49 protein-coding genes, 2 tRNA genes, 1 pseudogene and 1 riboswitch (2 of these 53 cut by a window edge) are annotated in these 56034 nt (G+C 66.1%); of the genes and pseudogenes, 32 read left to right on the forward strand and 20 right to left on the reverse strand.

The genetic code is table 11. The features are described from left to right. The 4 genes from terL to BLQ70_RS15300 all read right to left on the reverse strand — a co-directional run. A protein-coding gene (gene terL, locus BLQ70_RS15285) for a phage terminase large subunit (RefSeq protein ID WP_091858139.1) crosses the window boundary here: on the reverse strand, positions 1-1141 show its 5' portion. The gene continues 296 nt to the left of window position 1, outside the view; only the first 1141 of its 1437 coding nucleotides appear in the window; the start codon lies at positions 1139-1141; its stop codon lies off the left edge, out of view. Next, the gene (locus BLQ70_RS15290; protein WP_091858142.1) at positions 1134-1532 is read right to left on the reverse strand and encodes a DUF5681 domain-containing protein; all 399 of its coding nucleotides are present in this window, start codon (positions 1530-1532) and stop codon (positions 1134-1136) included. Before BLQ70_RS15290 ends, terL begins: the two co-directional genes overlap by 8 nt. Further along, positions 1522-2982 (reverse strand): site-specific DNA-methyltransferase, encoded by a 1461-nt coding sequence (locus BLQ70_RS15295; RefSeq protein ID WP_091858145.1) that lies wholly within the window; start codon positions 2980-2982, stop codon positions 1522-1524. The genes BLQ70_RS15290 and BLQ70_RS15295 overlap by 11 nt, the downstream gene beginning before the upstream one ends. A gap of 660 nt (positions 2983-3642) precedes the next feature. Next, positions 3643-4989 (reverse strand): UDP-glucose dehydrogenase family protein, encoded by a 1347-nt coding sequence (locus BLQ70_RS15300; protein WP_091858148.1) that lies wholly within the window; start codon positions 4987-4989, stop codon positions 3643-3645. Positions 4990-5298: 309 nt separating this feature from the next. Between BLQ70_RS15300 and BLQ70_RS15305 the strand changes: the two genes are divergently transcribed. The 13 genes from BLQ70_RS15305 to BLQ70_RS15365 all read left to right on the forward strand — a co-directional run bounded on the left by BLQ70_RS15305 (position 5299) and on the right by BLQ70_RS15365 (position 18539). After that, positions 5299-6717, forward strand: a complete 1419-nt coding sequence (locus tag BLQ70_RS15305; RefSeq protein ID WP_091858150.1) for a phosphohexomutase domain-containing protein — start codon at positions 5299-5301, stop codon at positions 6715-6717. A gap of 89 nt (positions 6718-6806) precedes the next feature. Further along, entirely contained in the window at positions 6807-8015 is a 1209-nt protein-coding gene (gene pcaF / locus BLQ70_RS15310) for a 3-oxoadipyl-CoA thiolase (RefSeq protein ID WP_091858153.1), read from the forward strand. Between the two features lie 237 nt (positions 8016-8252). Next, positions 8253-9308 carry a dTDP-glucose 4,6-dehydratase gene (rfbB, locus tag BLQ70_RS15315; RefSeq protein WP_091858155.1) on the forward strand — a complete coding sequence of 352 codons (1056 nt, stop codon included), beginning with the start codon at positions 8253-8255 and terminating at the stop codon, positions 9306-9308. 12 nt (positions 9309-9320) lie between these two features. Beyond that, positions 9321-9878, forward strand: coding sequence for a dTDP-4-dehydrorhamnose 3,5-epimerase (rfbC, locus tag BLQ70_RS15320; RefSeq protein ID WP_091858159.1), 558 nt, complete (start codon positions 9321-9323; stop codon positions 9876-9878). Beyond that, complete coding sequence (gene rfbD / locus BLQ70_RS15325) at positions 9878-10783, forward strand: dTDP-4-dehydrorhamnose reductase (RefSeq protein ID WP_091858162.1); 906 nt, start codon at positions 9878-9880, stop codon at positions 10781-10783. The genes rfbC and rfbD overlap by 1 nt, the downstream gene beginning before the upstream one ends. A 2-nt stretch (positions 10784-10785) precedes the next feature. Beyond that, positions 10786-11661, forward strand: a complete 876-nt coding sequence (rfbA, locus tag BLQ70_RS15330; protein WP_091858165.1) for a glucose-1-phosphate thymidylyltransferase RfbA — start codon at positions 10786-10788, stop codon at positions 11659-11661. Positions 11662-11754: 93 nt separating this feature from the next. Next, a riboswitch (TPP riboswitch) is annotated at positions 11755-11885 on the forward strand. An 86-nt stretch (positions 11886-11971) separates the two neighbouring features. Continuing rightward, positions 11972-13048 (forward strand): LuxE/PaaK family acyltransferase, encoded by a 1077-nt coding sequence (locus BLQ70_RS15335; RefSeq protein ID WP_091858168.1) that lies wholly within the window; start codon positions 11972-11974, stop codon positions 13046-13048. A gap of 5 nt (positions 13049-13053) precedes the next feature. Next, positions 13054-14502 (forward strand): acyl-CoA reductase, encoded by a 1449-nt coding sequence (locus BLQ70_RS15340; RefSeq protein ID WP_091858170.1) that lies wholly within the window; start codon positions 13054-13056, stop codon positions 14500-14502. Beyond that, complete coding sequence (locus BLQ70_RS15345) at positions 14492-15283, forward strand: ABC transporter ATP-binding protein (RefSeq protein WP_091858173.1); 792 nt, start codon at positions 14492-14494, stop codon at positions 15281-15283. The genes BLQ70_RS15340 and BLQ70_RS15345 overlap by 11 nt, the downstream gene beginning before the upstream one ends. Further along, positions 15280-16029, forward strand: coding sequence for an ABC transporter permease (locus BLQ70_RS15350; protein ID WP_091858176.1), 750 nt, complete (start codon positions 15280-15282; stop codon positions 16027-16029). Before BLQ70_RS15345 ends, BLQ70_RS15350 begins: the two co-directional genes overlap by 4 nt. A gap of 5 nt (positions 16030-16034) precedes the next feature. After that, entirely contained in the window at positions 16035-17027 is a 993-nt protein-coding gene (locus BLQ70_RS15355) for an ABC transporter substrate-binding protein (protein WP_091858179.1), read from the forward strand. After that, entirely contained in the window at positions 17024-17791 is a 768-nt protein-coding gene (locus BLQ70_RS15360; RefSeq protein WP_091858182.1) for an SDR family oxidoreductase, read from the forward strand. Before BLQ70_RS15355 ends, BLQ70_RS15360 begins: the two co-directional genes overlap by 4 nt. Positions 17792-17867: 76 nt before the next feature. Further along, positions 17868-18539: a beta/alpha barrel domain-containing protein gene (locus BLQ70_RS15365; RefSeq protein ID WP_091858186.1), complete on the forward strand. Its 672-nt coding sequence runs from the start codon at positions 17868-17870 to the stop codon at positions 18537-18539. A gap of 47 nt (positions 18540-18586) precedes the next feature. On the opposite strand, the gene BLQ70_RS15370 is transcribed toward BLQ70_RS15365, so the two are convergent. From BLQ70_RS15370 to katG, 6 genes are all read right to left on the reverse strand, one after another. After that, positions 18587-18976 carry a c-type cytochrome gene (locus tag BLQ70_RS15370; RefSeq protein WP_091858189.1) on the reverse strand — a complete coding sequence of 130 codons (390 nt, stop codon included), beginning with the start codon at positions 18974-18976 and terminating at the stop codon, positions 18587-18589. Positions 18977-18987: 11 nt separating this feature from the next. Next, on the reverse strand, positions 18988-19311 hold the full coding sequence (locus tag BLQ70_RS15375) for a hypothetical protein (RefSeq protein ID WP_139163560.1): 324 nt from the start codon (positions 19309-19311) through the stop codon (positions 18988-18990). Positions 19312-19337: 26 nt separating this feature from the next. Continuing rightward, positions 19338-20657, reverse strand: a complete 1320-nt coding sequence (locus BLQ70_RS15380) for a sulfite oxidase (protein ID WP_091858195.1) — start codon at positions 20655-20657, stop codon at positions 19338-19340. Positions 20658-20738: 81 nt separating this feature from the next. Beyond that, positions 20739-21524, reverse strand: coding sequence for a hypothetical protein (locus BLQ70_RS15385; RefSeq protein WP_091858199.1), 786 nt, complete (start codon positions 21522-21524; stop codon positions 20739-20741). Then, entirely contained in the window at positions 21521-22042 is a 522-nt protein-coding gene (locus BLQ70_RS15390) for an RNA polymerase sigma factor (protein WP_091858202.1), read from the reverse strand. The genes BLQ70_RS15385 and BLQ70_RS15390 overlap by 4 nt, the downstream gene beginning before the upstream one ends. A 144-nt stretch (positions 22043-22186) precedes the next feature. Further along, a complete protein-coding gene (gene katG, locus BLQ70_RS15395; protein ID WP_091858205.1) occupies positions 22187-24361 on the reverse strand; it encodes a catalase/peroxidase HPI in 2175 nt (724 codons plus the stop codon). A gap of 184 nt (positions 24362-24545) precedes the next feature. Between katG and BLQ70_RS15400 the strand changes: the two genes are divergently transcribed. After that, positions 24546-25481: a hydrogen peroxide-inducible genes activator gene (locus BLQ70_RS15400; protein WP_091858209.1), complete on the forward strand. Its 936-nt coding sequence runs from the start codon at positions 24546-24548 to the stop codon at positions 25479-25481. A gap of 66 nt (positions 25482-25547) precedes the next feature. Here the strand turns inward: BLQ70_RS15400 and BLQ70_RS15405 are convergent, their stop codons facing one another. Beyond that, on the reverse strand, positions 25548-25853 hold the full coding sequence (locus BLQ70_RS15405) for a hypothetical protein (protein ID WP_091858211.1): 306 nt from the start codon (positions 25851-25853) through the stop codon (positions 25548-25550). A gap of 340 nt (positions 25854-26193) precedes the next feature. On the opposite strand from BLQ70_RS15405, the gene BLQ70_RS15410 reads away from it, so the two are divergent. The 3 genes and pseudogenes from BLQ70_RS15410 (at position 26194) to BLQ70_RS25995 (ending at position 29268) form a co-directional block, all read left to right on the forward strand. After that, the gene (locus BLQ70_RS15410) at positions 26194-27774 is read left to right on the forward strand and encodes an ABC transporter substrate-binding protein (protein WP_091858214.1); all 1581 of its coding nucleotides are present in this window, start codon (positions 26194-26196) and stop codon (positions 27772-27774) included. 47 nt (positions 27775-27821) lie between these two features. After that, positions 27822-28602, forward strand: a pseudogene (locus BLQ70_RS25990) (M81 family metallopeptidase); the annotation flags it as partial. Beyond that, positions 28579-29268 carry an MlrC C-terminal domain-containing protein gene (locus BLQ70_RS25995; RefSeq protein ID WP_244512042.1) on the forward strand — a complete coding sequence of 230 codons (690 nt, stop codon included), beginning with the start codon at positions 28579-28581 and terminating at the stop codon, positions 29266-29268. The pseudogene BLQ70_RS25990 and the gene BLQ70_RS25995, both read left to right, overlap by 24 nt. A 13-nt stretch (positions 29269-29281) precedes the next feature. Here the strand turns inward: BLQ70_RS25995 and BLQ70_RS15420 are convergent. Further along, a tRNA-Gln gene (locus BLQ70_RS15420) sits at positions 29282-29356 on the reverse strand. 148 nt (positions 29357-29504) lie between these two features. Between BLQ70_RS15420 and BLQ70_RS15425 the strand changes: the two genes are divergently transcribed. The 5 genes from BLQ70_RS15425 (at position 29505) to BLQ70_RS25390 (ending at position 33737) form a co-directional block, all read left to right on the forward strand. Beyond that, a tRNA-Pro gene (locus BLQ70_RS15425) sits at positions 29505-29581 on the forward strand. A 78-nt stretch (positions 29582-29659) separates the two neighbouring features. Then, positions 29660-29854: a hypothetical protein gene (locus BLQ70_RS15430; RefSeq protein ID WP_091858217.1), complete on the forward strand. Its 195-nt coding sequence runs from the start codon at positions 29660-29662 to the stop codon at positions 29852-29854. Positions 29855-31179: 1325 nt separating this feature from the next. Then, positions 31180-32400, forward strand: a complete 1221-nt coding sequence (locus tag BLQ70_RS25385; protein ID WP_139163561.1) for a transglutaminase-like domain-containing protein — start codon at positions 31180-31182, stop codon at positions 32398-32400. Positions 32401-32680: 280 nt separating this feature from the next. After that, positions 32681-33511 carry a class I SAM-dependent methyltransferase gene (locus tag BLQ70_RS15440; protein WP_091858234.1) on the forward strand — a complete coding sequence of 277 codons (831 nt, stop codon included), beginning with the start codon at positions 32681-32683 and terminating at the stop codon, positions 33509-33511. Positions 33512-33515: 4 nt separating this feature from the next. After that, positions 33516-33737 carry a hypothetical protein gene (locus BLQ70_RS25390; RefSeq protein ID WP_139163562.1) on the forward strand — a complete coding sequence of 74 codons (222 nt, stop codon included), beginning with the start codon at positions 33516-33518 and terminating at the stop codon, positions 33735-33737. A gap of 151 nt (positions 33738-33888) precedes the next feature. On the opposite strand, the gene BLQ70_RS15445 is transcribed toward BLQ70_RS25390, so the two are convergent. Then, positions 33889-34128, reverse strand: a complete 240-nt coding sequence (locus tag BLQ70_RS15445; protein WP_091858237.1) for a hypothetical protein — start codon at positions 34126-34128, stop codon at positions 33889-33891. Positions 34129-34534: 406 nt separating this feature from the next. Between BLQ70_RS15445 and BLQ70_RS26140 the strand changes: the two genes are divergently transcribed. Further along, positions 34535-34669 carry a hypothetical protein gene (locus BLQ70_RS26140; protein ID WP_280140814.1) on the forward strand — a complete coding sequence of 45 codons (135 nt, stop codon included), beginning with the start codon at positions 34535-34537 and terminating at the stop codon, positions 34667-34669. Positions 34670-34683: 14 nt separating this feature from the next. Next, complete coding sequence (locus BLQ70_RS15450) at positions 34684-35598, forward strand: MBL fold metallo-hydrolase (protein ID WP_091858240.1); 915 nt, start codon at positions 34684-34686, stop codon at positions 35596-35598. A 55-nt stretch (positions 35599-35653) separates the two neighbouring features. Here BLQ70_RS15450 and BLQ70_RS15455 read toward each other — a convergent pair whose 3' ends face one another. Next, complete coding sequence (locus tag BLQ70_RS15455) at positions 35654-36430, reverse strand: DUF1499 domain-containing protein (RefSeq protein ID WP_091858242.1); 777 nt, start codon at positions 36428-36430, stop codon at positions 35654-35656. Positions 36431-36588: 158 nt separating this feature from the next. Between BLQ70_RS15455 and BLQ70_RS15460 the strand changes: the two genes are divergently transcribed. Further along, the gene (locus tag BLQ70_RS15460; protein ID WP_170843431.1) at positions 36589-39090 is read left to right on the forward strand and encodes a methyl-accepting chemotaxis protein; all 2502 of its coding nucleotides are present in this window, start codon (positions 36589-36591) and stop codon (positions 39088-39090) included. 93 nt (positions 39091-39183) lie between these two features. Here BLQ70_RS15460 and BLQ70_RS15465 read toward each other — a convergent pair whose 3' ends face one another. Beyond that, on the reverse strand, positions 39184-40812 hold the full coding sequence (locus BLQ70_RS15465; protein ID WP_091858248.1) for a long-chain-fatty-acid--CoA ligase: 1629 nt from the start codon (positions 40810-40812) through the stop codon (positions 39184-39186). 134 nt (positions 40813-40946) lie between these two features. On the opposite strand from BLQ70_RS15465, the gene BLQ70_RS15470 reads away from it, so the two are divergent. From BLQ70_RS15470 to BLQ70_RS25395, 4 genes are all read left to right on the forward strand, one after another. Next, positions 40947-41411, forward strand: a complete 465-nt coding sequence (locus BLQ70_RS15470) for a MarR family winged helix-turn-helix transcriptional regulator (RefSeq protein WP_061968665.1) — start codon at positions 40947-40949, stop codon at positions 41409-41411. A 6-nt stretch (positions 41412-41417) separates the two neighbouring features. Next, positions 41418-42881: an amidase gene (locus BLQ70_RS15475; RefSeq protein ID WP_091858251.1), complete on the forward strand. Its 1464-nt coding sequence runs from the start codon at positions 41418-41420 to the stop codon at positions 42879-42881. A 156-nt stretch (positions 42882-43037) separates the two neighbouring features. Continuing rightward, on the forward strand, positions 43038-44414 hold the full coding sequence (locus BLQ70_RS15480; protein WP_061968668.1) for an aspartate aminotransferase family protein: 1377 nt from the start codon (positions 43038-43040) through the stop codon (positions 44412-44414). A gap of 198 nt (positions 44415-44612) precedes the next feature. Then, complete coding sequence (locus BLQ70_RS25395) at positions 44613-44822, forward strand: hypothetical protein (protein WP_139163563.1); 210 nt, start codon at positions 44613-44615, stop codon at positions 44820-44822. 136 nt (positions 44823-44958) lie between these two features. Here BLQ70_RS25395 and BLQ70_RS15485 read toward each other — a convergent pair whose 3' ends face one another. Further along, on the reverse strand, positions 44959-45555 hold the full coding sequence (locus tag BLQ70_RS15485; protein WP_061968670.1) for a L,D-transpeptidase: 597 nt from the start codon (positions 45553-45555) through the stop codon (positions 44959-44961). Positions 45556-45777: 222 nt separating this feature from the next. On the opposite strand from BLQ70_RS15485, the gene BLQ70_RS15490 reads away from it, so the two are divergent. Then, a complete protein-coding gene (locus tag BLQ70_RS15490; RefSeq protein WP_091858254.1) occupies positions 45778-46707 on the forward strand; it encodes a histone deacetylase family protein in 930 nt (309 codons plus the stop codon). Between the two features lie 16 nt (positions 46708-46723). Here BLQ70_RS15490 and ribB read toward each other — a convergent pair whose 3' ends face one another. Next, the gene (gene ribB / locus BLQ70_RS15495) at positions 46724-48004 is read right to left on the reverse strand and encodes a 3,4-dihydroxy-2-butanone-4-phosphate synthase (RefSeq protein WP_091858257.1); all 1281 of its coding nucleotides are present in this window, start codon (positions 48002-48004) and stop codon (positions 46724-46726) included. A gap of 104 nt (positions 48005-48108) precedes the next feature. Beyond that, the gene (gene aroC, locus BLQ70_RS15500) at positions 48109-49227 is read right to left on the reverse strand and encodes a chorismate synthase (RefSeq protein WP_091858260.1); all 1119 of its coding nucleotides are present in this window, start codon (positions 49225-49227) and stop codon (positions 48109-48111) included. A gap of 376 nt (positions 49228-49603) precedes the next feature. On the opposite strand from aroC, the gene BLQ70_RS15505 reads away from it, so the two are divergent. Beyond that, on the forward strand, positions 49604-50389 hold the full coding sequence (locus BLQ70_RS15505; RefSeq protein ID WP_091858263.1) for a pseudouridine synthase: 786 nt from the start codon (positions 49604-49606) through the stop codon (positions 50387-50389). Between the two features lie 13 nt (positions 50390-50402). Here the strand turns inward: BLQ70_RS15505 and BLQ70_RS15510 are convergent, their stop codons facing one another. After that, a complete protein-coding gene (locus BLQ70_RS15510) occupies positions 50403-54422 on the reverse strand; it encodes a Pls/PosA family non-ribosomal peptide synthetase (protein WP_425284583.1) in 4020 nt (1339 codons plus the stop codon). A 239-nt stretch (positions 54423-54661) separates the two neighbouring features. Further along, positions 54662-55258 carry a histidine phosphatase family protein gene (locus BLQ70_RS15515; RefSeq protein ID WP_061968679.1) on the reverse strand — a complete coding sequence of 199 codons (597 nt, stop codon included), beginning with the start codon at positions 55256-55258 and terminating at the stop codon, positions 54662-54664. A 150-nt stretch (positions 55259-55408) separates the two neighbouring features. Between BLQ70_RS15515 and folP the strand changes: the two genes are divergently transcribed. Continuing rightward, on the forward strand, positions 55409-56034 hold the 5' portion of the coding sequence (folP, locus tag BLQ70_RS15520; RefSeq protein WP_091858266.1) for a dihydropteroate synthase. The gene runs 217 nt beyond the window's last position; the window shows 626 of its 843 coding nt (coding positions 1-626); its start codon is at positions 55409-55411; the stop codon falls past the right edge of the window.

The following is a 56034-nucleotide window of genomic DNA, read 5'->3' on the forward strand; positions in this document are numbered from 1 at the left end:
CCTGTGACAGCGCCCGCCCAAGCTCTGTATCCTCGATTAGCGTCGTGTTGACCGCGTATTTTCCGGAGAGGTCGATGATTTTCCGCCGCAGCTCCGGCGCCTCCCATCGCCCCCGGACGAGGTCGATCAGATAATAGGTCTGCCCGATCGCCCCCCAGACCATCCCGACCGACCAGTCGGAATGCTCCGCCTTGGTCGAGGCGGTATCCCAGGACGCAACTTTCAGATCAAACTCAGCCGGCTGCTCGTCATAATGATGCAGCCAGTCGCGCTTGATGATCTGCCCTTCGGCCGGCAGCGGATTCTGCTGGTACTGCGCCGAGAAGTTCAGCGTGCCGAGATTGCGCTTGATCGCCTCGAGATCACCGTAGGTATCGCGGCCAGCATGCAGAAGTTCTCCCTGACGGCGATGATAGATCGCCTCCCTGCCTTCCCCGATGCGATAGCAGCGATCATCCGGCGCAATGGCGGGAATCGAAAGAACTTCCCAATCCTCCTTGTCCAGGACGTGACCGACCAGGTCGTCTTCGTGCAAGCGCTGCATCACGATCACAATCGCGCCGGTCGTCCGGTCGTTCAGTCGCGAGTAGAGCGTGTTGTCATAGAAGGCCTGGACCCGACGCCGGGCAGCCGCCGACAACGCTGCCTCAAGTCCGTTAATCGGATCATCGATGACAATCAGATCGGCGCCGCGCCCCAACACCGAACCACCAATAGACGAGGCATAGCGATAGCCCTGTTCGGTGGTGCGGATCTCATGGCCGCGGTTGGCCGCGATCGCGAAGTCCTGGAAGATCCGCCGATACCAGTTGGACATGACCACGCTGCGGAAGGCCGCAGCGTGGGTGACCGACAGTTCATTGGCATAGCTGATCGCCATGATCCGCTTGCGCGGATCATGGCCCATCAACCAAGCGGTGAAGGCGATCGTGACGCAGATCGACTTGGCCGAGCGCGGCGGCACGTTGATGATCAGCCGCTTGCACTCACCGTTCCAGACCCGCATCAGCTGATAGGCGATCGCCTCGATGTGCCAGTTATGCTGATAGGCCGTTCCCGGCTCCAGCGTCACGAAGCACTGCTCGATGAAGCTCGCCAGATCACGACGGAGGATGGCGGTCAGAAGAGCTGGGTCAGCCATCCTTGCCTCCCGCCGCGCCCGAACGCTTCCTGGAGAGGAAGCGCGCGATGAGCGCTTCCTCCTCAGCGTCGGTCAGCCCGGACTCCACGTCGGGCTTGTTGTCGTTCGCCATGTCCAACCTAAACAGCAATGCGAACGCAGACACATTGCCGTCCATGGCGATCGCGAAGAGGCGCTCACGTAAGGCCTCGCGCTTGCTGATCCAAACCTCCTTGCCAGCGATTTTTGCTTTGACCTTTTTCGACAAGAAGGGCTGGTCATCATCCTTTGCGGCGGTGCTCGCTTTGCTCTTGCGGCGCCCCGACGGGTTGCCGCTCTGGCCCTTATGGAAGCGGGTATGCTGCGGCGGCTTCTTATAACCTACGGCCGGGGGATCATCCTCACGCGACATGGCCCCCTCCAACGCTCTGGTGGGGCAAGGCGCGGGCGCTAGCATCACCCCCGCGCTGCGCCGCCATCTCCGCGAAGGTCAGCCCGGTCTCGGCGTGGCGCGCCTCGTCCTTGAAGAGCTTCTCCCAGCGACGGATCGCGCCATCGACATAGAGCGGATCGAGCTCCATCACGTAGCCGCGGCGCTTCGTCTTGGCCGCCGCGATCAGGGTCGTCCCAGAGCCGCTGAAGCTGTCGAGGATGATCCCCTTCGGCTTCGAGCAATCCTTGATCGCATCCATCACCATCGCGCAGGGCTTGACGGTCGGGTGGCTCGCTAGCTCCGCCATCCGGCCCTTGCGGAAGCCGTTCACACCCGCATAGCTCCACAGCGTGGTACGATAGCGACCGTGCTTGCCGAGCTCGATGTTGTTGATGTGCGGCGCCTTACCCGTCTTCCACAGCGTGATCAGCTCGGTCTGGCTGCGATAGAGCGAACCCATCCCGGCATTGGCCTTGGCCCAGGTGATCACCGACTTCAGCTCGTCGAAGGCGCCATATCCGGCGTTCAGCATCTCGTGCAGGTGCGGGCCATCGATGCAGCTATAGATCAGCGCACCCTCCTGGGACGCCTCCGCGATCCGTGCGAAGACCTCGTGCAGGAAGCCGGTGAACTCGAGCTTGCTCATCTCGCCCGACGCCATCGCAAACTCGCGGTGCTTGGTCCGCCCGAGACCGCTGACATGGCCATCAACCCGGACATTATATGGCGGATCGGTGAACACCATCTGGGCGAGCTCACCGCCCAACAGCGTCTGATAATCCTCGGGAGCGCGCGCATCGCCGCACAGGATGCGGTTCTCGCCCAGGAGCCAGAGATCGCCGCGCTGCGTCACTGCGGCATCCTGCAGCTCAGGCAGCGCGTCCGCCGGATCGGCCTTCACCGGGACCGGCGCGTTGCCGTCGAGGATCACATCGATCTGCGCCGTCTCGAAGCCAGTGATCTCAACCTCGAAGTCGAGATCAATCAGCTCGCCGAGCTCCAGCTTCAGGATCTCGTCGTCCCAGCCGGACAGCTCCGCTAAACGGTTATCGGTGATCCGCAGCGCCCGGATCTGCTGCGGACCGAGGTGATCGATGTAAATAACCCGCACCTTCTCCAGCCCGAGCAGCTTCGCTGCCTCGTAGCGACCATGCCCAGCGACGATTTCGCCAGCCGTCGTCGCCAGAATCGGAGACACAAAACCAAACGCTTTGATGCTCTCGGCGATCAGATGAATCTGCTTCTTCGAGTGCGTCCGCGCGTTGCGCGCCGACGGCACCAGCTCGTTCAGGTCACGCTCGCTCACCTGCGGCGCGAAGCTCGCGATCGCGCGTTCGAGGGCAGGGTCCTTGATGGTGGGCGGGATGTCAGGTTGGACGCGGCGGCGAACACGAGCTTGCGGCTTGGGGGGATCATGCGGGGAATTCATGATGCGACGTCTTTCTCTCGAAAGAGGTCGACCGACCGGGACCTGATCAATCTTGATCACGCATCGAATACGTGACCGAGCCTACCCCTGCCGTCGGCTGTCGAAAATGCCGCTGTCCCCACAGCGACCTCCCCCGACTTGATACAAGCCCGAAACAATCGCCTCGGAAAATGCCCGCGACGATTCGCGAGCGACGAATCGTTAGCCCGCGCCCAAAGCCCGCGTCAAGACTATATTCCTAAGGATGATAGGGTGTCTTTGTCAACGGCTACCCAAACTGGGTGCCCAGGGGAACCGCGGCTATCTGCTCAAGCCGACATCATTCCCTCCTAGAGCGGGCCAAACTCCCTGTTCTCACAAAAACAATTCCCTGCTCGCATAATCGAGCCCGCGACGGAAACGCCCATAATATGAAGCGTTTAATGCAAAAATGCGGCGTTTGCTCCATCCGATCATCTGCAGAATCCCTGATAATTCCCTGCAACCAGGGAATTGGCATGAAACGATGGAGTCCAGATTTAAATCGTGGCTAGCCGCCTCGACCCGTGACACGGGCTTTCGCGCCCAAAACTCGGGTCGTGATGGCGGCACTCTCCGGAGTGGAGCGCGCTGCCGCGGAGGACGCACAGCCAAGCTGGTGTCCCCTTGCCTCACGCCGGCTCAAGCTGCGTTTTCAGCTTCTGTGCTTGATGCGGCGTCGAGCCCCCGCCCGACATCGGCATAGGTGAATCCCTTGGCCCTGACCTGCTCGGCGCGATAGACATTGCGGAGGTCGACGAGAACCGGCGCCACCATGGCCGCCTTGACCCGGTCGAGGTCAAGTGCGCGGAAGATGTTCCATTCGGTCACGATGACCGCCGCATCGGCGCCCGCCACGCATTCATAGGCGTCGCGGCAATAGGTGACGCCCGCCGGCAGCACAGCCTTCGCCTGCTCCATCCCTTCCGGATCATAGGCGCGGATCGTGGCGCCGCCGTCCATCAGGGCGGTGACCACCGCGATCGAGGGTGCATCGCGCATGTCGTCGGTATTCGGCTTGAAGGTGAGACCGAGCACCGCGATCGTCTTGCCCCGCACCGAGCCGCCGCAGGCCGCGACCACCTTGCGCCCCATCGCCCGCTTGCGCTGCTCGTTCACCGCCGCCACCGTCTCGACGATGCGCGAAGGCGTGCCGTGATCCTGCGCCGTCTTGATCAGCGCCAGCGTGTCCTTCGGGAAGCAGGAGCCACCATAGCCCGGCCCGGCATGCAGGAACTTGCCGCCGATACGGTTGTCGAGCCCCATGCCGCGGGCAACGTCCTGGACATTGGCGCCGACCTGCTCGCAGAGATCGGCGATCTCGTTGATGAAGGTGATCTTCGTCGCCAGGAAGGCGTTGGCCGCGTATTTCGTCAGTTCCGCCGTGCGCCGGCCGGTGTTCAGGATCGGCGCGTTGTTGAGATAGAGCGGCCTGTAGATATCGGCCATCACGGCGCGAGCGCGCTCGTCATCCGTACCGACGACGATACGGTCCGGCCGCTTGAAATCCTCGATCGCCGCGCCCTCGCGCAGGAATTCCGGATTGGAGACGACGGCGAAATCGGCATCGGGCCGGAGCTCGCGGATGATGCGCTCGACCTCGTCACCAGTGCCGACCGGCACCGTCGACTTGGTCACGATCACCGTATAGCCGCGGATCGCCCCGGCGATCTCGCGGGTCGCGGCATAGACATAGGACAGGTCGGCGAAGCCGTCGCCGCGCCGCGAAGGCGTGCCGACCGCGATGAAGACCGCATCCGCACCCGCGACCGGGCCGGCGAGATCCGTCGTGAAGGACAGCCGCCCCGCCGCCGCGTTGCTGCGCACGATTTCCGACAGGCCGGGCTCGAAGATCGGGATCTCGCCGCGCTTCAGCGCCGAAACCTTGCTCTCCAGCTTGTCGACGCAGACGACCTCATGGCCGAAATCGGCAAAGCAGGCGCCGGAGACGAGCCCGACATAGCCCGAGCCCACCATCACGATCTTCATCGTTTGCTCCTTGTATCAAGCGCTCCCGGCAGCCCGGGAGGCGCCGTTGTCGCTTTGGCATAGTGCAATCGTTGCAAAACCAAAACCGGGTTCTCGCCGGCCAATTCAGGGAAACCGCGGGATGGCGGCCCTTTCGGCCGGTCATACCGCCACTGCGCAGATGCCCCTGTATCGGCAGGCAGCCTATCCTGCACCACGATACGGCACCGGAATTTGACATATTCCCGCTTCGGAGGGCATCGAAGCGGGCGCGCCTCCGCGGACCCGGCAAGGCATGCGCCCGAACCTGATATCGACGGACCACCCGGCATGACCAGCCTGAAATTCGGCACCTCCGGCCTGCGCGGCCTCGTCACGGAGCTGGTCGGCCTGCCGACCTATGCCCATGTCCGCGCCTTCTGCGCCATGCTGCAGGAGGACAGGGCGGCCGGAACGCGCGGGGAGGTCCTGGTCGGCCGCGACCTGCGATCGTCGAGCCCGCTCATCGCGGCGCAATGCGCGCAAGCCATCGCCGATGCCGGGCTTGAGCCGGTGGATTGCGGTGCCGTGCCGACACCTGCCCTGGCACAGGCGGCCATGGCCGCCGGAAGCCCGGCCGTGATGGTGACCGGCAGTCATATCCCCGATGACCGGAACGGCCTGAAATTCTATCGCGCCCAGGGCGAAATCGACAAGGCGGACGAAGCGCGCATCCTCGCCCATCATGAAGCGCTGGCACTGACGGCTGCTCCGGACGTCTCGGCGGAACCGCAGCGGCGCGACGTCGTCTCCGGCTATCGCGCCCGCTATGTCGATTTCTTCGGGCGCGCGCTGGAAGGCCTCATCGTCGGCGTCTACCAGCATTCCTCCGTCGGCCGCGACGTCATCTGCGACGTGTTGTCGGCGCTTGGAGCCACGCCGATCGTGCTGGGGCGCAGCGACAGCTTCATCCCCGTCGATACCGAGGCGCTCCGTCCGGAGGATGAAGAACTGGCCCGGCGCTGGGCCGGCGAGCGCAGGCTCGACGCGATCGTCTCGACCGATGGCGACGCCGACCGTCCGCTGGTCGCCGACGAAACCGGCCGCTTCCTGCGCGGCGACCTCGTCGGCGCGCTCACCGCGCGCTTCCTCGGCGCGGATGCGATCGTGACGCCGGTCACGTCGAACTCGGCGCTGGACCGCCCCGGATCGTTCGCGAGGGTCGTGCGCACCCGCGTCGGCTCGCCCTATGTGATCGCGGGCATGGCGCAGGCTCAGGCCGAAGGTGCCAGGACCGTCATCGGTTTCGAGGCGAATGGCGGCGTCCTGCTCGGTTCGGAGGTCGTGCGGGACGGCCGGCGGCTTGCCGCCCTGCCGACGCGCGACGCCATGCTGCCGATCGTGGCGACACTCGCACTGGCGCGCGCCACGCAAAAGCCGTTGAGCGCCATTGCGGCGGAAGCCCGCTTCGCCATCGCCCTGTCGAACCGCCTGCAGGAGGTCCCGCAGGACAGGACAACCGCCCTGATCGCCCGGCTCGACGCCGAGGATTCCGGCTTCCGCGACACGGCTTTCGCGGCCCATGGCGGGGTCGCTGCGCGCGATCGCCGGGACGGGCTGCGCCTGACGCTCGGCAATGGCGCGACGGTGCATTTCCGGGCCTCGGGCAACGCTCCGGAACTGCGCGTCTATGTCGAGGCCCCGGCGCTGGCAGCGGCCGAAGCCCTGCTCGCCGAGAATCTCACTTTCGCAGCGGCGCAAACGCGCTGAGTGACGACTTGCAGCCCATCCGCCAGACCGGCAAAGCCATTCGAAGCCGCGCCTGACCAAACCGCCTTCGAGACAGCAGGATCCGTGACATGACCGAAGCTTTCATCTGCGCCTATGTCCGCACGCCGATCGGCCGCTTCGGCGGCTCGCTCTCCTCCGTCCGGGCGGACGATCTCGGCGCGGTGCCGCTGAAGGCGCTGGTCGAGCGTCATCCGCAAGTCGATTTCGGCGCCGTGGACGATGTGATCTTCGGCTGCGCCAACCAGGCGGGCGAGGACAACCGCAATGTCGCGCGCATGTCTCTGCTGCTCGCCGGCCTGCCCAAGGAGGTGCCGGGCACGACGATCAACCGGCTCTGCGGCTCGGGAATGGATGCGGTCATCGCCGCCGCGCGCGCGATCAAGGCAAGCGAGGCCGAACTGATGATTGCCGGCGGCGTCGAAAGCATGTCGCGCGCGCCTTTCGTCATGCCCAAGGCCGACAGCGCCTTCTCGCGCCATGCCGAGATCCACGACACCACGATCGGCTGGCGCTTCGTCAATCCGCTGATGAAGGCGCAGTACGGGATCGATTCCATGCCGGAGACCGGCGAGAACGTCGCCGCCGACTGCCATATCAGCCGCGCCGACCAGGATGCCTTCGCGCTGCGCTCGCAGCTCAAGGCCGTCGCTGCCCAGCAGAACGGCCGCCTCGCCAAGGAGATCGTCCCGGTCCTGATCCCGCAGCGCAAGGGCGATCCCGTTCGTGTCGAGATCGACGAGCATCCGCGCGGCGACACCACGCTTGAAAAGCTCGCCAAGCTCGGCACCCCGTTCCGTAAGGAAGGCGGGACGGTCACCGCCGGGAATGCGTCCGGCGTCAACGATGGTGCGGCGGCGCTGATCATCGCTTCTGAGAAGGCTGCGGCGAAATACGGTCTGACGCCGATCGCGCGTGTCCTCGGCGGCGCGACCGGCGGCATCGCGCCGCGCGTCATGGGCCTCGGGCCGATCCCGGCGACGCGCAAGCTCTGCGAGCGCCTCGGTCTCAAGCCCACCGATTTCGACATCGTCGAGCTGAACGAGGCCTTCGCCTCGCAGGGCATCGCGGTGCTGCGCGAACTCGGCATCGCCGAGGACGGGGCGCATGTGAACCCGAATGGCGGTGCGATCGCGCTCGGCCACCCGCTCGGCATGTCCGGTGCCCGCATCACCGGCACGGCCGCGCTCGAACTGTCCCTGACCGGCAAGAGGCGCGCGCTCGCCACCATGTGCATCGGCGTCGGCCAGGGCATCGCAGTGGCGCTGGAGCGGGCGTAGGCGCCGTCACGGCCGGTTTTTTCCCGAACCGCAGGCTCCGGCCCCTAACCATAAGGGGCCTTTGTTTCGCCGCGGTTCGGGCGTTTCGCTGTCGCGCAAAGGCAGTTCATGATAGGGCCGCAGGGTGAAAGGGGGGTATGAGTTGAGACCGACGGCCAGAACCGCCGATCCGGGCGCGTGCGCCTCGTCCGCTCATTCTCCGCACCTTCGCGATCACGGCCGCCAGGATTACCTCTTATGCCTCTGAGATTTCTCGTGACCGGCGGCGCCGGCTTCATCGGCTCGGCGGTGGTGCGCAAGCTGATCGGCGAGACGGAGCACGAGGTCTGCGTCGTCGACAAGCTGACCTATGCCGGCAACCTCGCCTCGCTGGAGCCGGTCTCCGGCAGCAACCGCTACCGGTTCGAACAGGCCGATATCGGCCACAGTGAGCGGATGAAGACGATCTTCGCCGATTTCCAGCCCGATATCGTCATGCATCTGGCAGCCGAGAGCCATGTCGACCGCTCGATCGACGGGCCGGCCGCCTTCATCGAGACAAATGTCGTCGGCTCCTTCACTCTGCTTCAGGAGGCGCTACGGCATTTCCGGGAGCTGCCGGAAGATCGCAAGGGGCGCTTCCGCTTCCACCATATCTCGACCGACGAGGTCTTCGGTTCGCTGGGTGCTGACGGCTTCTTCCGCGAGGACACCGCCTATCAGCCGAACTCGCCCTATTCGGCCTCCAAGGCCGCTTCCGACCATCTCGTCCGGGCCTGGCACCACACCTATGGCCTTCCGGTGGTGATGACTAACTGCTCGAACAATTACGGGCCCTATCATTTCCCGGAAAAGCTGATCCCGCTGATGATCATCAACGCGCTCGAGGGCAAGAAGCTGCCGGTCTATGGCAACGGGCTCAATGTGCGCGACTGGCTCTATGTCGACGACCATGCCGACGCGCTGCTTACCGTCGCGACCACCGGCAAGCTGGGCGAGAGCTACAATATCGGCGGCCATAACGAGAAGACCAATATCGAGGTGGTCCAGGCGATCTGCGCCCTCCTCGACGAACTCCGACCCGACTCGAAGGGTCCGCGCGAACGTCTGATCAGCTATGTCACCGACCGACCGGGCCATGATGCACGCTATGCGATCGACGCCGGCAAGATCGGCCGCGAGCTTGGCTGGACACCGAAGGAGACCTTCGAGACGGGTCTGCGCCGCACGATCGAATGGTATCTCGCCAATCCGGCATGGTGGGGCGACATCCGTTCCGGCACCTATCGCGGCGAACGCCTCGGCGCGGCCTGAGCGGGGGAAGACATGCTGAACGTCGAAGACACGGCGATCCCCGCCGTCAAGATCATCACGCCGAAGAAGTTCGGCGACCATCGCGGTTTCTTCTCGGAAACCTGGAGTCGCAACGCCTTTGCCGAGGCCGGGCTCGATCTCGATTTCGTTCAGGACAATCAGTCTCTGTCGGCCCCGGTCGGAACGCTGCGCGGCCTGCATTTCCAGTCGGCGCCTTTCGCGCAAGACAAGCTGGTGCGGGTCACGCGCGGGCGCATCCTCGATGTCGCCGTCGATATCCGGGCCTCCTCGCCCAGCTTCGGCAAGCATGTCGCGGTTGAGCTCTCCGCCGAGAACTGGAGGCAGCTCCTCGTCCCCATCGGCTTCGCCCATGGCTTCGTCACGCTCGAGCCGGATACCGAGGTACTCTACAAGGTCACCGCTCCTTACGCGCCCGCGAACGATCACGGCCTTGCCTTCGACGACCCGGCGCTCGGCATCGACTGGCGCCTGCCGCTCTCAGACCTCACCCTCTCCGACAAGGACCGCAAGCATCCGCGCCTCGCCGAGATGCTGCGGTATTTCGACTGATGACACTTCGCATCGCCGTCACCGGTTGGACCGGCCAGGTCGTCTGCGCCATGCTGGAGCGCGTGCCCGTCGGCGTCGAGGTCATCGCGCTGCGCCGGCCCGATCTCGACCTCGCCGTCCCGAAGACGGTCGCGCCGGCCCTGCGTTCGGCGAGGCCCGACGTGATCGTCAACACGGCCGCCTATACCGCCGTGGATCAGGCCGAGAGCGAGCCCGAACTCGCCATGCGCGTCAATGGCGAGGCCGCCGGCGAAGCGGCGCGTGCCGCAGCGGCGCTGGGCATCCCCATGATCCAGCTTTCGACCGACTATGTCTTCGACGGCACACTCGACCGGCCCTATCGCGAGGACGATGCGACCGGCCCGATCTCGGCCTATGGCGCGAGCAAGCTCGCGGGCGAGCGGGCGGTCGCGGCGGCGACCGGCAACCACGCCATCCTGCGCACGGCCTGGATCTACAGCCCCTTCGGCAAGAACTTCGTCAAGACGATGCTGCGCCTCGCCGAAACGCGCGACGAGGTCGGCGTCGTCGCCGACCAGGCGGGATGCCCGACCAGCGCGCTCGACATCGCCGATGCGATCTTCACCGTGGCGCGCAACCTGACTGCGCGGGCGGATGATGCGGACCTGCGCGGCGTGTTCCACATGAGCGCGGCGGGCGAGGCCGTCTGGGCCGATGTCGCCGAGGCGATCTTCGCCGAGCGCGAACGGCATGGCGGCGCACCGGTCAGGGTCAGGCGCATCGCCACGGCCGATTATCCGACGCCGGCGCGCCGGCCCGCCAATTCCCGGCTCGATTGCAGCAAGCTCGCGCTCGCCCATGAGGTGCGGCTGCCGGAATGGCAAAGCTCGCTCCGACCTTGCGTCGCACGACTTCTCGAAGATCAGGCCAAGGACCAGAGGTAACGATGAAGGGCATCATCCTGGCCGGCGGTTCCGGCACCCGGCTGCACCCGATGACGCTGGCGATGTCGAAGCAGCTCCTGCCCGTCTACGACAAGCCGATGATCTACTACCCGCTCTCGACGCTGATGCTCGCCGGCATCCGCGACGTCCTGATCATCTCGACGCCGCACGACCTGCCGCATTTCAAGCGCCTGCTCGGCGACGGCTCGGACTGGGGCATGAGCCTGACCTATGCCGAGCAGCCGCATCCCGGCGGGCTGGCGCAGGCCTACCTGATCGGCGCCGATTTCGTCGCCGGCGAGCCCTCCGCCCTCGTTCTCGGCGACAACCTGTTCTATGGCCATTCCCTGCCCGCGATGATGGCGCGAGCCAAGGCGCGCGAGCAGGGCGCCACTGTCTTCGCCTACCATGTCCGCGATCCCGAGCGGTACGGCGTCGTCGCCTTCGACCAGACCGGCAAGGCGGTTTCGATCGAGGAAAAGCCCGAGGTTCCCAAGTCGAGCTGGGCCGTCACCGGCCTTTACTTCTACGATGCCGAGGTGGTCGAGATCGCGCGCGCGCTGAAGCCCTCGGCGCGCGGCGAGCTCGAAATCACCGACGTCAACCGGATCTATCTGGAGCGCGGCCAGCTCTCGGTGGAATCGATGGGCCGCGGCTTCGCCTGGCTCGATACCGGCACACCCGACAGCCTGCTGGAAGCCGGCGAGTTCGTCCGGACCCTCGAAAGCCGCCAGGGCCTGCGCATCGCCTGCCCCGAAGAGATCGCGGCACGCCAAGGCTGGATCTCGACGGCGCAGCTGACACGGCTCGGCGAGAAGCTCGCCAAGGGCGATTACGGCCAGTATCTCATGCGGATGGCCCGGGATATCGCCGGCTGAGCGGGAGATGCCGGGCTCTCTCGGCAAGCTCCTTACGGATACCCGCCCCGCTCCGTTATCGCTTGACAGCAAGGCCTGCCGCTCGTCATCTGCTCCCGTTCCCAGGGGGGCCTCGCTAGGAGGCTGAGATTCCGCCGGCTGGGCTTTCGAGCCTTAGGCAACGCGGTGACCCTCCGAACCTGATCCGGATCATACCGGCGTAGGGATGCGGGACATGCGGCCTTGAGGCCCTGATTCCAGCTTGCGCTCGTGATCCTCCAGCGATCGACGCCCCGGCTTGGCCGTGCGCGTCCGAACGGAGTGGCTTCAAGTGACGCAAGCCGAGATCATCGCGGCGCTATCGGCATTCATCGCGCTTCCCGACGCGTCGGAAGCCGAGTTCGAGGCGATGGCGCTCAAGGTCTTCGCCTATCAGTTCCGCAACAACGAGCCCTATAAGCGCTTCTGCCTGCAGCGTGGCCGCACGCCGCTCTCGGTCCGGCGCTGGCGCGACATCCCAGCCGTGCCGATCACCGCCTTCAAGGACCTGACGCTGAGCTGCAGCCCGCCGGAAGCCGCCGAACGCGTCTTCATGACCAGCGGTACAACGCAAGGCATTCGTGGGCGCAGCTACCATCCGACGCTCGACGTCTGGAAGCGCTCGATGCTGGCGAATTTCCGCACGCGCTTCATGCGGGGCCGCGAGCGCATCCGCATGGGCATCCTCTTCCCCGACGAGGCGGAGCTGCCGAATTCCTCGCTCGCCACCTATCTCTCGGTCGCCAAGCGCGAATGCGGCACGGCGGATTCCGAGACCTTCATCGATGCCGCCGGGCTCGACCTGGACGGCCTTCTGTCGGCGCTGGAGCAGGCTGAGACAAGCGGCGAGCCCTATGCCCTGCTCGGCGCGAGCTATTCCTTCGTCCCCGTGCTGGACGCGCTCGCGGCAAGCGGCCGGCGCTTCGCCCTGCCGGAAGGCAGCCGCATCCTCGATACCGGCGGCTTCAAGGGCCAGTCGCGCGAACTCGGGCCGGACGAGTTCTATGACGGACTCGCTAGCGCTTTCGGCGTGCCGCGCTCGTCCTGCATCAACATGTACGGGATGACCGAGCTGAGCTCGCAGCTCTATGACGACGGCAACGCCGTCTGCCCCTCCGTGAAATCCGGCCCGCATTGGATCCGCAGCCGCGTCGTCGATCCCCTCACCGGCATCGACCTGCCCGAAGGCCAACGCGGCGTGATCGTCCATCACGACCTCGCCCATTTCAACTGCGTCGCGGCAATCCTGACCGAGGATGCCGGCGAGATCGTGCCCGGCGGCTTCAAGCTGCTCGGCCGGGTCGATGGCGAGGCCTCGAAGGGTTGTTCGGTCGCCGTCGCCGAATTCCTCGCAGCGGCACGAGGCTGACGACGGTGATCGAGCATGCGGGTCATCTGCCGGGCCTGAACCGTGAGGCGCTGCGCTGGCGCGAAGTCAGCCACAGCGCCTGGGGCGAGAGCGTCGCCATCGCGCTGCCGGAGCTCGACGAAGTGCAGGCCGCGGCGCTCTGTGCTCACGTGCGCGACAACGCGCGCGCCCGGCTGAAGCGGATGGAGACAGCCCGCATCGTCACGGCGATCGATGCCGCCATCGCGCGCCTGCTCGACCGCTCACACCCGCTGCGGCGCAAGGCCGAACATCTCCTGCCGATCGTCACCGGCTATGATCGCGAGACGGTTCGCCTTGGCCTGACCGGCTATCTCAAGACCTTCCGCAAGCCGCAGCTCCTGCGCTTCCTTGCCGAGGATTTCGCCAATCCCGGCGTGCTCGACGGTTTCCAGCCGGCGCCCAAGGGCGGCTATCTGCGCGCCCATGGGCCGGACCTGCTGCTGCATGTATGGGCCGGCAATGTCCCGGCGCTCTCGCTCTGGAGCCTGATCTGCGGATTGCTGGTCAAGGCCGGCGGTGTCGGCAAGCTCGCCTCGGCCGAGCCGCTGACGGCGGGCTGGTTCGCGAGCCTGCTCGCAGAGATCGACCCCGAAATCGGCGAATGCCTCGCCATCACCTGGTGGAAGGGCGGCGAGGCGGCGGCCGAGCCGATCTTCCTGCGCGCGGCCGATACCGTCATGGCCTATGGCGGCAATGAGACGCTGACGGCACTGCGCGCCAGGCTGCCGATCACCACGCGCTTCCTGCCGCATGGCCACAAGATCGGCTTCGGCGTGATCGCGCGAGAGGCGCTCGACAGCCGCAAGACTCCTGCCTTGGCGCGGCTCGCGGCGCATGACGTCACCCGTTACGAGCAGCAGGGCTGCTACTCGCCGCAGATGCTCTTCGTCGAGCACGGCGGCAAGGTCAGCCCCGCAGAGTTCTCCCGTTACGTCGCGCAGGAACTCGCCGCCCTCGCCTCCCGTCATCCACGCCGTGCTCTGACGCACGGCGAAGCCGCCTCGATCGCAGCTTGGCGCGGTGTGCAGGAGACACGCGCGATGGATGGAGCCGTCGAGCTTCTCGGCGAACCATCCGACAGTTGGAGCGTCGTCCATGTCGAGGCTCCGGAAGCCCTGAACCCAACCGGCCTGAACCGCACGCTCAAGCTGGTCGCGATCGACAGCCTCGACGAGGTCCCTGCTCTCGTCGCCCCCTATCGCAGCTTCCTGCAGACCGCCGGCATCGCAGCCTCGCCCGAGCGGCTGTTCCGGCTTTCCGAACAGCTTGGCGCAATCGGCGTCAGCCGTATCGCCCCGCTCGGCCGGATGACCGCGCCGGAGGCGGGCTGGCACCATGACGGGCGCTTCAGCCTGCTCGATCTCGTCATCTTCACCGAGATCGAGCAATCAGCCGAAGCCGCGGCAGAGGGGTTCGCGCCCTATGTCGACTGACCCCACCAAAACCGATTTCGTCACGATCGAACGTACCAGCTATCGCTATGACGCGACCGGCCCGGCCGTTGTCGATGCGATCGACTGGACGATCCCGCGCGGCGAGATCCATTGCCTGCTCGGCCGCAGCGGCTGCGGCAAGACCACCTTGCTCAAGCTCGCTGCCGGCCTGCTGCTGCCGAGCGAAGGCACGATCCGCATCGGCGGCGAGGCACTGGCCGGGCCGAGCCCACACGCCGGCTTCGTCTTCCAGGCGCCGACGCTGCTCGACTGGTTGAGCGCGCTCGACAATGTCCTGCTGCCGACCTCGCTGAAGCGCCGCCCGACGATCGCCGACAAGGATGCCGCGCTCGACCTGCTGGAGCGTGTCGGCCTCGCGGATTTCGCCACGCGCCGCCCGGCCGAGCTGTCCGGCGGCCAGCAGAGCCGCGTCGCCGTCGCCCGCGCTCTGGTCGGCAATCCCGATCTGCTGCTGCTCGACGAGCCCTTCGCTGCGCTCGATGCCCTGACGCGCGAGGAATTGCAGGACGACCTGCTGCGCCTCTGCGCGCTCAATGGCACCACCGCGCTCTTCGTCACCCATGATATCGGCGAGGCCGTCTATCTCGCCGACAAAGTCGCGGTGATGGCGGCCGGCCGCGTGACGCATGTGCGCCGGATCGAGCTCGCCCGCCCGCGCCATCGCGACATGCGCTATTCGCCCGCTTTCATCGCCGCCTGCCGCGAATTACGCTATGCCATGGACGGAGCAGCCGCCGTCATTCGGAGGCCGGCGGCATGATCGCGCGCCTGCCCTCGCTGCTGCTGCTTGTCATCCTGCTCGCCGGCTGGGAAGCCTGGTGCCGGCTGGGCGGCCTGTCGCCGCTCGTGCTGCCTGCGCCTTCCAGCGTGCTCGCGACGCTGTGGAGCGAGATCGCGACCGGCCGGCTCTGGCCGCATCTGGCGATGACCGCCGCCGAGATGGCGCTCGGTCTCGGCATCGGCGCCGTCGTCGGACTTGGTGTCGGCATCCTGCTGGCGGAATTCCCGGCGCTCAGCCGCCTGCTGCGCCCCTATGTGCTGGCAAGCCAGCTCGTGCCCAAGCTCGCACTCGGGCCGCTCTTCATCATCTGGTTCGGCTTCGGCATGACGCCGACGGTCGTCATTACCGCGCTGATCTGCTTCTTCCCGCTGATGGAGAACACGCTGACGGGGATCAGCGAGGTCGATGCTTCCAGGCGCGAGCTCTTCCGCATGCTCGGCGCCGGCCGCCTCCAGACGCTGCTGCGGCTCAAGCTGCCGTCGGCACTGCCCGTGATCATGGCGGGCCTGCGCGTCGCGGTCGTGCTGGCCTTGGTCGGCGCGGTCGTCGGCGAGTTCATCGGCGGGCGCGTCGGGCTCGGCGCCTCGATCATCGCCGCACAGAGCGTAATGGATTCGAGCCTGATCTTCGCGCTCTTCATCGTCATCACCGCCCTTGGAATGCTGCTCTACGAGGCCGTGCGCCTGATCGAGCGTCGCGTCCTGCACCGCTTCTCGAAAGGCTGATCCCCATGTCTGCGCTGCGCGCCTTCCTCATGCTTGCCCTCTCCTGCCTCGTCGCGGCGCCCGCGACGGCTCAATCGCTCGACAAGGTCACCGTCGCCGGCTGGAGCCAGCCGATCAGCGAGATCACCAATCTCCTGGCCGAGCCGGACAAGGGCTTCTTCAAAGCCAAGGGGATCGCGCTCGACTACGTGCCTGGAACCGGCGGCGGCGCGGCCTTGCAGAACATGCTCGCGGGCCAAGCCGACATCGCCTTCACCGATCCGGCCGCGCTTTATCTCGCGCTCGACAAGGGCGAGAAACTGGTCGCGATCTACAATATCTATCCGCAGAACGTCTTCAACGTGGTCGCGCTGAAGAGCAGCGGCATCCGCACGGCGGCCGATCTCAAGGGCAAGCGCATCGGCGTCTACAGCCTCGCCAGCGGCACCTACCAGAACCTGCTCGTGCTGCTGCATCAGGTCGGCCTCGGCCAGAAGGACGTCACCATCCAGCCGACCGGCCTGCTCAATTTCGCGCCGCTGATGCAGGGGCAGGTCGATGCCACCGCCGCGACCGATACCGGACTGCTCGTCGCCCGCGCCAAGGGGCTGGGCGAGGCTGATGTCATCGAGGTCCGCGACCAGCTCAACCTGCCGAGCGACATCTTCGTCGTGAAGGAGAGCTACTACGAGCAGAACAAGCCGCTGCTGAAGCGCTTCCTCGCCGCCTATCGCGATTCTGCCGCCTGGATGATCGCCAAGCCCGAAGAGGCCGCGCGCATCGCCGTCACCCGTGCCATCAACGGCCGCGACGAGGCCGTGAACCTCGAGATCATCAAGCTGCGCAATGCGTCGAGCGTCTCTTCGACGACGGCGCGCGAAGGGCTCGGCCGCTTCGACCTCGATGCCTTGCAGAAGGGCGCCGACACCTTCCGCAGCCTTGGGCTCACCGCCCGCCAGATCGACATGACGGCCATCGTGAAGAGCGACCTGATCCCCGCGAAGGATGGCGCGCCATGAAATTCCGCGACCGGGCCATCCTCGTCACCGGCGCGAGCCGCGGCATCGGGGCTGCGATCGCGAAGGCCTTCGCCACCGAGGGCGGGATCGTCATCGTCAACTACCGGACGAACGAGGCGGCGGCCGAGGCTGTCGTCGCGGAATGCCGCGCGCTCGGCGGCGAGGCGCTGGCGATCGCGGCAGACGTCACGTCCACTGATCCGGTCGCGGCCATGGCGACGCGCATCGCGGAGGAGGTCGGGCGGCTCGACGTCGTCGTCAACAACGCCTTCGCGCCCTATCGCTTCGACCCGGACAACCGCACCCGCTTCTGGCAGACGCCCTGGGAGGCCTACGAACAGCAATTCGAGGGCGCGGTGAAGGCAGCCTATACGGTGAGCCGCGCGATGCTGCCGCTGCTCCAGCGCCGCAGCGGCGGGGCCATCGTCAATCTCGCCAGCGATCTGGTGACGCGACCGAGCATTCCCTATCACGACTACACCACCGCCAAGGCCGCTCTTGTCGGCTTCAGCCGCAATCTCGCGGCCGAGCTCGGCCCGCTCGGTATCCGTGTCAACTGCGTCGCGCCGGGGCTGGTCTATCCGACGCAGGCGAGTGCGACGACCCCGGAAGAGGTGCGGGAGATGCTGATCGCGCAGACGCCCTTGCGCCGCATCGCGACGCCGGAGGATGTCGCTGGCCCGGTGCTCTTCCTCGCCAGCGACTGGGGCCGCTTCGTCACCGGGCAGGTGCTCCATGTCGATGGCGGGCTGGTGATGGCCTGAGCAGAGGGCGAGGAGCCGGTCTCCTCTCCGCTCGAAACCTGTGGCATGCCTGAAGGCTCAGCTCCGTGAGGAAGCCATGACCCGGCTCGACTTCATCTTCATGCTCACGCGCCATGACCGGACGGTGCCGGACGCCATCGACCATGTCGCGACCGCGCTGGCGGCCGGCATCCGCCATATCGGCTTCAAGGATATCGGCCTGCCCTTCGCCGAACTCCGGACCGTCCACCGCCTGATCAAGGCCGGCGGCGCAACGAGCTATCTCGAAGTCGTCTCGCTCGATCGCGTCAGTGAAATCGCCTCGGTGAGAGCGGCCATCGATCTCGGTGTCGACAACCTGCTCGGCGGAACCCATGTCGAGGACGTGCTGCCGCTGCTGCGCGGCACCGGCATCCGCTACTACCCCTTTGCCGGACGGGTTTCAGGGCACCCGAGCATTCTGGAAGGCTCCGTCGCCGAGATCGCCGGCAGCGCCCGTGCCATTGCCAACCGGGACGGCGTCGATGGGCTCGATCTGCTGGCCTACCGCTCGAATACGGATGCGGAAGCGCTGATCGCGGCGGTCTGCGCTGCGACGGACAAGCCCGTCCTCGTCGCCGGCTCGATCGAGCGTCCCGAGCAGATCGCAGCGATCCATCGCTGCCGAGCCGCCGGCTTCACCATCGGCACGGCCGCGCTGGAAGGCCGTTTTCCCGCCTCCGGCCCGGCCTTGCGGGCGCAGCTCGATGCCATCGCCGCCTGCCTCTGAACAGGCTGCAGCCGAACCATTTCACGAGATCCGGCACCGGAACGTCGTCACTCAGCCTTCTTGCCGGCGGCGTCGAACTGCTTGAGATAGGCCAGCAGGTCGGCGACGCGCTTCTCGTCCTTGAGACCGGCATAGATCATCTTCGTGCCAGCGACCTTGGCGCGCGGGTTCTGGATGTATTCGGCGAAGGTCGCCTCGTCCCAGACCAGGCCCGAGGCCTTCATCGCCGCGCTGTAGCTATAGCCTTCATGCGCGCCGGCCTTCTGGCCGATGACGCCGTTGAGGGCCGGCCCGACCAGATTCTTGGCGGCTTCGCCGACCTGATGGCAGGCGCGGCACTGGGCAAAGACCTTCTCGCCGGCAGCGGCATCCTGGGCACGGGCTGGCTGGACGGCGGCCGCCAACAGGGCGGCGCCGGCGAGGACTGCGAATTTCATCACGAGATATCCTATGGCTTCGGAGCGAACGGATTGACCCAGCCACCGTTCTGGGCCGGCGCCTTCGGCGGGAAGGCCTGGGCGAGATAATCGAGCAGGGTCTTGCGCATCTCCGGATCAGGTTCCGGCATGCCATGCTTTTCCGCCATCCAGTTGAGCGTCTCGTCCCAGCGGGCGCGATCCATGCCCTGCCGGCCGACAACCGTCATCGAATGGCAGGCGATGCAGTAGCCGAAGGTCTCTTCGCGGCCGGGGAAATCGGGCAGCGTCTCGGCGGTCTCCTCCTGCGCGAAGCTCAAGGAGGGGGCGAGGAGGATGGCCGCGAGAGCGGCCATCCGAAGCGATTGCGCGAATACCATCGTCAGCCCACCAGGACCGCGATGCGATGCAGCGGGTTGGAGCCGTAGCCCTGCGGGTTCCAGTTGGTCGCGACATGCGGCTGGGCGACGCCGCGGGAATCGGTCGCGCGGGCCCAAAGCTCGAAATAGCCGTCGCTCGGCAGCTTGACCTTCCCGGTCCAGCGTACCCAGTCATAGCGGTTCTTCGGCTTGGCGAGGGTCATGGCGTGCCAGCGCTGGCCGGCATCGAAGGAGACCTCGACCTTCGCGACCTCGTGGTCGCCGGCCCAGGCCGCACCGCGCAGGGCGACCTCGCGCGTCGCCGCCGGCAGGCGCGCGCCGTTGGCGGGCGCGGTGATGATCGAGCGCACCGGCATCGAGGTCAGGTCGGCGAAGTTGGTCTTGCCGTCGACATTCGAGCCGGGGACGATCGGGACCGTCGGGACGCGGTAGGAGGTGCCGCCCATGCCCTGCCCGTCATGCGGCGTCGCACGGACGAGGATGCGGTTCAGCCATTTCGACGAGAGCGAGGCCGGCCAGCCCGGCACCACGAGGCGCAGCGGGCCGCCATGGATATGCGGCAGCGGCTCGCCATTCATCGCCCAGACGATCAGGCAATGCGGCTCCAGCGCCTTCTCGATCGGCATGCCGCGCGAGACCGCGTCCTTGGTGGTGTCGCCGGAGAGATGCGGATCGGCGCCGTAGTGGCCGGTGAACTTGGCGGAGGCCTTGAGGCCGGCCGCCTTCAGCACGTCGGCAAGGCGCACGCCGGTCCATTCGGCGCAGCCCGCGCCGCCATTGGTCCACTGGTTACCGCGCGCCGCCGGCGTGTAGAAGGAGCGGCCGTTGCCGCCGCATTCCAGCACCATGCGGAAGGTATGCGCCTTGAAGCGGGATTTCAGCTCCTTGACCGTCAGCGTCAGCGGCTTGTCGACCTCGCCCTCGATCTTGAGCTGCCAGCCGTCGACATCCTTGATCGGCTCCGGGATCTGACCGTTATTGCGGACGAAGAATTTCGCGATCGGCGTGGTGTCGTCGTCGAGCAGGTTCGCGGGCGTCTCGGCAACGAGGGGGCGGTCGCCGAGCAGGGTCAGGCCCTTGTCCTTGCCGGGATAGTCGAAGGGCTGCGGCCCCTTGGGCGGCGCGGCGGCGGGGGCAGCGCCCTGCGCGGCAGCAGGCGAGATCATGGACAGGCGGGGCAGGCCGCCGGCAGCCAGACCCAGAGCGGCGATGCTGCCGCCGAGCAGAAGACGTCGCGATGTACGGGGGGTATCAAGGGCGCCGGCAGCAGGCACGGCATCGGTAGCGGCTGCGCCATCGCGCAGGTCTGCTTCGTTGAGCATGGCGTTTCTCCCGAGGACATATTCCTCACTGGAGACGACGCATCAGCTCTTCGATTTATTCCAACCTAAGAGAATCTTTTTTCAGCCGAGGCAGGCCGGCCCCACACTGCGGGCCTCGGCCAGCGCCGCGACCTGCTCGCGCGGGACGCCGGGCTCGTCGCGCGTGATCCTTGCGACCAGCGCGGCGATGCCGTCGAGGCGGGCGGGGTCGATGCCGCGCCCGAGCAAGGCATAGCTCGCGCGCTCCCCCCGCCATGCACGAACCAAGAGGCCATCGCGATCCTGCACGGCCGGCTGCTGTGGCAGCGCCGCCTCGACCGGCGCAATCCAGAGACCGACGCGGCAGCCATTCGGACCGACATAGCCGGCGAGCATGCCGCCCCCGCCACGCCCGGCAGGGTCGAGCGAGAGATGTACGAGACGCAGCGAGGCGAGCGACAGGTCCGGCAGAGCCCCGGCTTCGGCACCAGCGAGCTCGACGCCCAGGCGGGGCGCCGTGCCTGTCGGAGACTGCGCCAGCCAGAGCTGATGGGCGGCGATCGCGGCGGAGAGGGACGAGGCGCCCGACTGCCGCTGGCCGATGCCGAGCGAAGCCGCACCGATCAACAGAGCAAGACAGGCCGCGGCGGCCCAAGGCGCCCAGCGCATCGCCCGCGAACGGGCTCGCGGCAGCGCGAAAGGCGGTGGCGCGGGCATCGGCGATGCGGCTTTCACCGCTGCCCGCAGCCGCGTCAGCGTCGCGACCTGAGCGGCAGCCGCGCGATCATCAGCGAGTGCCGCCGCGACCTTGGCGGCTTGATCGGGCTCCAGCTCGCCGTCGACATAGGCGTTGAGCATGGTCCAGGAGAGGCGTTCGCTATCGGTCACGTGTCGTTGGCTCGTTTGCGCTGCCGCGCGGCGAAGGGGCGGACAGTGCCGCCCTCGATCGCATTCAGAAGCAAAAGCCGCGCCCGGCTGAGGCGGCTCATCACGGTTCCCACGGGCACGCCCAGGATATCCGCCGCCTCGCCATAGCGGAAGCCGGCGAGATCGACCAGTTCGATGACCTCGCGATAAGGCTGGTCGAGACGTTCGAGCGCCTGCCGGACGGTGATGACCGCGATCATCCGGTCGTCGCGGCGCCATTGCTCGTCTTCCAGCGCCTCCTCGGCTGCCGCGGCATTGACCGCGCTGCGGCGATGCTCGTCGATCCAGATATTGCGCAGGATCGCGAAGAGCCAGGCGCGGATACGTTCCCCGTCTTCCGGCGGTGAAGCGGCGAGTGCCTTGGTCGCGCAGGATTGCAGGAGATCGGCCGCGCCGTCGCGATTGCCGCTCAGGCGCAGCGCATAGGAGAACAGGCGCTCCCAGTTCTGGCGCAGCGCGTGCTCGATGATGATACGCAAGGACGAAGCCCTCCGCAGCGGATTCGCCTGTCTAACCCGGCCATGAGGCGGCTCCAAGCCTCGCCATGGGAGCGATACCGACAGAAAGCCCCGCCGGCTGGGCCGGCGGGGCTGATGTCCGTGCAATGCTCGCGCTCGATCGTCTCAGGCCAGATCGGCGCGGTCGGCGTTCATCACCTTGGCCCAGGCCGCGACGAAGTCGTCGACGAATTTCCGGGCATTGTCGTCCTGGGCATAGACCTCGGCATAGGCGCGCAGCACCGAGTTCGAGCCGAAGACCAGATCGACGCGGCTGGCGGTCCACTTCACCGCGCCGGTCTTGCGGTCGCGGATCTCGTAGAGCCCGTTCGCCGTCGGCACCCAGGCGTAGGCCATGTCGGTGAGGTTGACGAAGAAGTCGCTGGTCAGCGCGCCGACCCGGTCGGTGAACACGCCATACTTCGTGCCGCCATGGTTGGTGCCAAGCACCCGCATGCCGCCGAGCAGCACCGTCATCTCAGCCGCCGTCAGGCCCAGCAGCTGGGCGCGGTCGAGCAGCATCTCCTCGCCGGTGACGACATAGGCTTCCTTCTGCCAGTTGCGGAAGCCGTCGGCGAGCGGCTCCAAGACGGCGAAGGAGGCCATATCGGTCTGCGCGTCGCTGGCATCGCCACGGCCCGGCGCGAAGGGCACGGTCACGTCGAAGCCGGCAGCCTTCGCCGCCTTCTCGACCCCGACATTGCCGGCGAGCACGATGATGTCGGCGACGCTCGCACCGGCAGCGGCCGCGATCGGCTCCAGGACAGCCAGAACCTTGGCGAGGCGCGCCGGCTCGTTGCCGGCCCAGTCCTTCTGCGGGGCGAGGCGGATACGGGCGCCATTGCTGCCGCCGCGCTTGTCCGAGCCGCGGAAGGTGCGGGCGCTGTCCCAGGCGGTCGAGACCAGATCGGCGGTCGAGAGGCCGCTTTCAGCGATCTTCGCCTTGACGGCGGCGACATCGTAGCCGACGCGGCCGGCCGGGACCGGATCCTGCCAGATCAGCTCCTCGCTCGGGACGTCCGGGCCGAAATAACGCGAGGCCGGGCCGAGATCGCGATGGGTCAGCTTGAACCAGGCGCGGGCAAAGGCATCCGAGAACGCCTCGAAATCGTTGAGGAAGCGCTCCGAGATCGCCCGGTAGGCGGGGTCGACCTTCAAGGCCATGTCAGCATCGGTCATCATCGGGTTGTGGCGGATGGCAGCATCCTCCACGTCGACAGGCTTGTCCTTGTCGGCGATCGAGACCGGCTCGTACTGCCAGGCGCCGGCCGGCGACTTGCGCAGCTCCCAGTCATGGCCGAGCAGCATCTCGAAGAAGCCGTTGTCCCAGCGCGTCGGATGGGTGGTCCAGGCGCCCTCGATGCCGCTGACGACCTGGTCGCGACCAATGCCGCGCCCCTTGCGGTTCATCCAGCCGAGGCCCTGATCCTCGAGCGAGCCGCTTTCCGGCGCCGGGCTGAGATTGGCCGCATCGCCATTGCCATGGCTCTTGCCGATGGTGTGGCCACCGGCGGTCAGCGCCACCGTCTCCTCGTCGTTCATTGCCATGCGCGCGAAGGTCTCGCGCATCATCGCGGCGGTCTTGAGCGGGTCGGGCTTGCCGTTCACGCCTTCCGGATTGACGTAGATCAGGCCCATCTGGACGGCGGCGAGCGGGTTCGCCAGCGTCTTGGCATTGGCGAGATCGCCATAGCGGTTGTCGCTCGGCGCCAGCCACTCCTTCTCCTCACCCCAGTAGATATCCTTCTCGGGGTGCCAGATGTCCTCGCGGCCGAAGGCGAAGCCGAAGGTCTTCAGGCCGGCGACCTCATAGGCGATCGTGCCGGCGAGCGCGATCAGGTCGGCCCAGCTGACGCGGTTGCCGTATTTCTTCTTGATCGGCCAGAGCAGGCGGCGCGGCTTGTCGGTGTTGGCGTTGTCCGGCCAGGAGTTCAGCGGAGCGAAACGCTGATTGCCGGTGCCGGCGCCGCCGCGGCCGTCGGAGATGCGGTAGGTGCCGGCGGCATGCCAGCTCATGCGCGCCATGGTGCCGACATAGCTGCCCCAGTCGGCCGGCCACCAGTCCTGGCTGTCGGTCATCAGCGCGCGCAGGTCGTTCTTCAGCGCCGCGACGTCGAGCTTCTTCAGCTCCTCGCGGTAGTTGAAGTCCTTGCCCAGCGGGTTGGTCTTGCTGTCCTGCTGGTGGAGGATGTCGAGGTTCAGCGCGTTCGGCCACCAGCTGGTGACGGAGCCGCCGGTCTGGGTCATCCCGCCATGCATGACCGGGCACTTGCCGGCCGTCTTCACGTCACCACCGTCCATGACATCCCCCTTCGGAGCCTGTTGAATTGGATATTTCCGGAAGGCGATCGCCGCCTCACGCCGGGACACGGCTACGTCCCGCATCCGCCCTCGCAGATGCCGCGCCGTTCCATTCGAATGGTTCTAGGGAAAAGCGACCATAATGAGAACTTGAATTTTCAAATCACTACGATAATTTTTTCAAATGATATCGATCAAGCATCTGCGCTATTTTGCGGCCCTGGCGCAGCACCGCCATTTCGGCCGCGCGGCGGATGCCTGCGCCATCAGCCAGCCGGCACTGTCGCTGCAGGTCAAGGATCTGGAGGCGCTGCTCGGCGCGCAGCTGGTCGAGCGCGATCGCCGGCAGATCCAGCTGACCAGCCTCGGCGAGGCCTTTGCCGGGCGGGCGCAGCAGATCCTGCGCTCGGTCGACGAACTGGCCGATCTGGCCCGGGCTTCGAGCCCGTCGCTCGGCGGGCGATTGCGCATCGGCATGATCCCGACGGTCGCGCCCTATCTGCTGCCGGCGGTGATCCGGCGCCTGACGGAGCGATTTCCCGCCGTCGATCTGCGTCCGCGCGAGGCGGTGACCGGCAAGCTGACGGAGGACCTCATCACCGGCGGCCTCGATGTCGCGGTGATGGCCCTGCCCGTCTCCGAGCCGTCGCTCCAGGATCATCCGCTGTTCGAGGAGGAGTTCGTCCTGGTGCGCGCGCTGGCCGACCGGGACAAGCCGCCGCCGGGCGTCGAGAGCCTGCGCGCGATGCGCCTGCTGCTCCTGGAGGAGGGCCATTGCTTCCGCGATCAGGCGCTGGCCTTCTGCAAGATGACGCCCGGCCTGTCGCAGGACCCGATGGAAGGCAGCTCGCTGGCGACGCTGGTGCGCATGGTCGGCGCCGGCATGGGCGTGACGCTGATCCCGGAGATGGCGGTAGCCGCAGAAACATCCGCCGTGGAGGTCAGCATCGCCCGGCTGGCGGAGCCGCGGCCGGCGCGCAGCATCGGCCTGGTCTGGCGCAAGACAAATCCCCTGGCCGAGCATTTCATGCAGGTCGGCGAGATCGTCCGTCAGGAACACGATGTCCTGCGGCGGCAGGACAGTGACGAGAAGTCCGCTTTCGCGTCGCCAGCAACCTGACGGGCAACAAAAAAGCGGCCCGTTTCCGGGCCGCTGATCATCGGGAATTTGGTCGGCGAGAGCCGCTTACCAGCCAGGATGACGGCGATAATAGCCCGGACGCGGCCCGTATCCCGGGCGCGGACCATAGCCATAGCCCCGGTTATAGCCATGACGGGGGCCATAGCCGTAGCCGCCGCGACCATAGCGCTGTTGCCGCTGGGTTTCGCGCATGATCATGTGCCGCCGCTCGGCAGCGGCCGACCAGGTGTATTCTGCGTCCTGCTTGTCCAATCGCTGCGCCATCGACGCGGGCAGCTGTTCCGAAGCCATCGCCGGAGCGGCCAGCGAAACGCCAAGGCCCAGGGCAGCAAGTACGAGGAATTTGCGCATATGTTTTCTCCTTGATCCGATCGCATTAAACGCGCCAACGCCTCAACGGTTCATGAACCGCGTTGTTGGCTTACGTTCATCACGCACCGATCGCCGCCCGATTATCAGGCTCCGGCTTTCCGAAACGCCATTCGAAGGCCAAGTTTCGCAAGGGTGCGACACGGTTTCAATGCCTGGGAATGGAAGGGCGGCGATGCGCTCAATGTGCATGGCGCGGCCGATACACAGGTCCGCAAAGCGCTTGCGCCCGCCAATTCGGCCATTCTAGGATCGGTGCATTGGGATTGCAGCGACGTAACCTTAAGCGTCCTTTCCATCTCCTCGGCAGAGGGCTCACGGCATGAAGCGTCGGACATTTCTGGGTGTCGCTGCGGGTGCTGCGGTCTCCGCGATTGCAAAGCCGGCTCTCGCGCAGCCGACGAAACTGCTGAAATTCATTCCGGAATCGGACGTCGCGATCGTCGACCCGGTCTGGACGACGGCGACCGTGACGCGCAATCACGGCTACCTCGTCTTCGATACGCTTTACGGCCAGAACGCCGCCTACGGTTTCGAGCCGCAGATGGTGGCCGGTCATACGGTCGAGGACGACGGCAAGCTCTGGCGGCTGACGCTGCGCGAGGGCTTGCGCTTCCATGACGGCGAACCGGTCCGCGCGCAGGACGTCGTGCCGAGCATTCGCCGTTTCTCGGCACGCGACGCCTTCGGCCGCGCCCTGATGGATGCGACCGACGAGCTCTCGGCCGAATCCGATCGCGTCGTGAAGTTCCGGCTCAAGCGGCCTTTCCCGCTGCTGCCGGCGGCGCTCGGCAAGACGGGGACCTCGATGCCCTGCATCATGCCCGAGCGCTTCGCCGTCACCGACCCCAACAAGCAGGTCACCGAGATGATCGGCAGCGGGCCGTTCCGCTTCAGGGCCGATGAGCGCGTCCCGGGTGCGCTGACCGTCTATGAGCGGTTTGCCGATTATGTTCCGCGCGCCGATGGCTCCGCCACCTTCACCGCGGGCCCGAAGCACGCGCATTTCGAGCGGATCGAATGGCACATCATCCCCGATCCGCAAACGGCCGCGAATGCGCTCAGCAACGGCGAGATCGACTGGTGGCAGAACCCGACGCCCGATCTTCAGGCTGCGCTGAAAGGCAAACCGGGCCTCAAGCTGGAGGGGCTTGACCCGGCCGGCGGCATCGGCTGCCTGCGCTTCAACGCACTGCACCCGCCCTTCGACAATCCGGCGATCCGGCGGGCGCTGCTCGGCGCCATCGACCAGAGCGAGTGCATGACGGCGGTTGCCGGGGATGAGCGCTCGCTCTGGAAGGATCATGTCGGCGTCTTCAGCCCGGACACGCCAATGGCGACGACGGCCGGGACCGAGAGGCTGGTCGGCAAGCGCGATTTCGCCGCCGTCAAACGCGCCCTGGCGGAGGCCGGCTACAAGGGCGAGCGCGTCGTGCTGCTCGATCCGACCGACTACCCCTCGACCCATGCGCTCGCGGCCGTGGCGGCCGATGCCCTGCAGAAATCCGGCATGAACGTCGAGCTGGTCTCGACCGACTGGGGCACGGTCGTCCAGCGCCGCGCCAGCCGGCAGCCGGTCGACAAGGGTGGCTGGAGCATCTTCCTCACCTATCTGAACGGCACGAATAATTTCGATCCCGCCAGCCAGCTCGGCATCCGCGGCAATGGCGACAAGGCCTGGTTCGGCTGGCCTACATCGCCGCGCCTCGAAGAGCTCAGGCTCGACTGGTTCGCGGCCAAGGATGTCGCGGCCCAGAAGGCGATCTGTGCCGAGATCCAGAAGCAATTCTTCATCGACGTGCCCTATATCCCGCTCGGCGCCTACTACGAAAAGACGGCCTATCGCGGGATCACCGGCATGCGTATCGGTTTCGCCCAGTTCTACGACGTCAGGCCGCTGTGACACATTCCAAGCTTCGGATCGCCGTTCTCCAGTTCGCTCATGAGACGGTGACGTTCCTTCCCAACGACACAACGCGGGAGGATTTCATCTATCCGGGATCCCCGGCTTCCGGCGAGGACCTGCTTGCCACCGATCCCAAAGGCTACATGGGCGGCTTCGTGCAGGTTGCCCGCGAGTTCGAGGATGTCGAGCTGATCGGCATCACCTCGCCGCTCTGGCCGCGGACCGGAACGGGCTCGGGCTGGGTGACCGAGGATGCCTACGAGCATTTCATGGGCATCATGATCGCGGAGCTGAAGGCGCAGCCGCAATTCGACGGCGTATATCTCGCGCTCCACGGTGCGTGGGGTGCCGAAGCCGGAAGCCGATATCGCCCGGCGCGTCCGCGAGGTGGTCGGCGACAAGGCCTTCATCACCGCGACCTTCGATCCGCACGGCAACGAGGACGAGGCCTTCCTTGCGCAGGCCGACATGGCGTTCTGCGTGAAATACTTCCCGCATTACGACATGCATCTGCAAGGCGAGCGCGCGGCACGCATGCTGGTCCGGGCGATCCGCGGCAGCTTCAAGCCGGTGCATCGGACCCTGCGCATCCCGATCATCGCGCCGACGGTGGTGATGTGGACCGGCGCCTCGCCCTGGTCCGATCTCATCCAGCGTGCACTGATCTGGGAGGCGCGCGAGCCCGATGTCTTCGTCAACGTGTTCTTCGGCTTTCCCTGGTCCGACGTCCCCGATGCCGGCATGTCGCTGCAGGTGCTGACAAACAACGACCCCGACCTCGCCGAGCGCGTCATGCGCGACATGGCGGATTGGATCTGGCGCCGGCGCCAGGCGCTGCTGGATACCGTCAAGATCTACAAGGCGAAGGAGGCTGTCGCTCTGGCCCGCGAGGCTGTCGCCGGCGGCAAGGGCCCCGTCGTGCTCGCCGACTACAGCGATCGCTCAGGCTACGCCACCTGGCTCCTTCAGGAGATCGTGGCGCAAAAGCTGGAGCGCACCCTGATCGCCACGATCGCCTCACCCGAGGCGGTTCGCTCCGTGATCGAGTCCGGCGCGAAGCCGGGCGACGCCTTCGATGCGGAGATCGGCGGCCTCTTCGACGAATCGGCCGGTGCGCCCGTCCGCATCTCCGGCACGCTACGATCCGTGGGCCCGGCAACGACTGCGCGCGGCCATGGCAAGGACTGGATCTGCGTCGAATTCGGCAAGGGCAATGTACTGGTGCTCAGCCCCTATCTCGTCCAGATCGTCGAGCCTGCGGAACTCTGGCAGCTCGGGCTCGAACCCCGGGATTTCGATGTGATCGCGATCAAGTCGCGCGTCCATTTCCGCCGGGGCTTCGACGATAGCGGCTTTGCGCCCACCATCCTCCTGGTCGAGCCGCCCGAGCCCTTCATGGGCACGGTGCATCTCGACGCACTCGCCTACAAGCATCTCACGCTGGCGGACTACTATCCCTATGGCAGCCCGAGCTTTGCAGCGGGAGGCTGACGCGTCGGGCCGCTGGCTGGGGCGGGAGGATTCGAACCTCCGAATGGCGGTACCAAAAACCGCTGCCTTACCACTTGGCGACGCCCCAATATGCGGCGCCTTCTAGAACGCGGCGGCGCAGCGCGCAACCGCCAAGCGACCTCGCCCCGCGCCTTGCCGGAAGAATTCCTCCACAACCTGCAAAGAGCCTGTTGCACAGGAGCCGCGCGCTGGCTATAAGCCGGCCACCAGCGGATCGGAGTGTGGCTCAGCCTGGTAGAGCACCTCGTTCGGGACGAGGGGGTCGCAGGTTCAAATCCTGCCACTCCGACCAAAATTTCCCGAGATATTTCAAGCAGTTGAGACAATGGCCCTTCGGGGCCTTTTTCTTTTCCCGACAGAAATCCCAGTCATGCCAATCCGACCTGATCCCCTCGCCTACCCTCCACGGGGCATGTCGCGGGAGGAAGCAGCCCGCTACATCAGCGTCGGCACATCCAAGTTCGACCAGCTCGTGGCAGATGGCGGAAAGCCGAAGCCGAAGCGGATCGACGGGCGGGTGATCTGGAACTGCTTCGCTCTCGATGCCGCCTTCGGCTGCAATTGACGGAGTTCATCAACAGGCCGCATTGGCCGCGTTGAGACGAAAAGGCCCGGCCCCGCGCGAGCCGGGCAGTGATCTGTAGCCACCCTGCGTGAAGCGAGAGCTCGGGCAAGATGCGGCGCCGCCCTAATCCAACGTCGGCGCGCGCTGGGCTAGGTCCAGGAATACGCACAGTCCGGTAAGCCAGAAGATCGCGAGAATCATCATACCCACCGGCGCATCGAATGACGTTAGGAAAGCATTAATCAGGCAATGACGCTAGGACCCCTTTGAGGATCTGGCGGCTCAAAATTTGACCCGAGATGCCAAACAGCATGTCGGATGCCCCGAATTGAAGCGCCTAAGAACCAAACTGAGACCGAAGCTGGGCGCGCGAGCTGCCAGCAAGACCCTGCGAGTCTCGCTCATTCTGTTTGCGCTCGCGATGCAGGCGGTATGGGTTGCCATGCTCTGCATGGCAGCGTTCAAACTCTACACGTGGGTCACCTGAAACAAAAAATCCCGGCACCTAGACAAATATTGGCCTAAGGGAATTAAGAAGCAAAATCCTTGAAGGCAACAATGCGGGGAGGCAAATAAATGCGAGGCGCTTTAGCTCTTGCACTCTTGTTCTTCAACTGCACCGCTCATGCGGGCGAACCTTGACGCCTAGCGGCAGACGCCGTCTACCGCAGTAAAGCGCCAATTCCGATGTCGACAGTAGACCGCCGCCTCGCATGTGGCGGCCTGGCGGAAGGCGCCCATTGCAGGTCCAACTGCCTTGGAAACGGGTGCTGGATATTCGTCTGCCTGAACGGCCAAATCGTACAGGATGGCGCAAAGCACTGCAGCTTCTTTATGGAACCTCTCTGCGCAAACTGGAGGCAATGCCCCTAGCGCAGTCGATGGAACGAAAAAACCCCGCCAGCGGGAGCTAACGGGGCCGAGTGAAGGTCCGAGGTGTCACACCACCGTAACGCTGCATAAGCGCGATCGGTTCCGCAAAGACCGCCGTCTCCGCGTCGGCGTCGCCGCCTCCAGTAACCATCTCTCTGACGATTAGCTTTGCGCTTCCGATAGTGATTACGCTGAGAGGCGTGGCCTGGGCGACGAAGACACAGACTTCGACGCCGCGATCGAGACGGTGCCGCAATGGCTGCTGAGCGCGATCAATCTCGCCGGAGCACTCATAATCGCGCTGATATAGATGTAAAAGCCGCCCGCCGTTCAGGGCGGGTCAGGGGCGGTGAGGCTTGGCTGCCCTATTTGGATGACGGGTGTTGCCGCGGCGCTATTTGCTGAAATTTAGAACTAGACTATTTCCTCCCAGATCAACGACTGGGGTGATTATGATCACGCGCATTTGGGCGGCTGTGGCCGTAGTTCCGGTCGTTATTTCCGTGGCGTTTGGTGCTGCTTACCGCCTCACGCATAAGCCTGCAGAACAGCCCCCGCCGCAGGTTCAGAGCCAACCGGAACCACCCGAACTACCTTTGCCCGAGCTTGTCGCAAAGCTGATCGAGGGCGGTGACCCGACGTGCCCCGGCGTAGGCAGTCTCAAGTATGAAGCCTGCCTGCTATATCAAAGCGCACTCGGTGTCTGGCGGAACGTCGGCTTTACGAGGTCGTGCAAGCCTACAGCCGCCGAAGTCGGCACGCCTCGACAGATCAGGCCCGAGGACGCGATCAATGCGCCAAAATCCTCGTGCTTTCGCTCTGTCTACGCCGTTTTGGTCGCGAACACGACACCAATCCTGTCGAGCACGGCTCTGCACGTATTCTACCTACGCGGGGCTCCCGGCTTTAAGCAGCCAGGAAGCGATGCGGAAATCTGCATACAGGTTAGACATGGCATATGCGGGAACCAGGCGGCTGTCGGACTAGCCTTCCTCGAACTGGCAACTATAGAAGCGAGGACAGTAAAATATTTTTATGAAGATAAAGGCGTAAGGCTGAGCCACATTAACGTTGAAGCGATGATCGACGGAAAATGGCGTCTGATCGATACGACATACGGCGCTTATTGGACCGAAGACACTATCGGCAAGGCACCCTTCGCCCTAGCGGCAACTGACGACATAATAAATGACGAGAAAATTCGCAAAAACGTGTCATTTAATACGGCGCTGATGCCGTATAGTCTTTATGAAACGTTTTTGAACGTTGATCGCTTCAATTATCTTAGCAACAAACCCGACATCGTCAGGGGCGAAGCTGGGACGGTCGGCATCGATCTGACCGGCAATAGCGGGGCGGAGAACTTCAACAACATCCCAAATTATGTTGGAGACAACGTTGCGGGTCGCCCATTCACCGGCCTGGAGTACGATCTCGACCCGGAAGAAAAGACAAAGCCGATCGACCTGACCATCGAGGTGTCCGGCGCTTCTATCACCGGCGATAAGCCTGCGTGGGTATGCGTCGATGCCCAGTGCCGAAAGTTCGACAAAGACGTGAAACTGGTCTCCTTCCGAACTCGCGCTCCCGATAGGCTCTATATCAAGACTGAAAACGACGTCGCCTTCGTTGTAATGAAGTCGATCACTTGGAAGGTCGAACAAGGCTCATGACAGCGCCGCTTTCGGGCGTTGACGGAGGCTTTGGCCGACTCGTTTTGACAACTCACGAGCCTCATGTCCGCGACCGGCCGTCGAGCGCATCGCCAGTTCCTGAACGCCGCGAATTCAGATCGCTTTGTTCGCGGCGCCAAGCGTCGGCCCGCAGTCACCAACCGGCTCAACCAAAGCAGCAATTTTATCATCGAGCGAAAGGCGCTTTGGCCCTTGGGGCATAGGCTTGATTTTTGGAAGAAGGCGAGCGCAGATGCGCCAGCCCCACAGAGAGTGTTAAATGTCGAATTCCCAGACAGATGTCGATCAGGCCAATTCGTCATTCTGGGACGATCTATGTGGATCGCATTTGGCGAGCGTGTTGGGCGTGACGGACAGCACGCCCAGTTCTCTGAAGAAATTCGATGACTGGTATATGGATTACTATCCATATCTTCTCGGCCACATCCCCTTCGGATCGATGGCAGGAAAGGATGTCCTCGAAGTCGGGCTCGGCTACGGCACCGTTTCACAAAAGATCATGTTGTCAGGAGCGCAATACTCGGGGCTGGACATTGCTGCCGGCCCTGTCGCGATGTGCAATGACCGCGCGAACCAGATTGGCCGAGAGCCTGGGGCAAGGCAGGGAAGCATTCTCCATGCCCCCTTCCGTGACGCAACTTTCGATTACGTGGTCGCGATTGGCTGCCTGCATCACACCGGCGACCTCCAAGGCGCAATCAACGAGTGCCTCCGCGTTCTGCGCCCAGGCGGGAGGCTGATCTTCATGGTTTACTACGCCTACTCCCTGCGCCGATTTCAGCAGGCGCGATCCGAAACACTGCGGTATCTGAAGGCCGAGACGTTTGGTTATCGCGGCCCGGTGTTCGGCATGCGCGCAGCGGAACGCGCGTCCTACGATAAAAATTCCGCCGGGGACGCCGCCCCTCACACCGATTTCATCAGCCGCCGCTCCCTAGCCCATCTCTGCCGCGGCTTTACGAAGTTCTCTTCCCGCGTCGAGAACTGGGACGATGCGAGCCCGTTTAAAACGAGTAAGAGAGCCGATATGATCGGCAGTGTATGGCCCCGCTTTCTGGGCCTTGATCTATATGCAACCGCCACAAAGTAGAACAATGCCGACCAAAGAAGAAAATCTTGCGGTTTGGGCAGATCGCGTAGCCGCCGATCTTCTGGATCACTTCGCCGTCACTTTCGTCAATTCGGAGAGCAATGCGGGCATCGACCCAAAAGCAGCGCTCCAGTCAAAGATCAAATATCGGCTTGTTGCCACCGTTCAAGGACGGATAGACTTGGATCGCGCTGCCGCAGCAGGTGCGACCGAAGAACCAAACTAGGTCGCGCCCACCCCGTTGGTCGATACACGCCCGAATTGGCCCAGTTGCCCTGAACCGTCCCAGACGTGCAGCCATACACCGCCGTCCAAATGCACGAGTTTGCATTGTTTACGGCGGCCCCTGAGACTGCGCCGATCGCTGAAATCCGCATCTACATATCAGCGCCATTTGCCAGAGTTAGCCCGCTCGACGTGACGATGTCGAAAGGCACATACTGCGATGGGACGGTGCCTGTGCCATTGGCCACCGTCAGCGTTTCGCCGAGCGTCGCGGTGCCGGAGATGGCCGGCAGCACGGTATTTGCCGGCACGGCCGAAACACCGGAGAACTTCTCCTTGAAGCCCTCGAAATTGGCGTAGCTGCGCTTCTGCGCGGCCTTGGTGATGGGCATATCATTCGCCCTTCTTCTTCGCGTCGCCCTTGTTGCCGGGTGCCGTCTCGGCCTCGTTCTTCGGAGCCGCCGGCTCCTTCTTCTGCCGCGGGATGAAGCGCGATCGGCCCATTCCGTCAGGCGTGCCTCGGAAATCTCCGGCGCGTCGAATTCATCGCCGGAACCGTCACCCATCTGTCAAACGGCACGACTATTGCGTCGGCTCCGAAACGGAGACGACCATGCTGCGCGACTGCCCGCCCGACGCCAAGGCCACCCTTGCCCTGATCGCCCTGTCGGCGATCTGCATCCTGGGCTGGCTTGCCGATCTCAGCCTTTGAGTGCGCGCTTTCCCACCGAATTGCCCCTGTCGTCCAACACCCACAGCCACTAGACTGCCGCCTCATCGAATCGAACGGTCGGGTCCATGAAGCGCATTACCCTCCTTGCCGGCATCCTCGGATTGGCCGTGTTTCTGTCCGGCTGCGACAAGTGCGGCAATTTCGGCCCGCTGTTCGGATCGTCCGACACCAAGAGCTGCGGCGGCAAGTCGACGAGTTAGGGCCAGCGGGACAGATGGCTGACGAGATCGAGTTCGACAGAAGCGCGCCGACGGCGGCCGGCACGGTCGCCACCCTGTCGCCGCTGGTCCGCCGGATCATCGCCGGCAATGGCGGACCGATGACCTTCACGGGCACCTGCTCCTATATCGTCGGCCGCGGCACGGTGGCGATCATCGATCCCGGCCCCGACGATGCGGGCCATATCGAGCGCCTCCTGGCGGCGGTCCAAGGCGAGACGGTCAGTCATATCGTCGTCACCCATACCCATCGCGATCACTCGCCCGCGGTGCCCGCGCTGAAGGCGGCGACCGGCGCGACGGTGGTCGGCTGCGGGCCGCATCAGCCGTCGCGGGAGCTCGGACCGGGCGAAGGCCGCGTGCTCGATGCCGCCGCCGATACCGATTTCCTGCCGGACTGGGCGATGGCCGACGGCGACGCCGTCTCCGGGCCCGGCTGGAGCCTCGCCGCCGTCGAGACGCCCGGCCACACCGCCAACCATCTCGCCTTCACGCTCGCCGAAGAGGAGACGCTGTTCTCCGGCGACCATGTCATGGCCTGGTCGACCACGGTGGTTGCCCCGCCCGACGGCTCGATGGCCGCCTACATGGCCTCGATCGAAAAACTGCGCGGGCTGGAGCACGCCCGCTACTGGCCGGGCCATGGCGGCCCGGTCACCGAGCCGCAGCGGTTTCTGCGCGGACTGGTCCAACACCGCCGCCAGCGCGAGGCCGCGATCCTGAACCGGCTCGGCGCCGGCGACGACACCATCGCCGCGATGGTGCCGGTGATCTATCAGGGCCTGGCTCCGGCCCTGCACGGCGCCGCGGCGCTTTCCGTGCTGGCCCAGATCGAGGATCTCGTGCTGCGCGGCGCCGTCCAGTCCAGCGACGCGATTCCAGCCCTCGCCAGCCGCTACAGGCTCGCCTGAAGCCGCCTGGAGCATCGGCTTTTTTCGGAAACCGCGTTCCACTTTTCCGGCCGCTCTAGCGGCTCTCCATCAGCAATTCGATCTCGTCGGTGAAGGCCGCGACACGCGCCGCATTCGCGCCGAGATCATGGCTGCCGAGGCGCGAGGCCGAGCGGATGTCGATCCGGCTGCCGTCGACACGCGGCCTGATGCGGATGGCGATGTCCTCGGAGAAATGCAGGATGCGGCCGCGGGCCACCGCCTCGACCCGCCCTGCGCCGCTGCGCCCGCCCGGCCGCGCGGTCTCCAGCACCTGCCAGCCCAGCCCCAACGCCGCTCGCCTGGCGAGATCGAAGGCGGCCTCCGCCGGCAGTTCGAGCAGGATCGGCACCGCCTTGGGATAGGCCTGACGCTGCAAGCGCCGCTGCAGCGCCGGCACGTCGGGCGGGACCCGGCCGGAACGCGCCGTCAACGCGGCCTGCGAACGGCTGAAGGCGGGGGGATCGTCGATATCGGTCGAGACATCGGCAAGAGCCGGCCTGGTCACGAGCCTGAGCACGATAAAGCCTGCCGGTGCGAGCAGGAGGAGCGAGAGCAGCAGCGCACCGGCAGCCATACCGGCGCCGCGATGGCCGGAATGCCAGATGCGGATGAAGGCGAGGATGGCAAGACCGAGCGCCGCGAGCACGAGAACATAGGCGCCGGCGACCGGGGCGAGCCCCTCGATGCTCGGCTCCCGCAAACGGACCAGCAGCAGCGACAAAAGCAGCACCGCGAACGCAAACCAGGCCAGTCGCCTGCTCCAGACAGCGGCGCGCGAAACCGGTTCCTCGAAGACGAGACGGCGGTGCATGGCCCTTTCGTGCCCGTGGCGAACCCGGAACGCAAGCCGGCGAGCGCGTGAAGCGCAATCTTAATCAAATCGGCAATAAGTGGGCAGGAAGAGGTTTCGCTGCTGCCTCTCGGCCTCCGCCACCGCCTTACCGCCGCATGTCTCGCTCGAGTCCCGCCGTGAAATTCTTCCCCTCTTCGATCCAGAACTATCTCGTCGCCACCATGGCGTGCCTGTGCGTCCCGGGCATCGGTGCGCTGGCCTACATGGCGCAACAATCCATCGTCGACGTGCGCAGCAACATGCGGCTGGCCGAGCTGGTCGATGCCGACAAGGCCCTGCTGCTCACCGGCAACGCGATCCGCACCGCGCGCGGACAGGCCCAGACCAGCATCCAGGTCGCCGACGATCCCGCCCCGGTGCTGAAGCAGATCGAGGAGAGCAATCGCAGCCGCATTGCCGAAGCAATCACGCAGCTCGACGAAACCGACCTGCCGAGCCGCAAGGAGCTGATCGCCGGCATCCAGCAGCAGCAGAAGCTCACCGACGCCAGGATGGCCGATCTCTATGCCGAGGCGGCGAAGCCGAAGGCGCAGCGCAGCCTCGCCGCCACCATGCCCTGGTATAACGGCGTCGGCTCGATCGAAGGCGCGATCGTCAAGGCTTCCGACGAGACCTCCAATGCCGCCCGCCTCGCCGACCCGATCCTGGCAGACCTGCAGAGCTTCAAGTCGGCCGGCTGGGATGTCCGCTCGAACTACGGCACGCAATGCTCGGTGCTGCGCCCGGCCTTCGGCTCGGGCAAGGCGCTCGAGACGGCGCAGATCCGCAAGCTCGGCGAATTGCGCGGCATCTCCAACGCCGCCGGCGAGACGCTGAAGCAACTCGCCTCGCGGCCTGGCGTCGGCAGCGAGCTCGTCCGGAAGATCGGCGTCATGTCGGCCGAGGTCGAAGCCTCGAACCGCAGGATGGACGACCTGATCGGCAAGCTCGGGCAGGGTTCCGGCCCCGTCATCGCGGCGGAGGAATGGACGAAGCAGTGCAACGCGCCGTTCACCGCGATCGTCTCCGCCGTCACCCAGTCGCTCGACGACATGGTCACGCGGACGGAGAAGGAGCTCAACGCTGCCTGGACGAGGCTCGCCATCGTCGGCTCGTTGCTGGCCGTGCTGCTCGCGATCTGCGTCCTGAGCTGGCGCGGTGTGCAGCGCCGGGTGGCGCGGCCGCTGGTCTCGCTGAAATCTGCGCTGGACGAGATGCAGACGGGCAATTTCGCCCAGGCCATCCCGGCTGCCCCCTCGCCGGACGAAATCGGTTCGCTGAGCGGCGCCCTCGAAATCTACCGTGAGAACGCGCTTGCCCTCGAGCAGAACCGGCGCGACCGCGAACTCGCGATGCTCGCCGATGCCGAGCAGGCTGCCCATGTCCAGAAGCTGCTCGGCGAAGTCGCCAACATCGTTGCCGATGCCCGTGACGGCAATTTCTCCGGCAAGGCGCAGGTCGGGGGCATGGAAGGCCCGCTCAAGGAACTCGTCGAGGGCATCAACGAGATCAACGCGGTTGTTGACGGGGCGACGACGGAGTTCGCCGGGGCGCTGTCTGCGATCGCGGGCGGGGACCTGACCAACCGGGTCGAGACGGCCTATCGCGGCCGCTTCGCCGACCTGAAGGGCGCGATCAACGAGACGGTCGACCGCCTCTCGGACACGGTCGCGACGATCCAGACGACCTCGGCCGATGTCGGGCTCGCCGCGCGCGAGATCAACATGGGCGCCGACGATCTGTCGAAGCGCACCGAGGAGCAGGCCTCCTCGCTGGAAGAGACCGCCGCCACGACCGAGGAGCTCGCGGCCTCGGTCAAGGCCTCGGCCCAGGCCTCGAAGGATGCAGCCCGGATCGCCGACGAGGCGATGCAGGCAGCCGAGAGCGGCGGCACTATTGCCGGACAGGCAGTCGACGCCATGGCCAGGATCGAGAGCGCCTCGCAGAAGATCTCCGACATCATCCGGGTGATCGACGACATCGCCTTCCAGACCAACCTGCTGGCGCTCAACGCCGCGGTCGAGGCAGCGCGTGCCGGCGATGCCGGCAAGGGCTTCGCCGTCGTCGCCTCGGAGGTGCGGACCCTGGCGCAGCGTTCGAGCGAGGCGGCCAAGGACATCTCCGGCCTGATCTCCTCGTCCAATGTCGAGGTCGGCGAGGGCGTCAAGCTGGTGCGGCAGGCCGGCGACCAGCTCAGCCGCATCCTGGCGGCCTCGCAGAAGGTGGCGGCGACGATCGCCGACATCTCGGCGGCGTCGGGCGAGCAGGCCAACGGCATCGACGAGATGAGCCAGGCGGTGGCGCATCTCGACGAGATGACCCAGCAGAACGCGGCTCTCTCCGAACAGAGCGCGGCCTCGGCCAACGCGCTATCGGGCCGGATCGAGCAGCTCAATGGACTGGTCGCGACCTTCCGCACCGGGCGCGAGCCCACCAGCCAGACGGCTTACGCGCAACCGGCCACGCCGGCCCGCGCGAAGGCGCCGATGCGGGCCGCCAGGCCGGCTCCCGCCGCCTCCGGCGAGCCGGAACGGCTGCGGCAGCTGGCGGAGGCCGCCTTCGTCCAGTCACGTGCCCCCGCCCCCCGCAAGGTCGCCAATGGCGGCCGGGCCAACGATTCCGGATGGGAGGAGTTCTGAGGCCACCAAGCCTTCGAACATCCTCGAACACGACACGAACGGCGCCCTCAACGGGCGCCGTTGGCGTTTCAGGAATGCGGCGCTGGCCGCACGTCACCCCGGCAGCCGGTAATCCCTGAACATCTCGCGCAGCGCCGTCTTCTGGATCTTGCCGGTCGCCGTGTGGGGGATCGCCTCGACCAGCACGACATCGTCCGGCAGCCACCATTTCGCGATCTTGCCGGTCATGAAGGCGAGCATCTCGTCCTTGCCTGGCGTGCGGCCGGGCTTCGGTACGATCACCAGCAGCGGCCGCTCGTCCCATTTCGGATGGGCGACGCCGATCACCGCCGCTTCCACCACATCGGGATGAGCGATGGCGAGGTTTTCGAGGTCGATCGAGGAGATCCATTCGCCGCCGGACTTGATCACGTCCTTCGAGCGGTCGGTGATCTGCATGTAGCCGGCAGGGTCGATCGTGCCGACATCGCCGGTGTCGAAGAAGCCCTCTTCGTCGAGGGTCGGTTCGTCCTCGCGCCGATAATAGGCTTTCGCCACGGCGGGCCCGCGCATCTTGAGCCGGCCGAACGTCTTGCCGTCCCAGGGGAGATCCCGCCCCGCATCGTCGGTCAGGCGGAATTCCACCGTGAAGCCGGGATGCCCCTGCTTGACCTTGAGATCGTAGAGCGCATCGCCCTCCAGATGCTCGTAGACGGGTTTCACCGAGCAGAAGGAACCGAGCGGGCTCATCTCGGTCATGCCCCAGGCATGGGCGACGGTGACGCCGTATTTCCGCTCGAAGGTCTCGGTCATCGCGCGCGGGCAGGCCGAGCCGCCGATGACGACGCGCTTCAGCGTCGAGAGCTTGCCCTCCGTCGCCTCCAGATGCTGCAGCAGGCCGAGCCAGACGGTCGGCACCGCCGCCGTCATGGTCACGCCCTCGCCCTCCAGCAGGGCATGGAGCGAAGGGCCGTCGAGCTTCGCGCCGGGCATCACCAGCTTGGCGCCGGTCATCGGCGCGGAATAGGCCAGAGACCAGCTGTTGGCGTGGAACAGCGGCACGACAGGCATCACCGAATCACGCGACGACAGGTTGAGATAATCCGGCGTCGCCCAGGTCATCGCATGCAGCACGTTCGAGCGATGCGAATAGAGCACGCCCTTCGGCCCGCCGGTCGTGCCCGAGGTGTAGCACAACCCCGACGCCATGTTCTCGTCGAAGCGGCCCCAGGCGAAATCGTCGTCGACCTCGGCCAGCCAATCCTCATAGGCGACAGCGCCCCTCAGGCTGGTCTGCGGCATATGCGCGGCATCGGTCAGCACGACATAGCGCTCGATCGTCGGCAGCTTGTCCTGGATCGCCTCGACCATCGGCACGAAGGTCAGGTCGAGGAAGAGCAGACGGTCCTCGGCGTGGTTGACGATCCAGGCGATCTGCTCCGGGAACAGCCGCGGATTGACCGTGTGCGTGATCGCGCCGATGCCGCTGATGCCATACCAGAGCTCGAGATGGCGGTCGCTGTTCCAGGCCAGCGTCGCGACGCGGTCGCCCAGCGTGATGCCCTGTCGCTGCAGGCGCTTCGCCACGCTCAACGCGCGGCTGCGGATCTCGGCATAGCTGCGCCGCCTCAAGGAGCCATCCTCGACGGCGCGGCTGATCACCTCGCGGGTGCCGTGCTGGATGGCGGCGTGGTCGATGATGCGGTGGAGCAGAAGGGGCCAGTCCTGCATCAGGCCGAGCATGCGCTTATCCTCCCAAATCCGTTTGCCCGGAGGATAGCGGCGCGCTCCCGCGAAAGGGAAGTCATCCCATCGGAGGCTCGCCTGCGCCCGCCAGATGGTTTAGGCCTGATCCTTCAAGAGCGGGGGGAAACGCCATGACCGCACCGAAGATCGTGCAGCAGGCCGCGACGGAACCGGACCGGGTCTGGTTCCGCTTCATGCGGCTGCATCAGCGCATGCTCATGCAGATGACGGCCCGTATTCGCGCGCTCGGCCTCTCGATCCCGCAATTCGACCTTCTCTCGACCCTGACCGAGCAGGAGGGCATCAGCCAGAGCGAACTGGCCGAGCGGCTCTACGTCACCAAGGGCAATGTCTCCGGGCTGGTCGACAGGCTGGTGCAGGCCGGGCTGGTCGAGCGGCGCGCCATCGCCGGCGACCGGCGCTCCTATGCCATGCACCTGACGCCGGAAGGCCGCCGGCTCGCCGAAGCCGGCATCGCCGCCCAGCGCGATTTCGTCGCGAACACGCTCGGCAAGCTGGAAACGGACGATCTCGTCGAGCTCGACCGGCTGGTGCTGCTCTGGCGCGATTTCGCCCGCGCCGTCGACGCCGAGTGAGCGGCCATGGCTGATGGCATCGACCTGACCGCATCCGCAACGCGCTTGCGTGAGGCCCTGCTCGCCCGCCGCTTCAGCGCCACCGATCTTCTCGAAGCGACATTCGCCCGCATCGATGCGCTGAACCCGCGCCTCAACGCGATCGTGACGCAGGATCGCGTGGCCGCTCGCGCGATGGCGAAAGCCTCGGATGAGCGCATCGCCAGCGGTACGGCTCGCCCACTCGAAGGGCTACCGATCACGATCAAGGATGCATTCGACGTCGCCGGCCTGCCCTCCTCCGGCGGGTTGCCGGCCTATCGCGAGCGCGTGCCGACCGAAGATGCCGCCGCGGTCGCAAGGCTGCGGGCCGCCGGTGTTGTGATTATCGGCAAGACGAACGTCCCGGTCTTTTCCGGCGATTTCCAGAGCTACAACCCGGCCCATGGCGTCACCAACAACCCCTGGGACGAGACGCGCTCGCCGGGCGGATCGTCAGGCGGGGCGGCGGTCGCGGTCGCGACCGGGATGAGCGCCTTCGAGCTCGGCTCCGATCTCGGCAGCTCGATCCGCTGGCCGGCCCATGCCTGCGGCGTCTTCGGTCTCAAGACGAGCTGGGGGCTGGTCTCGACCTGGGGTGCGATCCCGCCACCGCCGGAGCGCCGCACCCTGCGCAATGTCGATCTGATGGTCGCCGGCCCGATCACCCGCGCCACCGAGGATCTCGACCTGATCCTGCCGGTGATCGCCGGGCCACGCGATACGGCCCTGCCCGCGCCCGCACTGCCTCAGCCGCGCCGGACCGACGCAAAGGGCCTGCGCGTCGCGCTCTGGGCCGACGATCCCTTCGCGCCGGTCGACCGCGAGGTCGCGGATGCCGTGCGCGAGGCAGCGCGCCGCCTGGCCGAGGCCGGCGCCATCGTCGACGAGACGGCGCGGCCCTCGATCCGCTTCGCGGACGCGTTCGAGATCTATGCGCTGCTGAACCATGCCGTCGTCGCCTATGGCCTGCCGCCGAAGGTGCGCGCCCGCATCCAGGCGCAGGCCGCACGCTTCAGCCCGAACGACCTGTCGCACCAGGCCCTGCAGGCCCGCGGCGCCCGGATGACGCCCGGCCTCTACCAGCAGGTCAGCCAGCGCCGCCTCGCCCAGAAGCGGCAATGGGCCAGCTTCTTTTCGCGCTACGACGTGGTGCTCTGCCCGCCGGCCCCCGTCGCCGCGATCCCGCATGATCACGGCCCCGACATCCATGCCCGCCGCCTGATCGTGAACGGCGAGCCGCGGCCCTATCTCGACTTCCTGCTCTGGGCCGCGCTTGCCACCGGGGCGGACCTGCCGGCCCTGTCGGCCCCGGTCATGCGGTCGCGCGAGGGCCTGCCGCTCGGCGTCCAGATCATCGCGCCCTTCGGCGAGGATCGCACTGCCATTGCCGTCGGGGCGATGCTGGAAGAACTGGGCGGGCGGTTCACGCCGCCGCCGCTCGCAAACTGAACCGCTCGGAGGGCGGTTGCACACGCCTGAAGCGAGGCCTTTCCGTTTCCCCCGCCCCGCGGCAGAGTCTACTGTCCCCTGCGTCAAATTCGCTCAACATTTGCAACCATATCAGCGTATGTTGGCAAGAATATTAAACAGAACCGGGAGCCCATCATGCTGTCGAATGTCGCCGTCAGGGATATCGAGACCCTCGTCCATCCCTATACCAACCTCGCCACGCATCGGCAGACGGGCCCGCTGATCCTGGAGAGCGGCAAGGGCATCTATGTCTACGACTCCACTGGCAAGGAATATATCGAGGGCATGGCGGGGCTCTGGTGCACCTCGCTCGGCTATTCCAACCAGGAACTGGTCGAGACCGCCTATGAGCAGATGAAGAAGCTGCCCTTCACCCATATCTTCGGTGGACGCAGCCATGACCCGGCGATCGAGCTCGCCGAAAAGCTCAAGGAGATCGCCCCGGTTCCGATCTCCAAGGTGTTCTACGGCGCCTCGGGCTCCGATGCCAACGACACACAGGTCAAGATCGTCTGGTATCTGAACAACGCGCTCGGCCGGCCGCAGAAGAAGAAGATCATCTCGCGGCTGAAGGGCTATCACGGCGTCACCGTCGCCTCGGCCTCGCTGACCGGCCTGCCGAACAACCATATCGATTTCGACCTGCCGCTGCCGGGCATCCTGCACACCTCCTGCCCGCATCACTACCGCTTCGCCGAGCCCGGCGAGAGCGAGCAGGACTTCTCGTCGCGCCTCGCCGCCGAGCTGGAAGAGATGATCCTGCGCGAGGGGCCGGACACGGTCGCCGCCTTCATCGCCGAGCCGGTGATGGGCGCCGGCGGCGCGATCATCCCGCCGGAGGGCTATTTCGAGAAGATCAACGCCGTGCTCGCCAAGTACGACGTGCTGTTCATCTCGGACGAGGTCATCACCGGCTTCGGCCGCACCGGCAAGATGTTCGGCACCGAAACCTACGGCATGAACGCCGATTCGATCTCGCTCGCCAAGCAGATCACCTCGGCCTATTTCCCGCTCAGCGCCGTGATGATGAACGACAAGATCTATGACGTGCTCGTCGATCAGAGCCGCAAGATCGGTACCTTCGGCCACGGCAACACCTATGCCGGCCATCCGGTCGGCTGTGCCGTCGCGGTCAAGACGCTGGAGATCTACCAGCGCGACAGAATCGTCGAGCATGTCGAGAAGGTCTCGCCGACCTTCCTGCGCCGTCTGAACAAGCTGAACGAGCATCCGCTCGTCGGCGAGGCCAAGGGCGTCGGCCTGATCGGCGGCGCCGAGCTGGTCAAGGACAAGCAGACCAAGGCTTCGTTCGAAGGCAAGAAGGGCGTCGGCGCCAAGGCCGTCGCCTATGCGCTGGAGGAGGGCTTCATCACCCGCGCCATGGGTGATCGCCTCGCCTTCTGCCCGCCGCTCGTGATCAACGAGGCCGAGATCGAGGAAATGTTCAATCGCTGCGAGCGCGCCCTCGACAAGACCCTGAACTGGGCCAAGGCGGAAGGCCTGCTGGCCTGACAGCCGTTCAGCGCTGAAACGACGGAAGGCCGGGCGGTGACGCCCGGCCTTTTTCATGTTCAGCAATGTGGCGGATCAGCCCGAAAACGCCACGAACAGATCACAGAGGCGCCCCGGCGCCGTCCCGATCCGCCGTCAGACAGGCAAGACCGGCCGGCGCGAGCCGCCGGCATGAGGTCATCAGTTGAGTCAGGAGCCATGTTTCAACGCGACACGCACGCCCCGACACCGGCCCGCAAGGGTTTCCATGACGCCACGGCGCGGGCGACCTATGCCTCCCGCTTCCGCCCGATCGCAATTCGGGCGGTCGCCGCGGGAACCCGACAGGCCGTACCTGCGTTGAAACAGCACGGCGAAGCACGCAAGGCCGATTTGCCCGGCGTTCTCCGCCACGGTTTCCACGACTGAAACCTCCCCTTCGAGACCCATGACTTGGCCGGTGCGGAGCTTGCTCCCACCGGCCTTTTTCTTGGGCGGGAGGTGCCCCAACGAAAACGGGCGGCCCGAAGACCGCCCGCTGAAATCTCCGACATGTCCGATGCGATCAGACGACGATGACCTTCGCGCCGACCGGCACGCGGTTGAAGAGGTCGATCGCGTCGATATTGCGCATCCGGATGCAGCCGGACGAGGCCGAGCGACCGATCGTCTCCGGCTCGTTGGTGCCGTGGATGCGGTAGAGCGTGTCGTGGCCGTTCTGGTAGAGATAGAGCGCGCGGGCGCCGAGCGGGTTTTCCGGCCCGCCATTCATCCCACCCGCAACCGGCTTCAGATGCGGCCAGCGCTTGACCATCTCGGCCGGCGGCGTCCAGCGCGGCCATTCCGCCTTGCGCTGCACCACAGCCTCACCGGTCCAGCCAAAAGCCTCGTCACCGGTGGCGACGCCGTAGCGGATCGCCTTCTTGTTGGGGAGGACGAGGTAGAGGAACTTCTCCTTCGTATCGACATAGACCGTACCGGGCGCCTGCCCGGTCGGATCGGCGATCTCGTAAGGGAGATAGGGCAGGTAGGTGTCGAACTTGGGGACGAGCGCGATATATTCGGCATCGCGGGCTGACAGCTCCGGCGCGCTGACGCTCTTGTACTGGCAGGCGCCGAGCAGGGCCGACAGCGCCAGTGCTACGAAAACGGTCTTCTTCATAGTCCCCACCGAGCCGACCCGAAGGCAGCCTTTATGATGAATCGAACGTTAACGCTTCGTATCGGCCCAGCGCTTATCCAAAAGCGGCCGTCCGGCGAAGCACTAGGCCTCAAACGGCGATGGCGCAATCCGGTTCCCTTTCAGGCGTTCGGAAGGCGGCTTGGCGTGGCAAACCGGCCACGCATGACCCTTTGGCCCGCTCCAGCGCGCGGATAACGGCTCTTGACGACCCTGCTCTTCACCCACCCGGCAAGCCGTGCGCATGCAATGCCGGCGGGCCACCCCGAATGCGCCGACAGGATCAAGGCGGTCGAACAGGCGTTGGAAGCCGAGCGCTTCGCGGCACTGATTCGGCTGGAAGCGCCGCTCGGCACGCTCGACCAGGTGGTGCTGTGCCACCCCGCATCCTACGCGCAGGCGCTGATCGCCTCCGCGCCTGCGGCCGGGTTCGTGCAGGTCGATGCGGACACGCTGATGTCGCCCGGTACGATCGAGGCGGCGTTGCGCGGTGTCGGCGGCGCGGTCGCCGCCGTCGACGAGGTGATGGCCGGCAAGGCGCGCAACGCCTTCGTCGCGATGCGCCCGCCCGGCCATCATGCCGAGCGCGAACACGCGATGGGCTTCTGCTTCTTCAACCATGCCGCTATCGCGGCGCGCCATGCGCAGACGGCGCATGGGGCCGAGCGTGTCGCCATCGTCGACTGGGACGTGCATCACGGCAACGGCACGCAGGACATCTTCTGGGACGATGCCAGCGTGCTCTACGCCTCCGTGCACGAGATGCCACTCTATCCCGGCACCGGCGCGGCCTCGGAGCGCGGTGCGCAAGGCACGATCGTCAACGCCCCCTTGCGGGCCGGGGACGGTTCCGACGAATTCCGCGAGGCCTTCGAGACCGCGATCCTGCCGCGGATCGATGCGTTCCGCCCCGATCTCGTGGTGATCTCGGCCGGGTTCGACGCGCATTGGCGCGATCCGCTCGCCGACCTCAACCTGCGCGAGGCCGATTTCGCCTGGGCGACCTCGAGGCTGATGGAGGCTGCCGACCGCCATGCCGGAGGCCGCATCGTCTCGGTGCTGGAGGGCGGCTACGATCTCGACGCGCTGGCGAAGTCGACCGCCGCCCATGTCTCGGCGCTGATGGAGGGCTGAGCGCCCGAAGCGCCGCCTATTCCAGCGGCGACGTCTCGGCGATCTCGATGCCGAAGCCGGAGAGGCCGACGAAGGAACGCGGCGAGGAGGCGAGATTCACGATCGAGCGGACACCGAGATCGCGCAGGATCTGCGCACCGAGACCGACCTCACGCCATTGCTGAATCCGCAATTCGTCCGAACCTTCCTCGTCGACGCTCTTGATCGGCACGCCGGCGCTGCCGTCGCGCAGGTAGATCAGCACGCCCTTGCCTTCCTGCTGGAAGCGCCGCAGCGCGCACTGGATCGAGCCGGCGCCGCCGAGCACGTCGGCCACTACGTCGGCGCGATGCAGCCTGGCCGGCACCTTCTCGCCATCGCCGAGCTTGCCCATCACGAAGGCGAAATGCTGGGTGCTGTCGAAAGGCGTGACATAGACATGGCCGGTCACGTCGCCGAACTCGGTCTTGACCGGGAAGGAATGCACGCGCTCGACCAGCTTCTCGCGCAGCTGACGATAGGCGATCAGGTCCGCGACGGTGATCTGCTTCAGCCCGTGCTTCTCGGCGAAGGCGGTGATCTGTGCGCCCTTCATCACCGTGCCGTCGTCATTGGCGAGCTCGCAGATGACGCCGACCTGCGGCAGCTCGGCGAGCTTGCACAGGTCGACCGCGGCCTCGGTATGGCCGGAGCGCATCAGCACGCCGCCGTCCTTGGCGATGAGCGGGAAGACATGGCCGGGGCGGACGAAATCGGCGGCGCCCATATTGCCGTTGGCGAGCGCGCGCACCGTGTTGTTACGCTGCTCGGCCGAGATCCCGGTGGTCAGCCCATGCTTGACGTCGACCGTGATGGTGAAGGCCGTGCCGAGCGGGGCATCGTTTGACGAGACCATCGGATCGAGGCGCAGGCGCCGGGCCTCGCCCGCCGTCAGCGGCGCGCAGACGATGCCGCAGGTGTTGCGGATGATGAAGGCCATCTTCTCCGGCGTGCAGAGCGAGGCGGCGACGATGAGATCGCCTTCGTTCTCGCGATCGTCGTCATCGGTGACGATGACGATCTCGCCACGGGCAAAGGCTTCGATGGTCTCGGCGACATTATTGGACATGGCAGCCTCGCGCGGCCCGGACAGGCCGAGGAAATCATTGGGGGTGACGGCGCCGCCGGTGGCGGCGGTGATGCGCTCGGCGCTTTCGCGGGAGATCCAGGCGGCCGGATCATTGCAGAGCGCGGTCACGCTGGCCGGCGACAGGTCGACCTGCCTGGCAAAGGCGCTGCGTGCGATCTTGTTCTGCCGGAGCCAGACGTCGAGCTTCATGCCGTGAAACTAATACGGCGCCACTTCACCTGCAATGAACGATCGATGCATTTTCAGTATTGCTGAAATGCAAGATGCGACGCAGCGGCAAAAGCCACTCCGCCTCACTCCTGGAACGGCCAGCGCGGCTCGACGACGCCGACCTGTGCGCGATGGCGCAGATACTGGTCGGCCAGCACGCAGGCGACCATCGCCTCGCCGACCGGCACGGCACGGATGCCGACGCAGGGGTCGTGACGGCCCTTGGTGAACATCTCGGCCTCGCCGCCGGTGCGCGTCACGGTCGCGCGCGTCGCCAGGATCGAGGAGGTCGGCTTCACCGCGAAACGCGCCACGATCGGCTGACCGGTCGAGATGCCGCCCAAAATGCCGCCGGCATGGTTGGAGAGGAAGAGCGGGCGCCCGTCATTGCCGGCGCGCATCTCGTCGGCGTTGGCCTCGCCGGAAAGCTCGGCCGCGCCAAAGCCCTCGCCGATCTCGACGCCCTTGACCGCATTGATGCTCATCAGCGCCGCCGCGATCTCGGAATCGAGCTTGCTGTAGATCGGCGCGCCCAGCCCCGCCGGCACGCCCTCGGCGACGATCTCCAGCACGGCTCCGATCGAGGAGCCGGATTTCCTGACACCGTCGAGATAGCTCTCGAAGAAGGCCGCGGCCTTGGCGTCGGGACAGAAGAACGGGTTGCGGCCGATCTCGTCCCAATCCCAGTTGGCGCGGTCGATCTTGTGCGGGCCCATCTGGACGAGGGCGCCGCGCACGATCATGCCCGGCACGACCTTGCGGGCGATGGCGCCGGCGGCGACCCGCATCGCCGTCTCGCGCGCCGAGGAGCGCCCGCCGCCACGATAGTCGCGGATGCCGTATTTGACGTCATAGGTGTAGTCGGCGTGGCCCGGCCGGTACTTGTCCTTGATGTCGGAATAATCCTTCGAGCGCTGGTCGACATTGTCGATCATCAGCCCGATCGAGGTGCCGGTCGTGACCTGCACGCCGTCGCTCTCGCGGGCGAAGACGCCGGAGACGATGCGGACCTGGTCCGGCTCCTGGCGCTGCGTGGTGAAGCGCGACTGGCCCGGCCGACGTCGGTCGAGATCGCCCTGGATATCCGCCTCGGTCAACGGCAGCAGCGGCGGGCAGCCGTCGACGACGCAGCCGATGGCCGGGCCATGGCTCTCGCCGAAGGTAGTGACGCGGAAGAGATGGCCGAAGCTGTTATGCGACATGGGAGCCCGATACGTTTCCTACCGGCTCTTAAGCCGGATCGGCGCGCGGCGAAACCCCGCATGGGCCGCCACGGCCGTTGACAAGGCCTGCCCTGGCCGCTTCAACGCAGCCATGAGCCGGACGTCCTGCCCCTCGCGCTCCTGGCGCCCCGGGAGCCCCATCATCGCGGGAGCCTAGCCCCGAGCCGCCCGGCAGGGCCGCTTCGGGGTCGATCCGGCTTTAGACCAGCCTGCTTGCGGGCGGCGAGCCACATGTTTTCCGACATAGACGGGCTTCCGCGACGAAGCCGCCCCGCTGCCCCAGCATTGGCCCGCCGCGACCATTCGAGCGCGGCCGGTCCTGTTCGGGGCACTGCGATCAACGGCCAGACTCATCATGAGATTTCTCCGCAGGCGCCCAGCGCCGGCATCGACGGCCAGCGTCAGCCTTGCCCGCGCGCTGTCCAAGCTCGGCTATTGCTCGCGGACACAGGCCGAGAAGCTGGTGCGCGAGGGGCGCGTCACGGTCGACGGCCGCAGCGTGCGGCAGGTCGAATTGCGTATCGATCCGCAGCGGGCGCGGTTGACGGTCGACGGCCAGACGGTGACGGCGGTGCGGCGGATCTATCTGATGCTCAACAAGCCGCGCGGCATCGTGACGACCGCAAGTGACCCGGAAGGGCGCCAGACCGTCTATGCCTGCCTGGAGGGCAAAGACCTGCCGCATCTCGCCCCGGTCGGACGCCTGGACATGGCGAGCGAGGGTCTGCTTCTGATGACCAACGACACGCGCTGGGCGCAGCGCATCCTCGATCCCGCCTCCGGGGTCGACAAGACCTACCATGTCCAGATCGACCGCGTGCCGGACGACGCCTTCATGGCCAGGCTGAGAGAGGGAGCGGTCGATGGAGACGAGGTGCTGTCGATCCGTTCGGCCGCCCTGCTGCGCTGCGGGGAGCGCAATGCCTGGGTCGAGATGGTGATCGACGAGGGCCGCAACCGGCAGATCAGGCGGATCGTCGAAGCGGCCGGCGCCGCGGTGCTGCGCCTCGTCCGGGTCAGGATCGGCGAACTCGAACTCGGCGATCTCGCCAAGGGCGCCGTCCGCGAATTGGCCCCTGAGGAAACCACACTGCCGCTTGCCGGCTATCCCGTCGGCAAGCTTCGCATCAACGTGGCTTGAGCAGCCGGCTCCGTCAGTGCGCCGGCCCCTTCGCCGGCGCTGCCGGGGCGCCCTCCCAGCGCGTATGCGCCGGCAGGTTCTCGCCCTTCATGATGACGGTGAGCAGCCCGATCTGGGCGTAATCGCCGACATGGGTGTCGTAGAGCACGGTCGCGCCGGCGCCGACGCAGACGCCCTTGCCGAGCCGCACGCGGCCGACCTTCATCACCCGATCCTCGTAGAGATGGGTCTGCAGCGCCGAATGGGCGTTCACCGTGCAGAAATCGCCGACCTTGATGCAGTCGAACTCGGTGATATCGGTCGAGTCGAGCCAGACGCCCTTGCCGTATTTCGCGCCGAACAGCATCAGGAACCAGGGCAGGAAGGGCGTGCCGCGCAGGTAGTCGAACAGCACCTTGCCGCCGAGGCCCCAGTACATCACCGCGACCGCCTCGGTGCGCATCGCCCACCACGACCACATCGGCTTCATCACGGGCTTGTAGACGCCCATCATCAGCCATTTCACGGCGGCGCAGATCAGGGCCTGCACGATGGCGATCGCCATGGCGACGCCCATGAAGGAGAGAACGAGCCCGGTCCAGTCGCCTTCGTTGATCTTCTGCTGCAAGACCATGTCGACCGCGATCGTGCCGAAGGTGATGAACAGCATCGCCGGGAAGGAGGTATGCAGCGCCTCGAAGACGCCGCGCCCGAACTGCTTGGCGAAGGAGGGCTTGTAGGTCCAGTCGGCGCCGAGATCGACCTTCTGCCGCGTCGGCAGGCGGATCGGCGGCGAGCCGAACCAGGTGTCGCCGGGCTGCATGCGATCATTGGCGGGCGGCTTGGACTTGATGCCGATCAGCACGCGATCGGGAATGACGGCGCCCGGCGGCACCACCGCGTCATTGCCGACGAAGACCTGATCGCCCGTGCGCGTCGCGTCGAGGCGCATATAGCCGCGGCGCATGTCCTCGTCGCCGAAGACGACCTCGTCGGCGATGAAGTTGCCGGCGCCGATGCCGGTCAGGTCATAGCGTCCCGAGAGATTGGTCGAGATCTCCGCGCCCTTGCCGATGCTGGCGCCCATCAGTCGGTACCAGGCACGCATATAGATGGTGGCGAAGAGCGAGGAGAGCGTCTCCAGCGTCACCTCGGTCGCCAGGGCGACCGTCCATTTGCGGGCGTAGAAGCCGGAATGGATCGACCAGGAGCCCGAGGTCACGCGCGGCAGGATCGCCCAACGCAAGGCAGCCATCAGCAGCACGGTGAAGGCGATCAGGCCAATCGCGGTCGGCCAGGTCAGGATCGGCAGGAACCAGAGATAGCTGATATCGGTCCAGCCGGCGATGAAGTAGTCGATCTTGTCGAACAGCCAAAAGGCCGGGAAGATCGGTAGCAGGCTGACCGGCGGCAGCACCACCAGCATCAGGATGTAGAAGGCCGTCATGAGCGCGCGGCGGCCCGCCGAGGCTTCGGCCTGCGGCGGCAGCGCGGCGAGATCGACCGTGCCGATCTTGCGGCCGGGCGTGCCGTCCCAGATCTCGGCTTCGCCGACATGGGCTCCGGGCTGAATGGCTGTCAGGTCGCCGATTTCAGCGTGGTTGCCGATTACCGAATCGTGGCCGAGCACCACGGAGGCGCCGGCCGAGACGTCCTTGCCGATGGTGATGCGGCCGATCACCAGCTTGTCGCCGATCGCCTCGCCATTGGCGAAGGTGGTCTTGGAGCCGAAGGTCGTGAAGTCGCCGATCTCGATCAGGTCGATGGCGCCGGCCTCGTAATCGGAGATGATGACGTCACGCCCGACCTTGGCGCCGAGCAGACGCCAGTAGAAGCGCATCACCGGCGTGCCTTGCAGCCACTTGATGTGGACCAGCCCGGCGACGCGGGCGGCGAACCACCAGCGGAAATAATAGACGCCCCAGAGCGGATAGACGCCCGGCTTCGTCCGGCCGAGCACGAGCCATTTCAGGGCGATGGCAATCAGGCCTGTCACGACGATGATCGCGACATAGACGCCGAGCAGCGCGAAAATCTGGCCGAGCAGCGGCAGGTCCTCGCCCGAGAGGATCATGTAGGTGACGAAGACGCCGAGCCATTGCGCGGTCGCCAGGCCGATGATGACCGGCAGCGCCACCGCCTGCGCAAGCCCACAGAGGAAGCGCCGCAGGAAAGGCGGCGGCGTGAAGGACAGGTCCTCGGCCACGGCGATGCCGCGCTCGTCGAGAAGCGCCGCCATCGCCCTGAGCGTACGCGCGCCATAAACGTCCTGCAACGTGATGCCGGCATAGGCCGGGGTCTCGCGCACGATCGAGATGAAGCGGGCGGCGAGCAGCGAATGGCCGCCGAGATCGATGAAGAAATCGGCTTCCAGCGGCAGGCTCGCCGTGCCGAGTACGCGCTTGGCCGCCTCCAGCAGCGCGGCTTCCGTCGCATTGCGCGGCGGCTCCTGCTCGCCCTCGGCGCTCGGCGCCGTCAATGGCGCCGCCTTGAGCATCTTGCGGTCGACCTTGCCGGAAACCATGCGCGGCAGCGAACCGGCCGCCTCGAAATGCGCCGGCACCATATAGGGCGGCAGCTTCTCGCGCAGGGCCGCGCGCAGCGCCGGGCCGTCGACCGCGACACCGGGCTCCGGCACGACGAAGGCGACGAGCCGCTCGATGCCGTCATCCGTGCGCAGCACGACCGCGGCCTGCCCGACGCCGGGTTCGTCGGCGAGCTTCGATTCGATCTCGCCGAGCTCGACGCGGAAGCCACGGATCTTGATCTGGTCGTCGATGCGGCCGTGGAAGACGATATTGCCGTTCTCGTCGAGGCTGACCGCATCGCCGGAGCGGTAGAGGATCGGATCGCCTTCGCCTGCGACCCCTGCAAAGGGGTTGGCGATGAACTTTTCGGCCGTCAACTCCGGCCGGCCATGGTAGCCCTTGGCCACGCCGGGGCCGCCGATCAGCAATTCGCCCTGCTCGCCCGGCTGGACGAGGCGCAGGTCCTCGCCGACAACGTAAGCCGTGTAGTTCGGGATCGGCTTGCCGATGGTCACGGTCTCGCCGGGGACGACTTCGGCCGCCGTCGCGACGACGGTCGCTTCGGTCGGGCCATAGGTGTTGAGGATGCGCCGGCCGGGCTTCGACCATTTCTGCACGATCGCGGGCGGCAGCGCCTCGCCGCCGAGCAGGATCAACTTCAGTGAGGGCACATCGGCCGGCAGGATGCCGAGCAGCGTCGGCACAGTGTCGATGATGGTGACGCCGGCCTCGTTGAGGATCGCCGGCAGCTTCTCGGCATCGCCCATCATCTCTGGCGAGGCGACGAAGAGGGTCGCGCCGACGAGATAGGGCGTCCAGATCTCCTCCATCGACAGGTCGAAAGCGACGGAAGCGCCCTGGAACGCGACGTCGTCCGGCCCGAAGCCGTAGAGCGCGTTTCCGGAGCGCAGGAAATGGCAGATGTTGTGGTGGCTGATGACGATCGCCTTGGGCGTACCCGTCGAGCCGGAGGTGTAGATCAGATAGGCCGGATGGTCGGCGGTGAGCCCGGCCGGACGCGCCGGCGGCTCGGTTCCGTCAGCACCGGCGGCAAGGCCTTCAGGTGTCCAGACGGCGCGCTCCGTCGCCTCGGCCCGACCGGCCCAGCCGGTGCAGGTGACGATGCCCTTGGCCTCGGCATCGTCGAGGCAGGTCGCGATGCGCTCGACCGGCGCCTCCGCGTCGAAGGGAATCCAGGCCGCGCCGGCGCGCGTGATCGCGATCTGCGCGACGAGAAGGTCGATGCCGCGCGGCATCCACAGGCCGACCATGTCGCCCGGGCCGATGCCTGCGAGCTGGAGGCCGCGTGCCTGCCGGCCAGCGGCAGCCCAGACCTCGGCATAGCTCAGGCGCCGATCGAGATCCGTGAGGGCGGGATGGTCAGGGCGCAGCGCGGCGGTCGCCGCGAAAATCTCGGCCAGCACCTCGTCCCGAATCAGATCGGGACGCTTCTCGCCTGCCAGCATGGCGAGTGTGTTGGCAGCAGCCGCGTCAGACGCCGCCGACAGCTTCGTCATATCGTTCATCGCGCCCCGCTGCGCTGAAAGGCCCGTCGCTGATGCCGCGGCAGGCCCTGCCCTCGGCCCTCTGGCGCCTTATCACGCACCTCGTGAAGAAAACCGGAATCGTCGCCTGTGCATCGCGACATCCGCGTGAGCCCCCCGACCGGGCAGGCCGCCGCATCACGCTTGTCTCGCTAGCATATTCTCCCTGCAAAATCACGGGTGAACGGGCCATGAATGCCACGGCCCGGCTGCGTGCTAACTCAGAGCCAGTCGGCCTTGTTCCCGCTGACGACGAGCAGCTTGCCCTGCCAGATCTCGACCATCGAGGCCTCGCGCGGCGCCACCGCCCCGACCAGGGCGAGCACCGCCCGCGCCACGCCGCCATGGCTGACGATCACCGTCTCGCGCTGCAATCCTTCGAGAACCGGCCGCACGCGCTCGGCCAGCATGCGGTAGCTCTCGCCACCCGGCGGCACGAAGCCCCATTTGTCGCGCTCGCGCAGATGCGCCTGCTCGCGCTCGGCCTTGCGGACGTCGCGCCAGGTGAAACCTTCCCATTCGCCGAAGGTCAATTCGCGCAGGCGGTCATCGATGCGGTATTCGCCGGCCGGCAGGGCGAGTTCGCGGCGGAGGATGTCCATGGTCTCGCGCGCCCGCTGCATCGGCGAGCCGATATAGGCAAGATCGGCGTAAGCCGGCTCCAGCGCCTTCAACCGACCGGCTGCCTCGGCGGCCTGGCGGCGACCGAGATCGTTCAGCGGGATGTCCTGACCGCCCTGCAGCCGGCCCTCCCGATTCCAGTCGGTTTCGCCATGGCGGACGAGGATGAGACGGTGAGGCAGCGAGAGCGGGACCATGCGGGGCTTCTGCACGCTGCCGCGGACAGGGTCAAAGCCCTTGCGCCGCCCGCAGCCATGCTTTCAGCCGATGGCGACAATTGGCCGCTTTCTGTGGCCGAATTTACACGGCCTGTGTATAGCGCCCTTGCCAATCACCAGCGGAACCGCATGTCCCCTGCCCTCACCTTGCCCGACGGCCGCAGCCTCGCGCTTTCCGCGACGCCGCTCGTCATGGGTATCGTCAACATCACGCCCGATTCCTTCTCGGATGGCGGATTGCTGAAGAATGCCGAGGCGGCGATCGCCCATGGCGCGCGCCTCGCCGCGGAAGGCGCGGCCATTGTCGATATCGGCGGCGAGTCGACGAGACCCGGCCATGCCACCGTCGATGCCGCGACCGAGATGGCACGCGTGCTGCCGGTCATCGCCGGGCTGAAGGCGCGGATCGACACGCCGATCTCGATCGACAGCTACAAGGCCGAAGTGGCGGAAGCGGCGCTCGCGGCCGGCGCCTCGATCGTCAACGATGTCTGGGGCGCCCAGCGCGACCCCCGCATCGCCGAGGTCGCGGCGCGAGCCGGCGCGCCGATCATCCTGATGCATAACCGCGACACGATCGACGCCTCGCTCGACATCTTCGAGGAGGTGCTGCGCTTCCTCGAGCGCTCGGTCGCGATCGCGACGCAAGCCGGCGTTCCTTCGAGCCAGATCGTTGTCGATCCCGGCATCGGCTTCGGCAAGACCGCACGTCAGAATCTCAACCTGATCCGCCATCTCGACCGGCTCGCCGTGCT

Origin of the sequence: Allobosea robiniae (assembly GCF_900102525.1) — a bacterium.
Lineage (GTDB): Bacteria > Pseudomonadota > Alphaproteobacteria > Rhizobiales > Beijerinckiaceae > Allobosea > Allobosea robiniae.

What these genes read in the sequence shown, in the direction of transcription:
- BLQ70_RS15290 (WP_091858142.1), bottom strand. Translation starts at nt 1,532, where the DNA reads ATGTCGCGTGAGGATGATCCCCCGGCCGTAGGTTATAAGAAGCCGCCG.
- BLQ70_RS15295 (WP_091858145.1), bottom strand. Translation starts at nt 2,982, where the DNA reads ATGAATTCCCCGCATGATCCCCCCAAGCCGCAAGCTCGTGTTCGCCGC.
- BLQ70_RS15300 (WP_091858148.1), bottom strand. Translation starts at nt 4,989, where the DNA reads ATGAAGATCGTGATGGTGGGCTCGGGCTATGTCGGGCTCGTCTCCGGC.
- BLQ70_RS15305 (WP_091858150.1), top strand. Translation starts at nt 5,299, where the DNA reads ATGACCAGCCTGAAATTCGGCACCTCCGGCCTGCGCGGCCTCGTCACG.
- pcaF (WP_091858153.1), top strand. Translation starts at nt 6,807, where the DNA reads ATGACCGAAGCTTTCATCTGCGCCTATGTCCGCACGCCGATCGGCCGC.
- rfbB (WP_091858155.1), top strand. Translation starts at nt 8,253, where the DNA reads ATGCCTCTGAGATTTCTCGTGACCGGCGGCGCCGGCTTCATCGGCTCG.
- rfbC (WP_091858159.1), top strand. Translation starts at nt 9,321, where the DNA reads ATGCTGAACGTCGAAGACACGGCGATCCCCGCCGTCAAGATCATCACG.
- rfbD (WP_091858162.1), top strand. Translation starts at nt 9,878, where the DNA reads ATGACACTTCGCATCGCCGTCACCGGTTGGACCGGCCAGGTCGTCTGC.
- rfbA (WP_091858165.1), top strand. Translation starts at nt 10,786, where the DNA reads ATGAAGGGCATCATCCTGGCCGGCGGTTCCGGCACCCGGCTGCACCCG.
- BLQ70_RS15345 (WP_091858173.1), top strand. Translation starts at nt 14,492, where the DNA reads ATGTCGACTGACCCCACCAAAACCGATTTCGTCACGATCGAACGTACC.
- BLQ70_RS15350 (WP_091858176.1), top strand. Translation starts at nt 15,280, where the DNA reads ATGATCGCGCGCCTGCCCTCGCTGCTGCTGCTTGTCATCCTGCTCGCC.
- BLQ70_RS15355 (WP_091858179.1), top strand. Translation starts at nt 16,035, where the DNA reads ATGTCTGCGCTGCGCGCCTTCCTCATGCTTGCCCTCTCCTGCCTCGTC.
- BLQ70_RS15360 (WP_091858182.1), top strand. Translation starts at nt 17,024, where the DNA reads ATGAAATTCCGCGACCGGGCCATCCTCGTCACCGGCGCGAGCCGCGGC.
- BLQ70_RS15365 (WP_091858186.1), top strand. Translation starts at nt 17,868, where the DNA reads ATGACCCGGCTCGACTTCATCTTCATGCTCACGCGCCATGACCGGACG.
- BLQ70_RS15370 (WP_091858189.1), bottom strand. Translation starts at nt 18,976, where the DNA reads ATGAAATTCGCAGTCCTCGCCGGCGCCGCCCTGTTGGCGGCCGCCGTC.
- BLQ70_RS15375 (WP_139163560.1), bottom strand. Translation starts at nt 19,311, where the DNA reads ATGGCCGCTCTCGCGGCCATCCTCCTCGCCCCCTCCTTGAGCTTCGCG.
- BLQ70_RS15380 (WP_091858195.1), bottom strand. Translation starts at nt 20,657, where the DNA reads ATGCTCAACGAAGCAGACCTGCGCGATGGCGCAGCCGCTACCGATGCC.
- katG (WP_091858205.1), bottom strand. Translation starts at nt 24,361, where the DNA reads ATGGACGGTGGTGACGTGAAGACGGCCGGCAAGTGCCCGGTCATGCAT.
- BLQ70_RS15400 (WP_091858209.1), top strand. Translation starts at nt 24,546, where the DNA reads ATGATATCGATCAAGCATCTGCGCTATTTTGCGGCCCTGGCGCAGCAC.
- BLQ70_RS15405 (WP_091858211.1), bottom strand. Translation starts at nt 25,853, where the DNA reads ATGCGCAAATTCCTCGTACTTGCTGCCCTGGGCCTTGGCGTTTCGCTG.
- BLQ70_RS15410 (WP_091858214.1), top strand. Translation starts at nt 26,194, where the DNA reads ATGAAGCGTCGGACATTTCTGGGTGTCGCTGCGGGTGCTGCGGTCTCC.
- BLQ70_RS25995 (WP_244512042.1), top strand. Translation starts at nt 28,579, where the DNA reads ATGGCGGATTGGATCTGGCGCCGGCGCCAGGCGCTGCTGGATACCGTC.
- BLQ70_RS15430 (WP_091858217.1), top strand. Translation starts at nt 29,660, where the DNA reads ATGCCAATCCGACCTGATCCCCTCGCCTACCCTCCACGGGGCATGTCG.
- BLQ70_RS25385 (WP_139163561.1), top strand. Translation starts at nt 31,180, where the DNA reads ATGATCACGCGCATTTGGGCGGCTGTGGCCGTAGTTCCGGTCGTTATT.
- BLQ70_RS15440 (WP_091858234.1), top strand. Translation starts at nt 32,681, where the DNA reads ATGTCGAATTCCCAGACAGATGTCGATCAGGCCAATTCGTCATTCTGG.
- BLQ70_RS25390 (WP_139163562.1), top strand. Translation starts at nt 33,516, where the DNA reads ATGCCGACCAAAGAAGAAAATCTTGCGGTTTGGGCAGATCGCGTAGCC.
- BLQ70_RS15445 (WP_091858237.1), bottom strand. Translation starts at nt 34,128, where the DNA reads ATGCCCATCACCAAGGCCGCGCAGAAGCGCAGCTACGCCAATTTCGAG.
- BLQ70_RS26140 (WP_280140814.1), top strand. Translation starts at nt 34,535, where the DNA reads ATGAAGCGCATTACCCTCCTTGCCGGCATCCTCGGATTGGCCGTGTTT.
- BLQ70_RS15450 (WP_091858240.1), top strand. Translation starts at nt 34,684, where the DNA reads ATGGCTGACGAGATCGAGTTCGACAGAAGCGCGCCGACGGCGGCCGGC.
- BLQ70_RS15455 (WP_091858242.1), bottom strand. Translation starts at nt 36,430, where the DNA reads ATGCACCGCCGTCTCGTCTTCGAGGAACCGGTTTCGCGCGCCGCTGTC.
- BLQ70_RS15465 (WP_091858248.1), bottom strand. Translation starts at nt 40,812, where the DNA reads ATGCTCGGCCTGATGCAGGACTGGCCCCTTCTGCTCCACCGCATCATC.
- BLQ70_RS15470 (WP_061968665.1), top strand. Translation starts at nt 40,947, where the DNA reads ATGACCGCACCGAAGATCGTGCAGCAGGCCGCGACGGAACCGGACCGG.
- BLQ70_RS15475 (WP_091858251.1), top strand. Translation starts at nt 41,418, where the DNA reads ATGGCTGATGGCATCGACCTGACCGCATCCGCAACGCGCTTGCGTGAG.
- BLQ70_RS15480 (WP_061968668.1), top strand. Translation starts at nt 43,038, where the DNA reads ATGCTGTCGAATGTCGCCGTCAGGGATATCGAGACCCTCGTCCATCCC.
- BLQ70_RS25395 (WP_139163563.1), top strand. Translation starts at nt 44,613, where the DNA reads ATGTTTCAACGCGACACGCACGCCCCGACACCGGCCCGCAAGGGTTTC.
- BLQ70_RS15485 (WP_061968670.1), bottom strand. Translation starts at nt 45,555, where the DNA reads ATGAAGAAGACCGTTTTCGTAGCACTGGCGCTGTCGGCCCTGCTCGGC.
- ribB (WP_091858257.1), bottom strand. Translation starts at nt 48,004, where the DNA reads ATGAAGCTCGACGTCTGGCTCCGGCAGAACAAGATCGCACGCAGCGCC.
- aroC (WP_091858260.1), bottom strand. Translation starts at nt 49,227, where the DNA reads ATGTCGCATAACAGCTTCGGCCATCTCTTCCGCGTCACTACCTTCGGC.
- BLQ70_RS15505 (WP_091858263.1), top strand. Translation starts at nt 49,604, where the DNA reads ATGAGATTTCTCCGCAGGCGCCCAGCGCCGGCATCGACGGCCAGCGTC.
- BLQ70_RS15510 (WP_425284583.1), bottom strand. Translation starts at nt 54,422, where the DNA reads ATGAACGATATGACGAAGCTGTCGGCGGCGTCTGACGCGGCTGCTGCC.
- BLQ70_RS15515 (WP_061968679.1), bottom strand. Translation starts at nt 55,258, where the DNA reads ATGGTCCCGCTCTCGCTGCCTCACCGTCTCATCCTCGTCCGCCATGGC.